At 32.6% G+C, this 53,497-nt stretch carries 51 protein-coding genes, 1 rRNA gene and 1 other annotated feature; of the genes, 8 read left to right on the top strand and 44 right to left on the bottom strand.

The window, feature by feature from the left end:
• Window positions 1-283: 283 nt before the first annotated feature.
• The 4 genes from RR539_RS04975 to RR539_RS04960 all read right to left on the bottom strand — a co-directional run bounded on the left by RR539_RS04975 (window position 284) and on the right by RR539_RS04960 (window position 5,655).
• Window positions 284-1,423: a CPBP family intramembrane glutamic endopeptidase gene (locus tag RR539_RS04975; RefSeq protein WP_332473223.1), complete on the bottom strand. Its 1,140-nt coding sequence runs from the start codon at window positions 1,421-1,423 to the stop codon at window positions 284-286.
• A 138-nt stretch (window positions 1,424-1,561) separates the two neighbouring features.
• Window positions 1,562-2,710 (bottom strand): dipeptidase, encoded by a 1,149-nt coding sequence (locus tag RR539_RS04970; RefSeq protein WP_332473222.1) that lies wholly within the window; start codon window positions 2,708-2,710, stop codon window positions 1,562-1,564.
• Between the two features lie 29 nt (window positions 2,711-2,739).
• Entirely contained in the window at window positions 2,740-3,870 is a 1,131-nt protein-coding gene (locus tag RR539_RS04965) for a dipeptidase (protein ID WP_332473221.1), read from the bottom strand.
• A gap of 174 nt (window positions 3,871-4,044) precedes the next feature.
• A complete protein-coding gene (locus RR539_RS04960) occupies window positions 4,045-5,655 on the bottom strand; it encodes a sodium:solute symporter family transporter (protein ID WP_332473220.1) in 1,611 nt (536 codons plus the stop codon).
• Between the two features lie 285 nt (window positions 5,656-5,940).
• Here RR539_RS04960 and RR539_RS04955 point away from each other — a divergent pair, with 285 nt between their 5' ends.
• The 3 genes from RR539_RS04955 to RR539_RS04945 all read left to right on the top strand — a co-directional run bounded on the left by RR539_RS04955 (window position 5,941) and on the right by RR539_RS04945 (window position 9,576).
• On the top strand, window positions 5,941-6,966 hold the full coding sequence (locus RR539_RS04955) for a LacI family DNA-binding transcriptional regulator (RefSeq protein ID WP_332473219.1): 1,026 nt from the start codon (window positions 5,941-5,943) through the stop codon (window positions 6,964-6,966).
• A 211-nt stretch (window positions 6,967-7,177) separates the two neighbouring features.
• On the top strand, window positions 7,178-8,215 hold the full coding sequence (locus RR539_RS04950; protein WP_332473218.1) for a nuclear transport factor 2 family protein: 1,038 nt from the start codon (window positions 7,178-7,180) through the stop codon (window positions 8,213-8,215).
• 56 nt (window positions 8,216-8,271) lie between these two features.
• Entirely contained in the window at window positions 8,272-9,576 is a 1,305-nt protein-coding gene (locus tag RR539_RS04945; RefSeq protein WP_332473217.1) for an MFS transporter, read from the top strand.
• A gap of 613 nt (window positions 9,577-10,189) precedes the next feature.
• On the opposite strand, the gene RR539_RS04940 is transcribed toward RR539_RS04945, so the two are convergent.
• From RR539_RS04940 to RR539_RS04865, 16 genes are all read right to left on the bottom strand, one after another.
• The gene (locus tag RR539_RS04940) at window positions 10,190-11,413 is read right to left on the bottom strand and encodes an ester cyclase (RefSeq protein ID WP_332473216.1); all 1,224 of its coding nucleotides are present in this window, start codon (window positions 11,411-11,413) and stop codon (window positions 10,190-10,192) included.
• A gap of 372 nt (window positions 11,414-11,785) precedes the next feature.
• Complete coding sequence (locus tag RR539_RS04935; protein WP_332473215.1) at window positions 11,786-13,051, bottom strand: tetratricopeptide repeat protein; 1,266 nt, start codon at window positions 13,049-13,051, stop codon at window positions 11,786-11,788.
• A gap of 218 nt (window positions 13,052-13,269) precedes the next feature.
• Window positions 13,270-14,388 carry a CPBP family intramembrane glutamic endopeptidase gene (locus RR539_RS04930; RefSeq protein ID WP_332473224.1) on the bottom strand — a complete coding sequence of 373 codons (1,119 nt, stop codon included), beginning with the start codon at window positions 14,386-14,388 and terminating at the stop codon, window positions 13,270-13,272.
• Window positions 14,389-14,532: 144 nt separating this feature from the next.
• The gene (locus RR539_RS04925; RefSeq protein ID WP_332473214.1) at window positions 14,533-16,542 is read right to left on the bottom strand and encodes an ABC transporter permease subunit/CPBP intramembrane protease; all 2,010 of its coding nucleotides are present in this window, start codon (window positions 16,540-16,542) and stop codon (window positions 14,533-14,535) included.
• On the bottom strand, window positions 16,532-17,332 hold the full coding sequence (locus RR539_RS04920) for an ABC transporter ATP-binding protein (protein WP_332473213.1): 801 nt from the start codon (window positions 17,330-17,332) through the stop codon (window positions 16,532-16,534). The genes RR539_RS04925 and RR539_RS04920 overlap by 11 nt, the downstream gene beginning before the upstream one ends.
• A gap of 156 nt (window positions 17,333-17,488) precedes the next feature.
• Window positions 17,489-18,079 carry a hypothetical protein gene (locus RR539_RS04915; protein ID WP_332473212.1) on the bottom strand — a complete coding sequence of 197 codons (591 nt, stop codon included), beginning with the start codon at window positions 18,077-18,079 and terminating at the stop codon, window positions 17,489-17,491.
• Window positions 18,066-19,325 carry an AAA family ATPase gene (locus tag RR539_RS04910; RefSeq protein WP_332473211.1) on the bottom strand — a complete coding sequence of 420 codons (1,260 nt, stop codon included), beginning with the start codon at window positions 19,323-19,325 and terminating at the stop codon, window positions 18,066-18,068. Before RR539_RS04910 ends, RR539_RS04915 begins: the two co-directional genes overlap by 14 nt.
• A gap of 196 nt (window positions 19,326-19,521) precedes the next feature.
• Window positions 19,522-20,370, bottom strand: coding sequence for a 16S rRNA (adenine(1518)-N(6)/adenine(1519)-N(6))-dimethyltransferase RsmA (rsmA, locus tag RR539_RS04905; protein ID WP_332473210.1), 849 nt, complete (start codon window positions 20,368-20,370; stop codon window positions 19,522-19,524).
• Window position 20,371: 1 nt separating this feature from the next.
• Complete coding sequence (gene rnmV / locus RR539_RS04900) at window positions 20,372-20,905, bottom strand: ribonuclease M5 (protein ID WP_332473209.1); 534 nt, start codon at window positions 20,903-20,905, stop codon at window positions 20,372-20,374.
• 9 nt (window positions 20,906-20,914) lie between these two features.
• Complete coding sequence (locus tag RR539_RS04895; protein WP_332473208.1) at window positions 20,915-21,304, bottom strand: nucleotidyltransferase substrate binding protein; 390 nt, start codon at window positions 21,302-21,304, stop codon at window positions 20,915-20,917.
• On the bottom strand, window positions 21,297-21,587 hold the full coding sequence (locus RR539_RS04890; protein ID WP_332473207.1) for a nucleotidyltransferase domain-containing protein: 291 nt from the start codon (window positions 21,585-21,587) through the stop codon (window positions 21,297-21,299). Before RR539_RS04890 ends, RR539_RS04895 begins: the two co-directional genes overlap by 8 nt.
• A 61-nt stretch (window positions 21,588-21,648) precedes the next feature.
• Window positions 21,649-22,041 (bottom strand): hypothetical protein, encoded by a 393-nt coding sequence (locus RR539_RS04885; protein ID WP_332473206.1) that lies wholly within the window; start codon window positions 22,039-22,041, stop codon window positions 21,649-21,651.
• Window positions 22,042-22,059: 18 nt separating this feature from the next.
• Window positions 22,060-23,250: an ABC transporter permease gene (locus tag RR539_RS04880; RefSeq protein ID WP_332473205.1), complete on the bottom strand. Its 1,191-nt coding sequence runs from the start codon at window positions 23,248-23,250 to the stop codon at window positions 22,060-22,062.
• A complete protein-coding gene (locus RR539_RS04875; protein ID WP_332473204.1) occupies window positions 23,247-23,936 on the bottom strand; it encodes an ABC transporter ATP-binding protein in 690 nt (229 codons plus the stop codon). Before RR539_RS04875 ends, RR539_RS04880 begins: the two co-directional genes overlap by 4 nt.
• A complete protein-coding gene (locus tag RR539_RS04870) occupies window positions 23,911-25,029 on the bottom strand; it encodes an efflux RND transporter periplasmic adaptor subunit (protein WP_332473203.1) in 1,119 nt (372 codons plus the stop codon). The genes RR539_RS04875 and RR539_RS04870 overlap by 26 nt, the downstream gene beginning before the upstream one ends.
• 205 nt (window positions 25,030-25,234) lie before the next feature.
• A complete protein-coding gene (locus tag RR539_RS04865) occupies window positions 25,235-25,606 on the bottom strand; it encodes an SdpI family protein (RefSeq protein ID WP_332473202.1) in 372 nt (123 codons plus the stop codon).
• A gap of 164 nt (window positions 25,607-25,770) precedes the next feature.
• On the opposite strand from RR539_RS04865, the gene RR539_RS04860 reads away from it, so the two are divergent.
• Complete coding sequence (locus RR539_RS04860) at window positions 25,771-26,421, top strand: pentapeptide repeat-containing protein (protein WP_332473201.1); 651 nt, start codon at window positions 25,771-25,773, stop codon at window positions 26,419-26,421.
• A 164-nt stretch (window positions 26,422-26,585) separates the two neighbouring features.
• On the opposite strand, the gene RR539_RS04855 is transcribed toward RR539_RS04860, so the two are convergent.
• The 7 genes from RR539_RS04855 to metG form a co-directional block, all read right to left on the bottom strand.
• Window positions 26,586-27,611: a 3D domain-containing protein gene (locus tag RR539_RS04855; protein WP_332473200.1), complete on the bottom strand. Its 1,026-nt coding sequence runs from the start codon at window positions 27,609-27,611 to the stop codon at window positions 26,586-26,588.
• 159 nt (window positions 27,612-27,770) lie between these two features.
• Window positions 27,771-28,532: a TatD family hydrolase gene (locus RR539_RS04850; protein WP_332473199.1), complete on the bottom strand. Its 762-nt coding sequence runs from the start codon at window positions 28,530-28,532 to the stop codon at window positions 27,771-27,773.
• 955 nt (window positions 28,533-29,487) lie between these two features.
• Window positions 29,488-30,144, bottom strand: coding sequence for an ABC-2 transporter permease (locus RR539_RS04845; RefSeq protein WP_332473198.1), 657 nt, complete (start codon window positions 30,142-30,144; stop codon window positions 29,488-29,490).
• Complete coding sequence (locus RR539_RS04840; protein WP_332483490.1) at window positions 30,144-31,010, bottom strand: ABC transporter ATP-binding protein; 867 nt, start codon at window positions 31,008-31,010, stop codon at window positions 30,144-30,146. The genes RR539_RS04845 and RR539_RS04840 overlap by 1 nt, the downstream gene beginning before the upstream one ends.
• Entirely contained in the window at window positions 31,011-31,388 is a 378-nt protein-coding gene (locus tag RR539_RS04835; protein ID WP_332473196.1) for a GntR family transcriptional regulator, read from the bottom strand. It lies immediately after the preceding gene.
• 109 nt (window positions 31,389-31,497) lie between these two features.
• The gene (locus RR539_RS04830; RefSeq protein ID WP_332473195.1) at window positions 31,498-32,151 is read right to left on the bottom strand and encodes a DUF3267 domain-containing protein; all 654 of its coding nucleotides are present in this window, start codon (window positions 32,149-32,151) and stop codon (window positions 31,498-31,500) included.
• Between the two features lie 506 nt (window positions 32,152-32,657).
• Complete coding sequence (metG, locus tag RR539_RS04825) at window positions 32,658-34,607, bottom strand: methionine--tRNA ligase (RefSeq protein ID WP_332483489.1); 1,950 nt, start codon at window positions 34,605-34,607, stop codon at window positions 32,658-32,660.
• Window positions 34,608-34,657: 50 nt separating this feature from the next.
• Window positions 34,658-34,873 (bottom strand) — a binding site (T-box leader).
• A gap of 291 nt (window positions 34,874-35,164) precedes the next feature.
• On the opposite strand from metG, the gene RR539_RS04820 reads away from it, so the two are divergent.
• Window positions 35,165-37,186: a methyl-accepting chemotaxis protein gene (locus RR539_RS04820; RefSeq protein WP_332473193.1), complete on the top strand. Its 2,022-nt coding sequence runs from the start codon at window positions 35,165-35,167 to the stop codon at window positions 37,184-37,186.
• Between the two features lie 482 nt (window positions 37,187-37,668).
• On the opposite strand, the gene RR539_RS04815 is transcribed toward RR539_RS04820, so the two are convergent.
• From RR539_RS04815 to RR539_RS04800, 4 genes are all read right to left on the bottom strand, one after another.
• The gene (locus RR539_RS04815; RefSeq protein ID WP_332473192.1) at window positions 37,669-38,010 is read right to left on the bottom strand and encodes a hypothetical protein; all 342 of its coding nucleotides are present in this window, start codon (window positions 38,008-38,010) and stop codon (window positions 37,669-37,671) included.
• Window positions 38,011-38,282: 272 nt separating this feature from the next.
• The gene (locus RR539_RS04810; RefSeq protein WP_332473191.1) at window positions 38,283-38,831 is read right to left on the bottom strand and encodes a hemerythrin domain-containing protein; all 549 of its coding nucleotides are present in this window, start codon (window positions 38,829-38,831) and stop codon (window positions 38,283-38,285) included.
• A gap of 469 nt (window positions 38,832-39,300) precedes the next feature.
• Window positions 39,301-39,813 (bottom strand): spore maturation protein, encoded by a 513-nt coding sequence (locus RR539_RS04805; protein WP_332473190.1) that lies wholly within the window; start codon window positions 39,811-39,813, stop codon window positions 39,301-39,303.
• 1 nt (window position 39,814) lies between these two features.
• Window positions 39,815-40,405 carry a nucleoside recognition domain-containing protein gene (locus RR539_RS04800; protein WP_332473189.1) on the bottom strand — a complete coding sequence of 197 codons (591 nt, stop codon included), beginning with the start codon at window positions 40,403-40,405 and terminating at the stop codon, window positions 39,815-39,817.
• 277 nt (window positions 40,406-40,682) lie between these two features.
• Here RR539_RS04800 and RR539_RS04795 point away from each other — a divergent pair, with 277 nt between their 5' ends.
• Both RR539_RS04795 and RR539_RS04790 read left to right on the top strand, forming a co-directional pair.
• Window positions 40,683-41,141, top strand: coding sequence for a hypothetical protein (locus RR539_RS04795; RefSeq protein WP_332473188.1), 459 nt, complete (start codon window positions 40,683-40,685; stop codon window positions 41,139-41,141).
• A 450-nt stretch (window positions 41,142-41,591) separates the two neighbouring features.
• Window positions 41,592-41,828 (top strand): AbrB/MazE/SpoVT family DNA-binding domain-containing protein, encoded by a 237-nt coding sequence (locus RR539_RS04790; protein ID WP_442878389.1) that lies wholly within the window; start codon window positions 41,592-41,594, stop codon window positions 41,826-41,828.
• Between the two features lie 160 nt (window positions 41,829-41,988).
• On the opposite strand, the gene rsmI is transcribed toward RR539_RS04790, so the two are convergent.
• The 7 genes from rsmI to RR539_RS04755 form a co-directional block, all read right to left on the bottom strand.
• Window positions 41,989-42,828: a 16S rRNA (cytidine(1402)-2'-O)-methyltransferase gene (gene rsmI, locus RR539_RS04785; RefSeq protein ID WP_332473186.1), complete on the bottom strand. Its 840-nt coding sequence runs from the start codon at window positions 42,826-42,828 to the stop codon at window positions 41,989-41,991.
• A 1-nt stretch (window position 42,829) separates the two neighbouring features.
• Window positions 42,830-43,558, bottom strand: coding sequence for a tRNA1(Val) (adenine(37)-N6)-methyltransferase (locus RR539_RS04780; protein WP_332473185.1), 729 nt, complete (start codon window positions 43,556-43,558; stop codon window positions 42,830-42,832).
• 16 nt (window positions 43,559-43,574) lie between these two features.
• Entirely contained in the window at window positions 43,575-44,138 is a 564-nt protein-coding gene (locus tag RR539_RS04775; RefSeq protein WP_332473184.1) for a TlpA family protein disulfide reductase, read from the bottom strand.
• A 185-nt stretch (window positions 44,139-44,323) separates the two neighbouring features.
• Complete coding sequence (locus RR539_RS04770) at window positions 44,324-44,497, bottom strand: 4Fe-4S binding protein (RefSeq protein WP_332473183.1); 174 nt, start codon at window positions 44,495-44,497, stop codon at window positions 44,324-44,326.
• Between the two features lie 26 nt (window positions 44,498-44,523).
• Window positions 44,524-45,435 carry a PSP1 domain-containing protein gene (locus tag RR539_RS04765; RefSeq protein WP_332473182.1) on the bottom strand — a complete coding sequence of 304 codons (912 nt, stop codon included), beginning with the start codon at window positions 45,433-45,435 and terminating at the stop codon, window positions 44,524-44,526.
• 3 nt (window positions 45,436-45,438) lie between these two features.
• Window positions 45,439-46,404 (bottom strand): DNA polymerase III subunit, encoded by a 966-nt coding sequence (locus RR539_RS04760; protein ID WP_332473181.1) that lies wholly within the window; start codon window positions 46,402-46,404, stop codon window positions 45,439-45,441.
• Window positions 46,405-47,008: 604 nt separating this feature from the next.
• Complete coding sequence (locus RR539_RS04755) at window positions 47,009-47,338, bottom strand: cyclic-di-AMP receptor (RefSeq protein ID WP_332473180.1); 330 nt, start codon at window positions 47,336-47,338, stop codon at window positions 47,009-47,011.
• Window positions 47,339-47,596: 258 nt separating this feature from the next.
• Here RR539_RS04755 and RR539_RS04750 point away from each other — a divergent pair, with 258 nt between their 5' ends.
• The gene (locus RR539_RS04750) at window positions 47,597-47,836 is read left to right on the top strand and encodes a hypothetical protein (RefSeq protein WP_332473179.1); all 240 of its coding nucleotides are present in this window, start codon (window positions 47,597-47,599) and stop codon (window positions 47,834-47,836) included.
• A 1-nt stretch (window position 47,837) separates the two neighbouring features.
• On the opposite strand, the gene RR539_RS04745 is transcribed toward RR539_RS04750, so the two are convergent.
• From RR539_RS04745 to rrf, 6 genes are all read right to left on the bottom strand, one after another.
• Window positions 47,838-48,422 carry a guanylate kinase gene (locus tag RR539_RS04745; protein ID WP_332473178.1) on the bottom strand — a complete coding sequence of 195 codons (585 nt, stop codon included), beginning with the start codon at window positions 48,420-48,422 and terminating at the stop codon, window positions 47,838-47,840.
• A complete protein-coding gene (locus RR539_RS04740; protein ID WP_332473177.1) occupies window positions 48,422-49,828 on the bottom strand; it encodes an aminotransferase class I/II-fold pyridoxal phosphate-dependent enzyme in 1,407 nt (468 codons plus the stop codon). Before RR539_RS04740 ends, RR539_RS04745 begins: the two co-directional genes overlap by 1 nt.
• 187 nt (window positions 49,829-50,015) lie before the next feature.
• Entirely contained in the window at window positions 50,016-50,522 is a 507-nt protein-coding gene (locus RR539_RS04735; protein ID WP_332473176.1) for a hypothetical protein, read from the bottom strand.
• Window positions 50,523-50,919: 397 nt separating this feature from the next.
• The gene (gene thrB / locus RR539_RS04730) at window positions 50,920-51,813 is read right to left on the bottom strand and encodes a homoserine kinase (protein WP_332483487.1); all 894 of its coding nucleotides are present in this window, start codon (window positions 51,811-51,813) and stop codon (window positions 50,920-50,922) included.
• A gap of 70 nt (window positions 51,814-51,883) precedes the next feature.
• Window positions 51,884-52,936, bottom strand: a complete 1,053-nt coding sequence (gene thrC / locus RR539_RS04725; RefSeq protein ID WP_332473174.1) for a threonine synthase — start codon at window positions 52,934-52,936, stop codon at window positions 51,884-51,886.
• 365 nt (window positions 52,937-53,301) lie between these two features.
• Window positions 53,302-53,418: ribosomal RNA gene (rrf, locus tag RR539_RS04720) — 5S ribosomal RNA — on the bottom strand.
• Between the last annotated feature and the right edge of the window lie 79 nt (window positions 53,419-53,497).

Genomic DNA, 53,497 nt, shown 5'->3' with positions numbered 1-53,497 from the left:
ATCTATATGAAATAAAGAGAAAACAGGAGAAAATCAAACGACCAAGAGGGAAACACCCGCCATCTCTAAGTGTCTTTATATTTTTACACCTAAGATGTTCTAATCCTAAACCCGATGGGCCAGCCTATGAAATAACACCCCATCATGAAACAAATCTATAGTATGTAGGGGGGAGGGTTGGTGTCTTTGTAAAAGGCACCATAGGTTAGTAATAAAATTACTAACTTTATGAGTTCTGTATATTTTAATTTTAAGGGAGATAGGTCTCCTTAACGTGTTAAACTTAGTAATTCATTGCTAGAATCATAAGGGAGTTGTTTATAAAGTGTAGGATCATAGAGACTGCTATTGATTTTGATTTGTGAACCATGTATCCGTATAATAACCCTGATATTCCTGAATAGAATATTTTTAAAGGGTGTATGTGTATTAATCCAAATAATATACTACTTACAATTATTGCTGTTTTATGTCCTGATAGTTTGTTTAAGGTTCCAAATATGAATCCTCTATATAATATTTCTTCACATACTGCAGGAATTAATGCAATAAATATAATTTGTCCTATAACGCTCCATTTAGCAAACATATTTTCAACTGGAGTTCCATTTAATATACCTGGAAATAAATATTGCACTAATCCTATAATGGCTAAACGTATAATAAAGCATAGTACCCAAAGTAATATTCCAATAAAAATATACTTAAACCTTGGAAAATTAAAATTAAATGTCTCTCTTATATCTAGCTTCATAACCTTCGAATAAACTAAGGGAACAATAGCTAAAAATACCATACTAATACTGGAAATACTCTTTCCAAATATAATTGTAATTATTTCAGAACCAATGTTATGAGTTAATATAGCTAAACAAATAACCATTATTATATCTATAATTCCAAAACTATTATTGCTCTCTATACCAATAGGCTTTATAAATCTACATACTATCAAACTAATACTAGCTAATAATAAACTTCCCATAACCCAAAGTATAGTGCTACCTAGAACCATATCTATAACTTCTAAGTTAATATTGTTTAATACATTACTTACACTTAAATTATCTCCTGCTAAGACTAGCAGCATTAGTCCTAATAGCATGCTTACAATAAATAATATTTCTAAACTAATTCCTATAAATATCCCCTTAGCCTTATGAAGTGTAATCTTTCCACTATCATTATCTTCATTTATTTCACTTTCATTTTTCCACCTAATAATATTAGCTATATATATGGCACCTAATACTAGGCTTACAATAAAAGGTAAATATTTTAATACTTTTGAATTTATGCCTAAAATCTTATATATAACAATACCTATACCTCCTCCTACTAAAAATATAACTATTGGCATAAGCAGGCATACAAGTAATACATCTTTTCTCTTAAAAAGTCCTAGTGCTAATTTGAAACTCAAATCTTCCCCTCCTAATAGACTAATTTACATATTTCCCTATATAATACCATATATACCATTTAAGTGTAATGTAAATACTATTAAATAATATAAGGGACCACCTCTAATGAGACGATCCCTTATATTATTTAACTTCTATTATTTAATAACTTTTTTGTATGCATTAATTATATTTAGTCCCATGATTTTAGCACAATCTTCTTCTGAGTAACCATGGTTTAGTAGTATGTCCCTTAACATTGGATAGTTTTCTCTACAGTTTGGTCCTTCAACAAAGTCATCTTCACGAATTCCGTACCAAATTCCATCAACCCAGCCAGGATACTTCTGACTTGAGAATGGTGTTTGATAATTCATTTCACAGAAGTGTGGTCCAAGGTTACCAATACCTATAACACTCTTTCTGTCTACTGGTGTTTGGAATGATCCATAGTCAGGACCTAGTCCTACATGGTCTATTCCTGCTACTTTAACTGCATAATCTATATGCTTAAGTAGATCTTCTACTGTAGCCTTTTCTTCATCAGCTCCAACTAATAGTGCTGCTCTAAAGCTTATACAAACTACTCCACCTCTACTTGCTATAGCCTCTATTCTTTCCTTAGATATATTTCTTGGATGTGGACATATATCATAACATCCTGTATGGGAATCTATAACTAGATTGTTTGTTTGTTCTAATACATCGTAGAATCCATAATCGGATAGCTGTGATGTATCAAGTACCATACCTAACCTTTCCGCTTCCTTAACAACTTGCACACCAAAACCAGTTAGTTTACCTCTTGTTCTGTTTTGAGCACATCCGTCTGCTAGTCTATTTCTACCGTTACCTGTTAACTGTAAGCAGCGAAGTCCCATTCTATATAATGATCTTAAACTTGATAGTAGGTTTAGGTTTGGTTTTCCTTCTAGTGGATATCCTCCAGCTAATGTTGCTAAAATAGCTATTTTGTTATTTTCTATAGCATAATCAATATCTGCTGCTGTTTTACATAGTACGAAGCTATCACATCCTGCCTCTAGTTCTGTATTAAGAACATCTAACTTCTTGTGTGCATCCCAAAAGCGGAATTTATCAGTATCGCTATATATAACCTGTACAGGTCTTTCTCCGCCAACAGCCATATTAACAAAGCTAACTCCCTGTTTATCTAAAAGAGGTTTATATACTTCATCAAATATATGTTTTTTCCCAGTTAAAACATCCTGCTCATTTTCTAAAAAAGAAAATATGTATTTATCTAAAATTTCTTGGAAACCGTCTGCAAAAATATATTTACTCATAAAAAACACTTACCTTTCATTATAAATTTCTAACCTATTGTTTCCTTAAGAACCCTCATAAAGTTTCCACCTAGTATCTTTCTAATATCCTCATCAGAATATCCACGATTAACTAGATAATCAGCTATTGTGTAACTCTCCCTTGTATTATTAGGGTCATTAAGCATATGGTCACTTGTTATACTTCCTGTATAGAAACCTTCAATTGATCCTGGGAATGGACTCATAGCCCTATGAACATTATGTACCATTCCAAAATTATCATAATCAAGCCCTATTCCAACATGATCTATTCCAACCTTATCAACAATATAGTCAATATGATCTATAACATGGTCAAATGTTACTATTTCATTGTTTTCATGTGAGCCCTTCAGTATCTCATGTTTAGCTATTTCCATACCTACAACTCCACCGTTTTTAGCTAATGCAAAAAGTCTTTCATCACTTAGGTTTGCATCACAATCACATATTGCTCTAACACCTTCATGTGACACAATTACAGGCTTTGAAGATGCTTCAATTGAGTCGAAGAAACTTCTATCACTCATATGATTTAGGTCTACAACCATACCAATTCTGTTCATTTCCTTAATTAAATCAATTCCAAATGTAGTTAGTCCTGCCTCAGCTCTCTTCTCTCCAACTCCATCTGCAAACATTGTTCTTGCAGCTCCTACTATACAGTTAACTCTAAGACCAAGGTTGTGGAATGTATGAAGCATTACCATACTTTCCTCTGTCCTAAGTCCTTCCATAGCCCTAGCCCCTTCAAATGCAAGAAGTATTGCTATTTTCCCAAACTTAACAGTCTCCTCAATTTCAGTTACTGTTCTACATATTTTAAAATGTGCTCCATTTGCTTGTTCTTCCATTAACATGTCAATTTGTTCAAAGCAGCCAAACATTAGATCATCTGTTAGGTTACATAAACAAGGTGAGTTAGCCCCAACACTAGTAGCTATAACGTTTATACCAGCTGCTTTTAAATCAGGATAATAATATGTGTCGAAAATGTTTTTATGCCCAAGTGATTTGTGAATTGCAAATTCAAACATCATATGATCGTGAATGTTTATAAACATAGAATCTCTGTTCAGCTTTTTAGCACGATCACATATTTGATCAGGTAGTTTTTTGTTTAACGCATATTTTCCCATATTAACCTCCACTTTTATAAATAAATTATAATCTTAAAAATATTCTGACTTTTTATTGTGATTACGTAGTCAGATGTTTTTCTTGATTATAGAATAACAAATTATTCTTTGTCAATTAAAATAATTAGATTAAATTATTCTGTTATTTAGGAATATTCTATCTTAGGCCTTGATTTACATGTATTGTAGTATGCCTAATATTAAAAACTGAATTATAAATATTCCAACTAAAATATAACTACTTTTATCAAATTTACCTGGAATTATATACATACCATCTTCTTTAATTTTCCCTAGTTTAATCATGTTTTCACGCATACTCATAAAGGTTTGTCCACTAATATCTTTTTTGTTTCCACCTGATAAAATACTAATAACATAACCTACTAAAATAGTAATAGATATACCTATTAGGTTATACCAACCCCAGTTTATAGCTGTAGCCTTTGCAACTAAAATTGTTATTAAAATCCCTGATATAAACCCTAAAATAGTACCTTTTTCATTAGCTTTATTAGTAAACATAGCTAATATAAAAACTCCTAAAATAGATCCTGTTATGTATGAGCAATATTCTCCCATCATAGTTACTAATGGTGAGGTACTTGCACTTAACCCAAAGTATGTAAATATAAATATAAATATGGCAAACACAAATGTTATCCATCTAGAAATACTTAAATTAGCATTGAAATCCTTATTTTTGTCCTTGTTTCTTCGATAAGGTTCGTAAATATCTTTTACGAAAACAGTAGACATAGAATTTAGTAGAGAATCAATTGAAGACATTGTTGCAGCAAGTAATGCAGCAAGAATAAGCCCAAAAATTCCTTGTGGAATCTTGGTTGATATGAATTCTATCATTACTGAATTAGCATCACTAAACTCTCTTCCTCCATAGGAAGCAAACAGAACTAATCCAATAATCATAAATAATGCAAACTGAATATTGATAACTATTCCACTTAATAAAAATGACTTCTTCATATTCTTTACAGACCTTGAAGTAAACATTCTTTGTACCTGTGATTGGTCACATGTAAAGTACTGTAAGTGAAAAATACCTATCCCGAAAATAGATACCCATACAGTATCCTGAACCGTTATATCTGGTGAAAAATTAAGGGCATTAAGTTTTCCAGCCTCCTGTGCAACAGTTAATGACTCCCAAAAACTTAATCCTGAATCGTTAATAGCAAGTATAATACAAGCTGCTATTCCAACCCATAATACAATCATTTGTATTGCATCTGTCCATATAACAGCACTTATACCACCTGTTAGTGTATATATGATTACTATTAAAATTAACACAGGTATAATAACCGATATGTCCCATCCCGTTAACCTATTAAGTATCATAGCTGGTCCATAGATCATAATTCCTATAAGCATTACTGAGTTAACAATAAATGCTATTGAACAAATTATACGAATCCTGGTTCCAAACCTCTGTCCTAAATACTCATAACAAGATGTTACCTTTAAGTTATACATAAATGGTATAAATACTCCACTAGCTATAAACAAAACTAAAGGAATATTAGCATTAATCATAAAATAACTTAGACCTGAATTGTAGCTCCCCCCCGGAGCCCCAATAAATGAAGCGGCACTTACCATTGTTGCAATTATAGAAAGTCCAACCGGAAAAAACGGCATGTTTCTTCCTGCTAAAAAGTAATCTTCTTGACTTTCATTCTTCTTACCAAGTTTAATACCTAAGATAATCATTGCAATCATATAAATTCCAATAATGCAAATATCAATACTAGAAATATTCATATGTACTCCCCCTTAAATCACTTTATTTTACAGGATTTAGCAACGTTTCAGCGTGACTACGTTATCTTGAGTACTTAAATAATATATTGCTAAGAAAACCTTTGTCAAGAATTTTTATAGATTATTCAAAATATATATACTTTTTTAAATTTTTTATGCAAATTTGATATATTTATTATTAATTTGATAGAATAGTATATGATTTTTATTAACTATACTTTAAAATTGTAAGGAGTATATAAGAATTGTCTTACAATATAATTATTAGGGAGACTATTAAAGACTATGAATAACAAAACATATCATAATAAAAAAAAATCTATAACATCTTTAGATGTTGCAAAACTAGCTGGTGTATCTCAATCAACAGTATCAAGGGTTTTCAATAGAAATTGGACAGGTAATATACAAAAAGATATACGTGAAAAAGTACTTAAAGCTTCTAAGGAGCTTGGTTACACTCCAAATGCTATAGCTCAAATATTAAACTCTAAACGCTCTGGTATTATTGGGGTTGTTGTGTCAAAAGAATATGATGCATTCTACTATGAGGTACTTAATAAACTTGTTAATATTATAAATTCTAAGGGACTGCACACTATGATATTTACCTGCGAACCTCTAGGTAATATTAACGATGTTATTGACTCAATGGTTAGCTATCAAGTTGACGGGGTTATTATTACTTCCTCTGCAATTTCTCACCAAGTTAACTGTGAAATCAATGATTTTTCTATGCCTATTGTGCTACTTAATGGTTATGTTTCTGGCCTTGATATAAGTGCTGTACATAGTGATAACTATGGTGCTTGTATTATGATGGCTGATTATCTTGTAGAAACAGGTCATAAATCATTTGCATATATTTCAACTGATAAAAGTAAGTATCTTAATTATTTACCTAGACAAGAAGCATTCTTATATGGACTTTCACGTCATGGTATTAATGACTGTAAAATATGTCCTGCTAGCTACTCATATGAAAGTGGAGTTGAAGCAGCTTCCCACCTTATTACTGAAAAAGGTTATCCTGATGCTATATTTTGTGCATGTGACAAACCTGCACTTGGTGCAATTGATTTTGCCAAAGATTTTGGTCTTAAAGTAGGTAGTGACATTTCAATAACTGGGTTTTATGCTCCTGTTGGTGTAGACCTTCCTGCCTATTCATTAACTTGTCTAAAGCAAGATATTCAAGGACTTGCTGATGATGCTGTTAACTTATTAATTGCAAAAATAGAGGACCCAAGTATTAATTCTAAAATAATTACACGTCCTATGAAGCTTGAAATCGGATCCTCCTCAAGATAAAATTAAGTTTTAAAAATATATAAAATTACAATCTACTAATTGACATCTTTAAATATTTTGACTATTATGAAAATAACAAAAACTTGATTACCAAGTCAGATAATCTAAAATAAAAAGTAATTTATATGGGATAAGCCCTGCAAAATCCATAATTAATTACTTTTTATATTAAGCTTTGTGACTACGTAGTCATTGAAAGGGGTATTATTTTATGAGTTCATTAACTGTTTCTAACAAAAAACTTATTAAGGAATACTATGATAAAATCTACGGTGCTACACCAGAGAATATAGGTGAATTACTTTCTCCTTATTTCTCAAAGGACACAATTTTTGACTGCTCACATCCTATTAACAATATAACTGGATTTGACAATATGATTGAGCAGTTTTGGAAACCATTTATGAGATCCTTCCCAGATGCAGTAAAGCGTCCATATATTTTCACTGGAGGACAATCCATTAGAGGAGATGAGGATCCTAAGTTCGAAAATGCCCACTGGGTAGTTTCAAATGGTTATTATGAAGCAACATTTACTGAAGACTTTTTAGATATACCTGCATCAAAGGGAATCGTGTTTTTAAGATTCTGTGAATGTAGCATGATTGAAGATGGTAAAATCGTTGTTACTCGCCTTCTAATTGATCTACTTGATTTAATGAGACAAGTTGGTATTACTTTCTTTAATGCACTTGGTAATGATAGCTTTATTCCTGGCCCTTATTCATTTGATGGCATAAAGCTAGGTGAAGGCGATCCTGAAACAAGCCTTGCTTCAATTCAGCTAATTGAAGATATGTGCTTTAAGGGATTAAACTCCTTTGAAGAAGGTGGATATGAAGGAATGGGGCTTTCCCGTTACTTTAAAGAAGACTTTACATGGTATGGTCCTTGTGGAATAGGTATATGTAAAGGCCTTAAAGGATTTGAGGATAACCACCAAATTCCTTGGTTAAATTCTTTCCCAGATCGTGAAAATGCTAACTTCTTTGCAAGTATTGGTGACGATAACTATGCATTTGTAGGGGGATGGCCAAGTATGTATGCTACACATAAAGGAAGTGACTTCCTTGGCATTCCAGCAACAGGAGTTAAACTTGATATGCGTTGTATAGATTGGTGGCGTGTAGAAGACGGTAAAATCGTTGAAAACTGGGTTAACCTAGATATAATACATATCCTATATCAAATGGGCTACGATGTATTTGATCGTATACGTAAAGGACGCTATTACTTCAACAGAAGATAACAACTTATATTTATATTATTTTGATAACTAAATACAAGTAAATTGGAGGAATTCTTATGAGTAAAGAAGCCACGCCTAGCACTAAACAGCTAGATAATGATATTATTTTAGGTAAAGACCTAACAAAGTCTAAGAGAACTCTAGCCTTTTTATCAATTGTAGTAATTTATTTCTTCTACTGCTACAATTTTATGATTGGTACATTTATGAAGCCAACAATGATATATGATATATCAAATGGTGGTTTCGGTTTCTCTCTTGTTGATACAGAAATGATATTTGCTGTAATGACATTTGCAACTATTCCTGGTACTTTTATTTTTGGTAAACTTGCAACTAGAATAGGTAAGAAGAAAACACTTATTATTATTTCTCTTTTAATAGGTATTACTTCATACTTCCCTCTATTAGCACCAACTAACGTTATTATATGGACTTGTTCTCGTTTCGTTACTGGACTTGTTCTTGGAGGAGTTTTCGGAACTGCTATGCCACTTGTTGCAGATATGTTCCCAAGTAAATATAGAGGAAAACTTGCTGCTATCGTAACTTCTCTATTTTCAGTAGCAATGATATTCGGTGGATATGTATATGGTATTTTAGGAGATGAAAACTGGAGAACTCTAATGTACACTTGTATTATTCCTCCAATAGTCGGGGCAGTTTTAGCCTATATATTTGTTCCTAACGATGCTGAGCATGCTAAAAAAGCTTATGCTGAAGGAATAAAATCAGGTGAAAAGATCAGTTACTTAAGTATGTATAAAGGTAAATACCTATGGATAGGTATTGGTACAATTTTATTATCAAGTGCTAACTTCACTGCATATGCAGCATTCGCTAATAACTCAACAACATATCTAGTTGATGGTTTAGGCATGACTGCCGTAACTGCAGGTGCTATATATAGTTTCCAAGGTATTGGACAAACATTTGGATACCTTTTCTGGGGCGCTTTAGCTGACAAATTTGGTCGTAAAGTTCCTTTAATTGGTATGGCCCTAAGCGGTATTTCTGTATTCGCATTTACTTTCCTTGGAGCAAATGATTATACTTCATTCTGTATATTATCAGTTATTATAGGATTCTCAATTGGATTCTCTGGAGCATGGGGAGCTTACTATTCAGAGCTTTTCCCACCAAAATTCCGTGCACTATCAGCAGGTATGTCATTTAACGGTGGATATATAATTTCTACATTTGCAGTTCCAGCTATAGTTAGTACTGCAAACGGTTCAGCAGGCATGACACCTATATTCTACTTTGCTGCAGCAGTATTTATTGCAGGCTCTGTAGTTTGGGCATTCCTACCTGAAACTATAATAAGAAAGAAAAACTTAGATAAACAAATATCAGCTTAACAACATGGGATTTTATATAAATATTGCCTTGTAATAATTCCATATAGATAACCTTTTTAAAAGGGGCTAGGAAACTAATAATTAGTTTCCTAGCCCCTTTCTGTTATACCAACCCTACATATGTTTAAATACACATATAGGATCTTCATTAAATATAATTTATAATATCTCCTTCAGAGGTAGATATACACTTATATATGTTAATATTAATTACTTCTAATAATTCAAAGGCTGTCACATGGATTTTAAAGGGTTTTTTCACCTTTTCTTATGGTTACATATGTCTAAAAAATAAAGTCTTTTATATCTTAAATTTAAGCATTATATAGCTATTAAGCTTTTATTTACTATTTACCCTGCTTTTTCTTCTATATAGAAGATAAATCTTCTAACAATATAATATTATTAAAAACGCTAAAAGAGTATCTCATGTTAGCTTGAGATACTCTTTTCTCCGTGACCTTTATTTGGGGGGTAAATGTCACAATTGAAGTATTGATATTTGTTTATATTAAAAGGGCATAATGTAATTATTAGGTGTTTATATTAAAGGGATTATTTATGCCCTATATTTAACTATAATTCTATATAACTCTACCTTAATAATTGTTTCTTATTCTCCACATTCCTTTATGAATTGATCATCTGTTTCAGTGTATATTTGTCTTAATACATCTAATCCATCAAATGTCATCCACTCTTGAACTATTTTGTTATTTACAACATTGTAGTGATTAATACCTACAACCTCTACAGGCTTTCCAGATGCTGCACCAAAGTATCCTAGACCCTCATGCATACCTTTTATTCTCCATCTTACTGCTACATTATATTCATTTTCAGTTGACTCTACCTTATTACAAGAAATTCTATCTAATACAACCGCTGCATTAGGGAATGATGCAAATAAACTTACTAACATACCTTGAATTTCATCATGACCTATTAATCTCTTATTGCATATAAAGTTAAGGGCTGCATTATCTGCATAATATTTTTTCACATTGTTTATAAGCTTATAACTCCATACTTGACTAAACATTTCTAGCATCATTTCTCCAACACTATTATCCTTAGCTACGTACTTTTCTGGGAAGTATTGACCCTCCATATTTTCACTCATACCAAATCTACTTTGTAGTGCAGGTGTTTGATTCTTAGTTGCCTTAGCAATTCTTTTTGCTACTTCATGTGGATCAAAGCCAAGTTGTTTTATAATCCATAGATTATCTCTAACTAACCACTCTTCATATATTCTATTATCCTGAGCTGCACAATCAACAACGGTTCTAAAATTTACCTTTTTTCCAGTTGCAGGGCCAAAACTACTATCACCTAAATTAGTTGCTACTGATTGAATCTTATGTGAAGATAAATATCCTCTCTCACCGTAGTTTGTCCAAACAACATCCTGTGCTATTAATCTTCTATCAGGGAATGAATGTAGTGTTTGAAGTGTTCCTCCAATAACATCTCTTATTCCGTAGCTTGTTACACTAGCATTATGAACAATAACATTATTTGAGTATGTATCATATATAACTCCTATACCCTTGTCTTCCCATATGTTATGAGTTATAGCTATAATATAGTCAACAAAATCTTTGTACTGCTCATCAAAGTTCTCCATTTTTTGAAGCCCCTTACTCTTAAGCTTTACATAGTCGTTGTAATCATGAACTCCAACAGCTAAAATCTCTTTATTATCTCCATAAAAAATCTTATCACTTAAATTTGTATTAGCCTGATCCTTCATTATGCTCACATCCTTTTTAATGTTTATTTCATTTTTCTGCTCTGGAATCTTTGACCCTTTATTCTTTAGGTTATCCTCCATATAAGCTACCTCCTATAAAACAATAATCTGTTGCTAACCATTAGGTTTGATAAAATAATATCCCATTCGTATGACCATAAACAATCTACTGTTTTTCTATTTTTTTACTTTTTTATATAATTTGAATACTATCTATATACAAACTCTATATTTAAAATAGCTTATATAAATAAAAATAGTGGAAAATCCCTATTTTCACAGGTTTTTTCCACTATTTTTTGCCAAGTTGCTATATTTTATAATTTTCTGAATTTTCTTTTTATATTTTATTTGTCTAAATATAATTTTTCTATTAAACAAAATTATCAGCTTAATTCTTTATATTTCTCCTATTTTATCTCAAAATCTACAAATATCCATTTTATTCAAATTCTATACAATATTTAATGTTTTTTTGTTTTCCTGGGCTATTATTATCTTTCCTATTAAACCTATTATTCTATCTTCTATTATTTTATCTATTCCCATATTGTATCTTTTGATATTTAAAATTATATTTTTAAGTGACTCTAAAAAATTAACACTACAACTATTACTATCTATTATGTTTTCTATAAGTATTAGATTATAACATATGTAAACACTTTCTCTTAAATCCCTATTAAAGCATTTCTCTATAAACTTAATAGCTTCCTCTTCCTTAGATAATTTAAGCTTCACTTCTACTATTGTTCTTAAAAACTCATTTTTTCTTTCAAATATACTATATTTAGTAGTCTTAATAAGCTTATTAACATATTCCTCAGCCTCTATATAGTAACCTTGTACAAAGTTTAGATATGCCATTCCCTCTAAATAATATGAATATCTATAGTCACCAGGTTCTATAATTTTAGTAAACTCATCGTAATAGTAAAGGGACTTATTAAAATTACCTAAACACTGATATTCTCTAGCTATATGAATATATTCACTTGCTCTAACTCCATTAGAATCAGCATACTCCATGGCACTGGTAAAATACTTTAATGCATTATGGTATTCTCCTATATTATGATATATCTTACCTATAAGTGAACATATTTCACAATACTCCCTATCATCAATATTAGGCTTTTTGCTTATATAGTTTTTTATAAGCTTTTTATGCTTATTAATATCAATAGATTTATGATCATAGGTACTTGTTATATGTAGCAGCTCTATAATATACTTATCAAGTTTTTTGTTATTTGTTCTTTCTGTAAAATTAAGTACTAAGGATGCATAGGCTACAGACCTATTAATAAGTCCTTGTCCATAATAATAAAGTGAGTAATTTCTACACATTAATATAAACTCAAAAAACATTTCGTTTTTAAAACAGAGATTTTTAACTATATCTAGCATTTTCTCATCTGCTACCCTATTATACTGTGATATGTTATTTGTAATACTTTCAACGTATTCTTTTATTTGATCCTTTTCTGTTTTGTAAATATTATTGAATCCTGTATTAAAGGCAGATGTAAGTTTAATTTTAAATGATGTAGACCCTAGGTCCTTTCGAAACAAATACTGATGTACTGTTTCTGGATATAAAGAGAACTTTTCTGCAAAAGAATCAATAGATTCAAACTCTTCTAGTATTTTATTTTTGATTTGAATTCCTGGACTTATTATCTTAATTTGATTTAGCTTTAGTTTTTTGTTTTCCAACTTTATCACCTTCTGCTATATAAATTACAACTATATTAATTATATCAGAATAAAATACTTCTTTTCTCTTAATTATTATTTATATATTATATTTAATTAATATCCCTAAAAATTAATATGCCCCTTTTAATTAAACAAGCTTTTCATTTCACTTGTAACTTAAAAAGGGAGCGGTTCAAAGTCATATATACTTTTGATTTTCAACAGTTTGTGGATAATTACAAGAAATTTTGAGCTAGTATTACCATTGTGTTGTTAATAAAGTGGACAATCATTGGTACAAATATTGATTTTGATTTATGTACTAGATATCCACATAATAATCCTGCTGCTATTGTATTTAAAATAAGTAGTGGGTGTATATGCATTACTGCAAATAGTAATGTACTAACTATTATAGCTACCTTAGGTCCAGAGACTTTATTAAGCATTCCGAATATAAACCCTCTACATAAAATCTCTTCAAATACAGCTGGCATAAATGCTGTAACCATAATGTCTAAAGGTATATTTCCCTTAAAATAATTATCTTCTTGTAATCCATTTAACATGTCTGGATAAATATAAATTATTCCTTCTAAAACTAAAACTACAACAAATTCAACTACTATATATGCTAATATTCCTATTACAATATACTTTAAACTAGGCTTATTAAAGCTAAATACTTCTTTTATATTAAGATTGATTTTTTTTGCATATACTAATGGGATAATTCCAAAGAATATAAGTGAAATATAGCCATACTTCTCTCCAAATATTGTAGCTAGATTACCACCTATAAAGTTAAATGCTAATACACATCCAGTAAAAACAATAAAAATATCAATTAGGCTACTACTTTTATGGTAACTATAAATATTAATAGGCTTAATAAACTTAAATAATATCATACAAATAATTGTAATTATAATTCCTAAAATAAGTGCTATTATTATTAATGCTAAAATAAAAGCATAAACACCCAAAACCCCAAAGTCAATATCTTTAATTCCTTCAAATCCACTAAGTGATAATACTAGAAACATTCCTCCTATTACAAGGATATTAAGTCCTATTTCTAATATAGATGCTAAATAAATTCTCCCTATATTTCTAATAGTAAGTCTTCCCTTGCCATTATCTTTAATCTCGTTACTTTCAATTAAGATAACATTAGAAATATATATAACTCCCAGTAATAGGCTTATTCCATATGGAATTAATATTAATTGTTTATTTTCAATTTCTATTATTTCTAAAACATTTTGTCCAATTCCTGAACCTATAAATCCAAATACTAAAGGCATCATTAAAAAAATAAGGACAACGTCTTTCCTTTTTATAAGGTTCCACATAAAACTCAAACCTAATCCTCCCTTAAAACATACTTCTCCCTTATATAATACCATATTTTACCTAGTTAGTATTCTCACCCTATATTTTATAAGAAAATATAAGAGGAGAATATTAGGCATTCCCTAATATTCCCCTCTTAATAATTATGTTATTTTTCTTTTTCTGTACTTATTTATTCCTAGGTATACTAGGGTTACCCCTACTAGTAATGCTATATTTGTGTAGCTGTAGTTCATTCCTAGTATTCCTGTAAAGTCTTCTATTTTTCCTGCTCCATAATGCAGGGTTACTACTGCTAGGGCATTGTTAATAAAGTGGATCATCATTGGTATTAATATTGACCCTGACTTATATAGTGAAAAGGCTAGTGCTAGTCCTAGGATTGTTGTTGCTGGTAGCTTAATTAGGCTTAGGTGCATTATTCCAAATAGTATTGAACTACCCCATATTGCTAACTTATAGTTTCCACCCTTTTTCATTGCACCATATATGAATCCTCTAAATAGGGTTTCTTCACATATTGCAGGTAGTAGGGCTACTATTATTAGGTTAATTGGAAGGCTTTCCATTGTAAGTGCCTCTTCAATTGCCTTAAGTTCCTCATTGCTTTGAGGGAAAAAATGAATTATAGGTAGGGTTATTGCCTGTGCAAATAAGAATGCTATAAGCCATATTGCTACTCCTAGGAATACATATTTAATCTTAGGTAGCTTAAGGCTAAATAACTTCTTAAAGTCTGCTTTAATATACCAAGCATATGCTATAGGCATAATTCCAAGTATAATAAGGCTCATTGCAAGTCCAGCTGATTCAAAGCTTAACTGTAGGTATGAACCAATGTAAATATGGACTATTATTGCGATGCAGAACATTACAACACCATCACTAACCCCTGGCATATTCCCCTTTGTTAGGTTTCTTCTACTTTCAAATAATGAAAACTCCTTAGCTGTGCCGAATAGTATTTCCTCTGACTTAAACATTTTAGATAAAAGTATTACTGAAAGCATAACTAGTACAAGGTTTGATACTAGTACTAATGTTATAAATACAGGCTCTATTTTCAGTGATAAAACATCTCTAATCAAAAGTGAAATATTCACAAAAGGTATACTTGCTGTATATATGTTAAGGCTTACTGTTGGTATTAATGAAGCATATGAAAGCATTAATACTCCAAGTGTTAGTGGAGTTACATAGTTTTGTGCTTCCTTGTAGCTCTTAGCTAGTGAACATATACACATTGTTAACGCTGATACTACCATTGCAAATAGGCATATACACACAACAGTTATTATTATTGCAAAGACAAAACTTGAGTAGTTAATAGATGAAAGTCCTACCCCCTCTGCAGAAACAGATGCCACTCCTATAAGGTATATTGCTGTTAAGGCAATACTTAGTATGTTACAAAAGGCTGTTATTATGGCACTTAGGGATACTGCTAGGTATTTACCTGTAACTATCTCAAGGTTAGATATAGGTAGGGTTAATAGGGTTTCGAGTGTTCCTCTTTCCTTCTCCCCTGCCATAACATCAATAGATAGATAAATAACTCCAACTAGTATACTTGCAACTAGTATAATAGGTAGTATGCTTCCGATCATAGACCCTGCCATCTCTTCTGTTTTGGCAACTTCCTTATGCTGGTAGTTAACAGGGTTCAGTATATCATCAGGATTTAGCCCTGAAATTTCTAGAGCTGTGTTAACCTTACTGTCCTTATATTCTTTAAATATTTTTTCAAGTGTATTATAGGCTATACCTGAATTTGTTTTAGATGAGTTCGTTGCTATTGTGTATGTTTTATTATCCATGGAAACATCAATATAAGCTAGGATTTTCTCCTCTGCAATAGCCTTATCATAGTCTTCTACTTCTACTATTTTGATTTTTCCAAAGGTTCCATTTTCACTTGATTTATATTCCTTAATACTTGATTCTACCTCAAATGGAAGTCGCCCCTTAACTGCTATGTTAAGTTCCTTACTTGGAAGGTCGCTTACTGAACTTTGCATAACCTGACTAAATATAATCATCATAAGTGGGTATAACAGCATAGGTAGTAATATTCCAAGAAGTACAGTTTTCTTGTCCCTTAATATATAGGTTATTTCCTTCTTAAAAATCGCCTTAACCATACTAAATCTCATTAAAATCACCTCCACCTAGTGCAAGCTTAATAAAGGTATCACGAAGATTATCTTCCCCTGCTATTTCCTTAAGTTCACTTGAGGTTCCACTTGCAATAATTCTACCTTCATGGATCATAATAATCCTATCGCAAAGAGTTTCTGCCTCCTCCATATAGTGGGTTGAATATAATACGGTTTTACCATTTTTCTTTTCTGTTTTCATAAATTCTATAATTGATTGACTGCTGATAACATCAAGACCTAGTGTTGGTTCATCGAAAATATAAACCTTAGGTGAATGAATAAGGCATCTTGCAATTGATGCTCTTTGGGTTTGACCTGTTGAAAGATTTTCGATTCTATTATCTATAAATGATTCCATTTTCATAACCTTAATTACCTGATCAAGGCTCTTTTCAATATCCCTATTATCCATTTCATAAAGCTTACCAAACATAGTAATAAGCTCCCTTGGGGATATTCTTCCATATAGTTTCGTGTTACCTGAAAGATATCCTATTTGTCTTTTAGCCTTAGATGCATCCTCACAATATTCGTAACCTGCAACCTTAATGCTTCCACTTGTTGGAGTTAAAATTCCCCCAAGCATTCTTAAAAGGGTAGTCTTCCCTGCACCATTTGGACCAAGAATTCCAACTATTTCTCCCTCTTTAATACTAAAAGATATATCCTCAACAGCATTAAACTCTTCCTTCTTAGTCCTAAACTTAAGCTTATTCAGCTTAGACTTTGATTCTTCCCTAGCTGTTCTAACAAATGTTTTATATAGGTTATTAACCTCTATCATCTTACTCCCCCTTTACTTATAAAGTAAAAACTATAATTCAATATCATGTTAATAATATAACACTTTTTTAATGTTAATTACTACCATTTCAATTAACATTAAATAGAAAAGATAGATAACTTACATGGAAATCATCTATCTTCTAGCTTTAAATACTTATTTAGTTAATTTTAAAATAATCTTATCATTAAACTCATCTTTAGTATATGTGTGTACATCTTTAAATAAATAATTTTTGAATATATCGAGTCCAAATCTAATTATTTCTTTATTAGCCTTTGATGCAATTTTTTTACCTATTAAACTTCTTGAAGGTGATTCCTGAATAAAATCACTTTCACCTTCATAACTAGGATTCTTATTTTCATTATAAACAAGGATATATGTTAAATTTTTTCTAGTAAACTCTAAATCTCTCTTTATTATATCTAGAAAAATAAGAACACTATCTCTGTTCTTAGCTGAAAGCTCCCCTTGGTCCGATCTTTTTCTAAGACTTCCATTTTTAAATTCTATAAAGTATAGATCATCCTCACTATTTATAAGGAGTACATCATTTGACTTAGGCGTCCCTGGAATATTTTTATCTTTAATGTACTTCTCTTTTACTTTATCAAAATCTATTACTTCAACTTTACTTTCAGTCATATATTCTACACTTTTACCGTTATTATCCTTTGATGTTTCCTTTAATGTAGATACACATTCTTTAAAAATATCATTGCTATAAAAATTAGTTAAATCCATAAGTTTCATCCTCTAAAATTTGAAAAGGTTTAGATAACTTAGCGTATATGTTTTCAATATTATCAGATACATCATTAATTACAGAAACATTATCAATATTTTCGGCAAGATAATATTTACATTTATCATTAATTCCGTGTTTAACAGAATATACCTCAATTGCGTTAAGAAAATAAGGACTATGTGTTGTTAGTAATATATTCATGTTAAATTCTTTTTGTATTAGCACTATAATCTCTGCAAATAGCAATTGCCACTCTGGATGTAAATGAATCTCTGGCTCATCTAAAACAATGGTCCCATTTTCCTTAAGTATTCCCTTTGTTAGAAGGGTCCTAATAATAATGAATGTTTTTAGTCCCATAGAAACATTAGCTATATCTATACCCTCTTTAAACTCTGATGTTTTGTAAATAGTATTATGATTATCAACCTCAATATTACCTTCACAGATACCAGTTAATTTTTCCAAAATTCTATTAATACTTTCACTTGTTAAAAGCTCATTCATTGCTGTTTTTACTACATTACTGTCAACATCCTCAAATAGTTTAGACCTTAAATGTCCTCTATGTCCATTAAATTGATTCATCCTACCTTCATCTAATATAAATGGATCATCTATATATATTAACTCACTATTAATATTGAAATACTTTATGTCGCTTACTTCGTTATTAGTATTAAATAATACATTTATATCTTTATCCTTTATTGTAAGCCTTACAGATACTTCTTCACCCTCAGCGTATATATTACTAATTTGGGTTCTAAATTCTTGTTCAAAAAAGTTTTTAATTACACCACTTGCAACTATATTATCGGAAAAAGATAATATTTTACTAATTTTAGTTGAAATACTATTTACTATATCTACAACCTCTTGATCACTTGCTTCAAATTCATCCCTAGCAATTGAGGATTGTATGTACTTTCTTATAGCATTAGTATCATTTTGATAATTTTTATAATTATCCATTATTTCTTTAAAAATAATATTAGGACTTCTTAATAAATCAAACCCTAATAATTCAACTACTTCTAAGTTTTTAATTGTATTATAACTGGTTCTTTTGCGCTCTTTTTTAATTTTAGAATCTATTTTATAGAATGAATTAAATAAACAGAATAACACCTTACCTAATGTACTTTTTCCTGTATTATTCTCTCCAGCAACAACAGTTATTCCATTCATTTCTATACTTGCATGTGATACCTTACCTATGTTATTAATCTCTAATTTCATTATAAACTCCTCCTTTATATAAAAATCAAAAGGACTCTTATTAATATTGTAAACAACAAATTAAACTATTCCATATTAAACTATTCTAACTATTATATATAATTCCTTTATATCACTATTATAATTATATCCAAAAATATAGTATATAACAAAATAAATCCACCTTATCTATTAATAAGGTGGATAAAAATCATTGTTATTCCTGCATCATGTCGTAAATAACGTTTGAAAGGTTAGCAAACTCTTCAATTGAAAGGGTCTCTCCCCTTCTTTTTTCGTCAATTGAAGCTGCTTCAAATGCTGCCTTTAGCTTATCAGGTGCTAGTCCTATTGGCTTAAGAGAATTATTAAGTGTTTTACGTCTCATATTAAATGAATCCCTAACAACTCTAAAGAAAAATTTCTCATCACGAACCTTAACTTGAGGTTCACGAATATTCATCTTAACTACCATTGATTCTACCTTAGGATTTGGTATGAAACATGATGGTGGTGCCTTAACTACCTTCTCAACATCTGAATAATACTGTGCAAGTAGTGTTAATGCACCATATTCCTTAGTTGAAGGCTTAGCTATTAGTCTTTCTGCTACCTCCTTTTGGATCATAACAGTAATACTCTTAACACCCTTAGCCTCGGTAAATATCTTATTAATAATAGGAGTAGTTACGTAGTATGGAAGGTTTGCAACAACCTTAATGTTCTCCATTCCCTTCTCCTCAAATAACTGGTTAAAATTAACCTTAAGTGCATCTGAGTGTACAAGTTCAAAATTATCGTACTGGCTCATAGTCTCACTTAAAATAGGAATAAGTCTATCATCTATCTCAATTGAAACAACCTTCTTAGCTCTTTGTGCCATCTCCCCAGTTAATACCCCAATTCCAGGGCCTATTTCAAGTGCACATGAAGTATCATCAAGATCTGCTGCATCAACAATCTTATTAAGAACTTCATTATCTATAAGAAAGTTCTGTCCAAGTGACTTTGCAAATTTAAAATCAAAATGTTTAACTATATCCTTAGTCTTAGCTGCTAAACTCATATTATTTAATCCTTTCAAGTGCATTAATAAATTCTTCACGTGTAATACCATATCTGTTAAGTCTACTTAAAAACTGCTTAGCGTTACCATATCCAATTCCAAGAATGGCACCAACCTTATCACGTCTCTTAGTAGAATCACTTTTGCCTGATAGCCCTGCATAAAGCATATCTGTAATAGTAAATTCCTCAGTAGGTGATTCTACCTCAGTCTTAACCTTAGATAATGCTTCTAATATAGCCTTAGGTGAAGCATTTTCAATACCTATATCTCCATCTAAAGTTCCCTCATGACGAGGTAGGTATGCGTGTTTGCACCCCTTAACCTTAGCTACTATCTTCTGTCTTATCTTCTCCCCGGCAAAATCAGGGTCAGTAAATATAATAACTCCCCTTTTCTCCTGGGCATCCTTAATCCTTTGCATAGTCTTAGCTGTTAATCCAAAACCTGAAGTAATAATTAGGTCAGCATCTACAGCTCTCTTAACTGCACTAACATCATCCTTACCTTCAACAACAATAACCTCTTTAATCATATAAACCTCTTACTTCTTAATGTATTCTAATAATTTCTTAAACTGTGCAATGTAACTTTCCTTAACCCTTGTAACTATAGAAACTGCTAACTCCTCATCGTACATATGAGATGTTCTATTTCTATCAAGCATCATATCAATCCACACCTGTGAATCATCAATAACCTTGTACTTAAATCCACACTTAATTGTACTTCTAGGTGCTAAGGCTTCATCTACAACTCCTTGATCCTCTAAATAAAGCTTCATCATCTTCCATCCAAGCTCAAATGTAAACTCAAATCGTTGTATAATTCCATCTATAATAATGTCATCATTTAAATCCTTGTTAGTAGCTTCCTCTAGTCTATTAAGTGCATTAGTAAAATCCCTAGCTCTCTCCTCTAGCTTCTTACTCATATATACATACACCCTCTTCCAATATATTATGTATTAACTCTGTACTCTTAATATCATTAAAGCTTAATATATCAAAGCTAACTAAGGTATTAATGTCTTCAACATCCATATAAATATTAGCCAAAGTACTATGATTAATGTTGTCTCCAAATATACATAAATCTATATCTGAATTCTCTCTATTATCTCCTCTTGCCCTTGAACCAAATAACAATACTTTATCAACATTGCTATACTTAGTAAAAACATTAACAAGATCAATCATAATATTCTCATCTATCATATCTACTCCCCCTAATATTTATATAACAATTAATTATACCATAGTTTAAGGGTAAATCACTCTATAGCTTCTTAGTAATACATCCATATGTATAAATTATAAGGGAAATAATTGAGGTTATAAAAGTTAAATAAAACCCGTCATGTGCAGTTGAAAAACTTACCCTTAAATTAAACTCCCCTGTAATTGTCATTATGTGCCAAGTTAAAAAATCATAAATACACCCTATTACAACCATACCAGCTCCTATGGTTGTTGTTACCCTAATATAGGCCTCTTCACCTTTTAGGTAAATAAATATAAAAAATAGGGTGTATCCTACAAACATAATCCCTGGCTGTGACTGAATCCCTGTTCTATAGTCAACGCTATGGGCAAAAAACAGCCAAGGACCAAATAATCCAATTATACTAATCCCCATGAAAAATGCAGATAATGCCTTGTATCTACTCATAATAATCCCCCCTTGAAATTATCTATATATAGCCTTAATAGGATCCATTTTAGATGCTCTAATCGCAGGTGTAATACCGAATACAACTCCTACCAGTGTGGAAGTTAGGAATGCTACTAAAATAATACCTAGTGTAAGAACAGGCTTAAATGGCATAAAGGTTCCTAATGTATAGGACAGTATAAACCCTAGAATAATTCCTATAAGCCCACCTATTCCAGTTATAATAATAGCTTCAATTAGAAACATAGATAGAATTTGCCTAGGAGTAGCCCCTATAGCTCTCCTAATTCCTATTTCCCTCTTACGCTCTGTAACTGAAACATACATAATGTTCATAACCCCAATCCCCGCTACAAACAGTGATATTCCAGATACAACAGCTATAAATCCTGTCACCCCATTAATAACAGTCTGAAAAGACTTAATTATCTCTGCTGGGTCAGCACTTCTATACTTACCCTCAAGGTCCTCATGGGAACCTTGAAGTTCCTTCTTAACATTCTTAAACACATCCTGAAGATTATAACCATCCTTAACCTTAACAGATAGTGCCTTAATAGTATCTCCTTGGGACTCTTCCTTAACAAACCTTGGAACATAATTCTTCGGTCCCTGAATATATTCTGAGTTCTGCCTTCCAGCAACTCCAACTACCTGATATAGGTCGCTATCGATCCGTATAGCCTTGCCTACCGCATCATCAGGTGCCCCTCCAAAAAGGTCCTTAGCGTCATACTGTGTGAGAACAATAACCTTGTTTCTAAATTCATTGTCCTCATCAGTAAGCCCTCGTCCTGCAATAATATTAACTCCCTCTCCTCTATAGCCTTCAAGACGTAGAATAGTACTCTTATCAAAGTACTTAGCCTCTCCAGCCATACCCATAAAGTCACTAAACCCAGTGTCTGCTGCCTCTACCTTCTCAACTCCACTTATACTTCTTATCTGGTCCATATCACTCTTAGTAAATGGAACCTCTGATGAATTATTAAACCCTCCACTTGCAGGAATATACTCAACCTTAATAGTATTAACATCAGTCTCCCTTGAAGACTTGGCAACCTCAGCCTTAAGCCCTGCACCTATAGAAAGTATTGCAACAACAGAGGAAATTCCAATAATAATCCCAAACATGGTTAGAAACACACGAACCTTATTAAATCTAAGGCTTAAAAGGGATTCTTTAATAAGCATAGAAAGTCTCATATCCTCTCCTCCCTTATGAATACACCGTCTTTAATGTAGACAAAATGGGTAGCATACTTCTTAAAGTCCTCATCATGTGTAACCATAATAATGGTCTTACCACTTCTATTAAGCTCAATTAAAAGACTCATAATCTGGGCTGCATTCTCACTATCAAGTGCTCCTGTAGGCTCATCTGCAAGTATAATATCAGGTGAATTAGCAAGTGCTCTAGCAATAGAAACCCTCTGCTGTTGTCCCCCTGATAATTGATTCGGGTAGTTACTACTCTTATCACTAAGCCCTACTTCCCTTAAACTTTCGGCTATCTTAATTCTTCTATCTTCCTTAGCTAGTTTACCCTTGTAAAGCATAGGAAGTTCCACATTCTGCTGTACATTAAGAGAATCTATAAGGTGGAACTGTTGAAAAATAAATCCTATATGACTACTTCTAAATCTAGACTTATCCTTCTCATCCATAGTAGAAATATCAGCTCCATTAAATATGTAATTACCCTCTTCAAATCTATCTAAAAGTCCAATAATGTTAAGCAGAGTAGTCTTTCCACTACCTGACTTACCCATAATAACAACAAATGAACCCTTCTTAACTGTAAAATCTATACCCTTGAGTACCTCATATACATCACCATTTAGATGATAAATCTTCCTAAGACCTCTAATCTCTATTAGGTTCTGACTCAACACTATCACCCTCTTCTATAGACTTACTAGCATCACGAATAACCTTATCTCCAAAGGTAAGTCCCTTCTTAACCTTAAGATACTTATCATTAAAGGCTATTGTATCAACAGCAGTCTTAGATGTGATGCCATTTCGTACAGCCCAAACGTAATTAGTGTTTCCCTCCTTAAATACTGAGGTTATAGGGATCTTTGGCATATCACCCTTAGAATCCACTGCAACTTGAACATGGAACCCTGGATATACCTTAGCACCCTTATCAAACTCTATAAAAACAGGATAATGGTTAACCTCTGAGGACTTAACCGTATCTATACCAGGTACAGGAAAAGCAAATCCTGATGAATTCTTGTTAGCTAGGGAAGCAGTCGTATTAGATACTTCCTTAATTCTTCCATTAATCTCTTGACCAGTTGAATTAATACGAATAGTAACCTTCTGATTAGTTGATATGTCTAGAATATCCTTCTCACTAACATTACAAACAATATGAAGTCCACTAGATGAAACAGTAACTATAGGTGAGCCTTCACTGCCCTCCCTCTTAACTACTCCACTAAATGGAGCATAAACATCTGTATATGCCTTAGAGCTTAGCTTAATAATCTGCTCACGAAGCTTATCTTGTTGCTGAATATTACCCTGGAGCTGCCCTGATAAATCTGGCATACCTGTAGCTGATGCAAATATACTCCCCGTCTTACCCTCCTTAGTAATTCCCTGTGCCTGATCCATCTTGTCATAGGCAATTCTCAAAGACTCTATCTGGGCACTTAACATCTCCTGCTGCTGAACAATAGCCTCATTCTTGTATGAAAGAAGAAGCTGATCCTTCTTAACAAAGGCTTCATCATCAACATAAACAACGCTAATCTGCCCTCTAGCAGGGTCAATTTGGTAAGACATAGTAGCTGTGTTCATAACCTCACCCTCAATAAAAACCCTCTTCTTACCTGGAACAGTATAAACAAGTGCACTATTAAGCGACTTTCCTCCAGTAGGGTTATAGTAGAAGCAAAGATATATAATCATGGCGGCGGTTAAGACCCCGGTAATACCAACAATACTTCGAATAAAATTCCTTCTTAACATAAAATATCCCCTCCTAAAATTAAAACTAATCCTAGAATTAAGTATTCTACAAATTGAAGAAAATTATTCGAAAAAGTGGTAAATAAATTATCTCCTATACCTTCCCCCTATAATAACCTAGATTTATACCCAATATATTACAATTAAGTAATAGAACCATTAAAAAAAAGGGGAACTAAGTAAATCCACTTAGTCCCCTATAAATCTAGCATCCTATTCCTGTATCTTCTTCTCCAAGAAAATGTTTAAGGTGTGATTCTGTTTTAAGGAAAACAACACCTAAAAATATTAAAACAAAGCCTATTATGCCCCAATAAGTTACCCAAAACAAATTCTCAAATTCATATGTTAACCCTATCATAAAAATAGCTATAGAGATGTATATAAATCCTGTATTAATAATTAGCTTCCCTGAATAGGAATTTGCTTCAGCAAATACTTCCTCATTCTTCATAGACCTTGATGTTCTATATCCATAGAAAGAATTAATACTCTTAGGCGGAAACTTATATAAAAGTACCCCTGAAAAGATATAAATTAAAGGAATTAAACTAACCCAAATTAAATCCATAAACATATGGTAACCTCCTATAATATTGAAATTGTTATATTAATATACAATATTAACATATTATTAAAAATAGTCAAACTATTCCAACTCAAAAATTAAATATAGGATATTTATTTGCTTTATAAAAAATTTAGGTGGTAAAATATATGGTATGAATTGGAGGAATTAATATGAAAATACTTAAGCCAGCTATACCAAATTATTTAGCCCTAGTTAGTGATATTTTAAATATAGGAATGAGGCATATAGATGAGGATACTCCACTAGAGGGAGCTTCTGTTGATAAGAATGTAGTAGAGGGAGGAGACCTTTATAAGATAGAAATTAGGGAAAGTATAATATCATCTTCAACCCTTTTAAATACAAGCTTTGAAGGGGCCACCTTTATTGATGTAATCTTTAAGGAATGTAATCTTTCTAACTCCTCATTTAAGGGAGCCTACTTTGAAAGATGCCAATTTACTTCATGTAAATGTACTGGGGTTAACTTCTCCTCAACAATAATAAAGAACACACTATTTGAGGACTCTCCACTTGAATATAGCTCCTTTGATGAATCTAAACTAAATAGCGTTATTTTTAGTGGATGTGACATGTCTAATGCTTCATTATCATCAAGTACACTTAAGTCTATAAGCCTAAGTGATAACAAGTTTATAAGTACTAACTTCTTCAGAACTAACCTTAAGGGGGTAGACTTCTCCTCCTGCGACCTTGTAAATCCTATTGTTTCAGATACATTATCAGAGCTTAAGGGTATACATATTAACCCCCATCAAGCAATGAATATAGTAGGCCTTTTAGACATTAAAATTAAATAAATACATCAAATCCTATATTTCAGGTTTTATTTAGACTGTATTAGCTTTTAATTACTTTTTCGAAGCGGTGTAGCTTTATTAACTAAAAACCCCTTATATTTAATCTCAGGAGTTAAATTTTGCGCATAAAAAAGAGAAGCAGTATTGCTTCTCTTTTAAAATTCTTATTGAAGTACATAAACCGTAACTGTTCTTCTTCCCCATCCACCTAAATTATAGCCTGGGTTAAAGTATAGGTCTATTTTATTTCCTTTGATTGCACCACCAGTATCAGCAGCTATTGCATATCCATATCCTTCAACATAAAGCTTTGTTCCTAGTGGAATTACTCTTGGGTCAACTGCAACAGTTGAATATCCATCCGGATCTCTTTTAACCTTCATTCCACTTGCTGTTATGCTTCCACCACCCATTGGGTCATATGGAGCCTGAGAATATGCTGTTGAAGTCATTTTCATAACTCTACTATAGTCAAATGTTCTTCCCCCTCTTGAGGCTGTTACTACATTTGGCTTTGTTCCTGAAACGATCAGCTTTTTAGTAGGCTTACAAACAATTTTTTCTTCAACCTTAATCTTTGAAACAGGGACTCCGTTTTCGTATACTGTTCTGTATACTACTTGACGTCTTCCATCTGCACCTTCCTTAAGAACCTTCACAGTTCCTGCTGTTAACTTCTTATCTGGAGTTTTTTCGATAACATATGGAATCTTCTCATCTACTGTTTCTAATTTTTCTGTAACTCTTACGATACTTACCTTCATATCCGGCTTAATATTGTCATTAACTGCCGGTGATACTTTATCTATTGCGCTTACTGCAATATTTTCATCTTGTAGCATTTCAGACACTGTTGAAGCTGCTGATTTAATCTCAGTAACTTTTCCTGCATCCTCCACCTTAATAGGAACTGCTCTCTTTATATTTATAGTCATATTTTCTTTCAGTCTAGATTCTAGATCAAAGGATACTTTGTCCTTCTCTCCTAGAGCAATATTATGTTCGTCTAAAAGACTTCCTACTGTGTTCTTAGTCGTTGTAACAACCTTATTCTGTCCATCGTAAGCCAGTGTTACTGTTGTTTTTCCTCCTGATACAAAGAAAACCGTTACAGCTATTATTGAAATAGCAATTGTAGCAATTATCTTCTCCCCCGAGGGACCCTTTAGCATTTCCTTTAGTTTATTCATATTTTTTACCTCCCTTACGTTGAATGGAGCTAGAGATAGGCCTCTCCCTCCTCCACCTTGAAAATCTCGGTTTCTCAATTTAGGGGTACGCAATCAAAATTCATAAGCCTATTGGCATTTACTAAATATCTTATTAGTAAACCAGCAAAACTATTCCACTTATTTTATATTAAATAAGTGTGAGGCGTTTTCAAATGTTAACTGACAAGTTTCGTTGTAAGTCTTTCCTATGGTATTAGCCATAACATTTAAAGTATGAATTAAGTAAGAGGAATCATTTCTTTTTCCTCTATTCGGTACAGGTGTAAGGTACGGACAATCCGTCTCTACCAAGATTCTGTCATGAGGCATGTTTTGCAGAACCTCTAATGACTTCTTAGCATTTTTAAAAGTTATAACACCTGTAAAACCAAGATAATAATCAAGCTTAAGCACCTGCTGTGCAAATTCTGGGCTTCCTGAGTAGCAATGAAGTACCCCTTTAACGTCCTTGAACTCCTTAAGAATATTAAGTGTGTCCTCATGTGCGTCTCTGTCGTGTATTACTACTGGAAGGTTTAAATCCCTTGCAAGCGCCATTTGTTCCCTGAATATTTTTTGTTGTACTTGTCTATCTGAAAAGTCATAGTAATAATCAAGTCCAATTTCCCCTACAGCAACGATTTTCTTTTGGCCTTCAATAAGGTCACCTAAAACCTTAACTCCTGCTGTAAGTTCATCTGCATCATGTGGATGAACACCAAGTGCTCCATAAATAAAATCATAATTATTAGCAAGTTCAAGTGTATCATGACAGCCCTTTAGGTTGGCTGCACAGTTTAGCACCCTACTAACCCCTGCATTTTGAATCTTACTTAGAACATCTGCTCTGTCCTCATTAAAATTCTCACTATCATAGTGAGCATGTGAATCAAAAATCATAACTTAAATTCTCCTTTTCTATCGTAACCTATCTGTAAAGAGTAGTTAACTTTTTCTTAACCACCCTGCCATAAAGGCAAATTCAAGAATGAAATTCATGCAGATTCAATGTGCTTGTACTAAGTTTTTACCACCGGAAATTCCGGGGAAAACTTATGCCCCTCATTATATCAGCATGTTTTTCAAAAAGCAAATTAATAATTTTGCACAAATTGTTAACTTTTTATGAACTCGTACCTTTTCTTTCCCCATAAAAGGAATTAATTTACTTTCAGTAACATAGTTCTACATTCTTTGACATATAGGTTTTTTGAACAATTCTAAACTGTATAGTTTTAATTGTGTAAATATAAATATGATACTACAAAATTCAGACTATCACTATCCTATCCCTTGTGACTCAATTAGTTACGAAATAGTTAAATTCATAACCGTCCTATATATCATTACATTTTATGGTAATTTACCTCTTCCATACTTAAACCATCCTAGCGACAGCATTATTTGACTAAAAATTCTGTCCTTTGTATTTTTTTAAATTACTATTATTAACAATTGTTTTAAAAAAATTTATTTTAAAGGGTCATTTTTAACATACTAGTTAAAGATTTATCCAGGCAACTTGTCCACCTTATTATAGTAACCATATTTATTATTTACTATACATTATAACAATAATATTTAGCTACTAGGTTAACATAAAATAGTATATCCTCATATATAAATAATGCAAAATCACTACAAGTAAAAATTCCCTTCTATTATATATAAAAATTCCTTCTTATATATAGTAGATAAAATTTGTCTACTATATAATACATTTCATTCTACTTACCCATCCCCCTATAATTTATAATCTATAAATACAAAAGGATGAATCACTATAATCCATCCTTCTAAATACCTTATTAAGTAATTAAACCCTATCTCTTAAACCCATAATCACGGCTAAAACTTATAGCTGCTTTCTCTTATATATGGAAAGAGATATAAAATATGAACCTATAAAGCATGCAACACTTATAGTAATCCACCCTAATCTATATATTATATCCGAACTCTGTAAGTTCTCTAAGTATGGTCCAATTAATGCACTTCCAGCAAAAAATAAACATGTAACCACTAGAACTGATACCATAAGTAGTATTTCTGACTTATCTGCTCCAAATCTTAATATAAGTGGGTACATTATTGCAGGGACTAGTAGTGCGAATGTTATACCAAACCCATACCCATAGCCTACTCTTTCAAAGTTCATTGATTCCATAGAAGCAATAGACATTACTACTACTGTAATCGTAGCAAGTCCAACCCCTATAGCAGAAAATATTAAGAATGATATATATCTTGCCTTTATAATGTCACATACCCTTACTGGTAGGGTTCTTTCAAACTTGCTCCATTTAGAAGTTGAATCCTTCTGAAGTGCAGTACCTATTAACCCTACAAATGCCCCTATTTGGGCAAGCATTAACACTGGCAATATATCTATAATAGTTGGATATACTACTGCCCCTATCATTACAGCTATATTTATAATAATACTAATTCCTATAGTCCATTTTAGAGTGCTCCCAACAGAGTAAAAGTTATTAATTATTAAACCCTTCATTATATATCCCCTCCCTTTACTATAAGAGGTAAAATCTCATCTATTTTTGCTTCATCTAAGATAATATGTGGATATTTTTTAGAAAAACTAGTCTTATTTGAAACTAATGCATCTATTTGTAGCCCCCTATGTCTATATGATATGTAATCCTCTTTCTCTACCATATCAAAATCACTTTGCCTCATACGTGCAATTCCATAATTATAAATCAGGTTATCCTTACTTTCAGTTAAGATGATTTTACCTTCATCTATAATTGAAATATAATCTGCTATTTTCTCAATATCACTTGATATATGTGAAGATATTAAAATAGAATTCTTCTCATCACATACAAACTCTAAAAACATATCTAGAATCTCTTCCCTAATAACAGGATCAAGTCCAGCTGTAGCCTCATCTAGTATTAAAAGCCTTGCACTATGAGACATAGCAACGCTAATAGATAGCTTCATTGCCATACCTCTAGAAAATGTCTTTATCTTCTTATCAATTGGAAGCTTGAATTTTTCTAGATGTGAATAGAATATATCACTATTCCAGTTTCTATATATTCCTGAAAGAACCTTTTCAAGCTTTTTAACTGTAAGCTCCTCATAGAAATTAACAGAATCAAATACCACTGCTATATCTTCTCTAACTAAAGTAGACTCATCTGTCATATCAGTTCCCCAAAACTTAACCACTCCACTATCCCTACTTGTAATATTTAAGGCTGTATTTATTGTTGTACTTTTACCTGCACCATTTTTACCTACAAAACCCATAATAGAGCCTCTAGGAATCTTAAGGGTAACATTATCAAGCTTAAAATCCTTACTTTCATAAGTTTTACAAAGATTTTCTATCTCTAAAGCATATCCCATCTACTCATTCTCCTCATAAAATATTCTTAAAAGCTCAGTTAACTTATCTAGCTTTATACCATTAGTTCTAGCAATGTCCACAGCCTGAGCCAAATGCTCCTCAATCTGCTTTTGCTGCTGCTCCTGTATAAAATCCTTATTCCGAGCTGCAACAAAGCTTCCTCTACCAACAGTTGTCTCAATAAAACCATCTCGAGTTAACTCCTCATAAGCCTTTTGAACAGTAATTACGCTAACATGTATAGTCTTAGCAAGAGAACGCATAGAAGGAATAGAATCCCCAGTCTTAAGCTCCCCAGCCATTATCATGGCCTTAATCTGTGATGTTATCTGTTCATAAATCGGCTTACTTGTATTACTACTAATTATAATTTCCACAAACTACTTTCCTTTCCCTAAGTGTACTTATTGTATAAGTACACTATATTCACTTATATACACTTTGTCAATGTATATATTATATTTATATATAAAATTTCCTAGTCAACTAATCAAACTTCCTCTTATTTTCACTACTTTCCCTAATCCAATATGAATGGAGTCCATAGCTTTGAACGAATCCCCCCTTAGGAACCTGTTTAATAGTTAAATATACATTTAGGTAATCTCCAACTCCTGACATAATATTAAACATAGCAGTAATAATTACTATATTGGATAATAGTGAACCAAAACCAAATATCCCTAACATCCATAATAAATAAGGTATAAAACCTAAAATAATATTAGGACATAGACTCATCCATATAAACCTTACTTTAGATACTATTGCACTTGAATAAACAAAGGCTACAAACTCACTAGGCTTAACCCACACTTCCTTTCTAGCCTTCCTAGGAAAAGATACTGCATGTAATATTTCATGTACAGCTATAAAAGCTATTTGCAGCACAAATCCAACAACTAGGGCTAGCCCTAAGTTAACAAAATTAATATCCCATATAGACACACTCCAAAATCTTACCCTAATAAAAATCAATACAAATATAGCAATAAACACAGGGGAAAACAATTTAAACCCCATATTAAAAATCTCTGAAATACTATCAGGCTCATCATACTTAACTGCCCTAGAATCAAGCTCCCCAGTTAACAACTGCTCCTCACACTCATACTTACCCATATACTTTATGTTATACATAATACTCCTCCAAACTAATCAATCTAAAACTCATCTATATCCTAACATAAATTACCACACCCATATACACGTTTAAATCATATACAGCTATCCCTCTTTCTTTAAATCCATGGTCGAGGGTGCCCCACATTGTTTCATCCTATTACTAAAAAACATCCCTTACTAAGGCTTTTTCAAAGCCCCCCCCTTCTACTCTTCCTAAGCAGGTTTACATGGTTACTTAAGGGCTGCTGAATTTTCCAAACCTAATTCTATTATATAGCTTAATGGATTAGGGATGATTTTGCTAATGGAAAGCATACGTAAAGTTCCCTACCTTAACTACACTATAAAAAATAGCTACTGATTATAAATCAGTAGCTATCCCTCTTTCTTTAAATCTATGGTCGAGGGGGACATGTGCCCCCGCTGACCATTCCTTATGAGGACCCAAGTGCCACCTTTAGGTGGCGCGCAGTAGCTTTAGCGGTCCTCGGCAAACTCGAAAAAACCCTGTTTTTTCGGTTTTATCTTACTTGGCTTCCTGTTTCTATTTCTTTATTAATGTTAACAACTTCTAGGATGCTATCATCATCTGATGAAGCTGCAAGAATCATTCCGTGTGATTCTATTCCACGAAGCTTAGCAGGTTTTAGGTTAGCAACTAATATAACCTTCTTACCTATCATTTCTTCTGGTGTGTAGTGCTTAGCAATACCTGAAACTACAGTTCTAGTTTCTCCACCAAGATCTACTGTAAGCTTAAATAGCTTATCAGCCTTCTTAACCTTTTCACATTCTAGTACCTTAACTACTCTAAGGTCTATCTTTGAAAAGTCATCTATTGTTATCTCTTCCTTTATAGGAATTATATCTCTCTTCTCTACTCCATCAGCCTTAAGAGCCTCTTCACGGATCTTATCAAGTTCCTCTAGTTTTTTCACTGCATCTATTCTTGGGAACATAACCTCTCCACGCTCTACCTTTAGGTTAAGGTCTACTCCGTTAAATGCTGCAAGGCTTTCAAGTGTTAGAACTTCTTCACCGTACTTAAATTGACCAGCCATCTTACATGCTGTATCAGGTAGTATTGGTGATATAAGTACTGTTATATATCTAATAGCTTCAGTTAGGTTGTATAATACACCTCTTAGTCTATCTAGATTCGCTTCATCCTTAGCAAGTTCCCATGGTGCTGTTTCATCAATATACTTATTAGCTCTTGAAACAAGCTTCATAACAGCTTCAACAGCTTCATTTATTCTGTAGCTATCCATTAATGATGTGTAGTTAGTAACTGTTTCCTCTGCAAATCCCTTAAGTGATGCATCAAATTCTCCCTCAAATACTCCCTTTGAAATGTTTCCATCAAAGTACTTAATAATCATTTGAAGTGTTCTTGATACTAGGTTTCCTAAATCATTTGCAAGGTCTGAGTTAGTTCTCTTTATGAAGTTTTCACTTGTATATTGTCCATCTGAACCAAATGAAACTTCACGAAGAAGGTAGTATCTAATAGCATCTACTGAGAAGTGCTCAGCAAGTAATACTGGGTCTACAACATTACCCTTTGACTTAGACATTTTCCCTCCATCTACTAGAAGCCATCCATGTCCAAATACCTTCTTCGGTAACGGTAGGTCAAGTGCCATAAGCATACATGGCCATATAATAGTATGGAATCTAATAATATCCTTACCTACAATATGAACATCTGCTGGCCAGAACTTATTAAATTCTGAATCATCTTCTCCGTTATAACCTAGTGCTGTAATGTAGTTTGAAAGTGCGTCAATCCATACATAAACAACGTGTCCCTCATCAAAAGTTACAGGAATTCCCCAGTTAAATGTAGTTCTTGAAACGCAAAGATCATCAAGTCCTGGTTTAATGAAGTTATTAATCATCTCATTCTTACGGCTTTCTGGCTCTATAAATCCATCATGTGATTCAATGTACTCAAGTAGTCTATCCTGGTACTTTGATAGCTTGAAGAAGTAAGCCTCTTCACGTGCATCCTCAACTGGTCTTCCACAGTCAGGACAGTTACCTTCAGCTAATTGAGTTTCTGTAAAGAAAGTCTCACATGGTGTACAGTACTTACCTTCATAATGTCCCTTGTATATATCTCCCTGCTCATAAAGCTTCTTAAAAATCTTCTGAACAGCTGAAATATGGAAATCTTGAGTTGTTCTTATAAACTTATCATTTGAGATATTCATAAGCTTCCAAAGCTCTTGAATACCACTTACAATCTCATCAACATATTCAATAGGTGTTACACCCTTTTCCTCTGCTTTTCTTTGGATCTTTTGTCCGTGCTCATCTGTACCTGTTAAAAAGCATACATCATATCCAGCAAGTCTCTTGTATCTTGCTATAGCATCTGCAACAACTGTTGAATATGTATTACCTATATGTAGCTTAGCGCTTGGGTAATATATTGGTGTTGTAATATAAAATGGTTTCTTAGTCATGTAAACTCCTCCTTAAAATAATGTATAAAAAAAAGCTTCCCCCCTAGTATCCTAGGGGCGAAGCACCGCGTTACCACCCTAATTCGCCAATAAATGGCCTCTTTGATCAATCGATCTAGCATATAACGGTGCAAACCGTAGCAGTCTAATTATTCGAAAGCTAAGCTCAGGAGCCATCTTCCTACTATAACATAACGCTTATTTTCACCTAACTAAGCTCTCTAAAGATATGTATCTAATAGTACTCTTTCCTTCATTGCATACAAATATATGTTAACTGAAAATAATTCCCTCGTCAAATATTCTTTCTATTATTAAAAAAATTATACATTGTTAAAATTTTTTAATACTTAATATTACATTTATTAGAATTTACTATAAGTTTTATAATTAATGGGAAATATATACCTGTGGAAAAACAATACTTTGATGATATATAATTAATTTATTAGTAAAAATTTCATTAGGTACACTTTAATGGTTTTTGCTTTGTGATTTTTATTTATTAATTTTTAATGTGTTTTGGGGTACCAAAATATAAAATTGGGGGGAAATCTATGAAAACTAAAAAAGGATCTTCTAACTCAAAAAGCCTACGTTCAAAAATGTTACTAATTATTGTTAGTTTAGTAACTGTTATATGTGTAGGTTTAGCAGCTGTTTCTATTTTTATTGCTAGAAACGCTGTAATGGATACTATTAACAAAACCCTTCCAGAAATAGCTGAACAATCTGCAGCTAGGGTTGAAAACTCATTAAATGAACAGATTAAAGTACTAGAGCATGTTGCTACTGATCCTGTTCTACTTGATGATAAGGCTCAAGTTACTGCTAAGCTTGAACAGCTTAATAAGGAAGTTAAGAGAATGGAACATATTAGCATGACACTTATTCTTAGTAATGGTGATGCTTACTGTACAGATTCATCTTCCTTTAGCGTTGCTGATGAAGATGGATACAAACTTGCAATGGAAGGTAAAACAAGTATCTCAGACCCTGTAATTAGTAAAAGTACAGGATCTATGATAGTTATGTATACTGTTCCCATTATGAAGGATGGTAAAGCAATTGGTGCAATTAATGCTGTAAGACCTGGTCAAGAGCTTGCTGCACACACAGGTAAGGTTAAACTAGGGGAAACAGGCGAAGCTTACATGATTAACTCAAAGGGTACATTAATTGCTGCTAAAGACGAAAAAAGAGTCTTAGAACAACATAATACAATTGATTTATCTAAGAAAAATGAGGCCCTAAAAGGACTTGCTACTGTAGAAAGCAAGATGATAGCAAGCCAAAAAGGCATAGGAGACTACTCTATAAATGGTGAAGAAAAATATGTTGGATTCGCTCCACTTAAGGACTATGGATGGTCAATAGCTGTTTCTATAGACTCAACTGAGGTTCTATCAGAAATTTCTTCATTAATGATTAACACAATAATTTTCTCAGTTATTTGTATAATCATTGGTGCACTTGTTGCATTTATAGTTGCTAGATACATAACAAACCCAATAAACAAGTCAGTTAAGGAACTAGAAACAATAGCAAATGGTGACTTAACTAGTAGTATTCCAAGGGAACTTTTACATAGAAAAGATGAGTTAGGTTCAATGGCTAAGGCTATTAACACTATGAAGGAATCAATTATAGCTATGTTAAATGATATTAGGGAAAGTTCTAATAACATTTCCTCTGAGGCATATGAATTAAATGCTGTATCAGTTGAACTTAATTCATCTAGCCAAAACATAACAGTAGCTACTAATGATGTTGCACAGGGTAATACTTCACAGGCTGAAGACCTAGTATCTATTACTGGAATTGTTGAGGACTTTAGTAGTCAGCTTGATGAGGTTATTGAAAGCATGAAGCTTGTTGACTATGGAACAAATCAAATCAAAAACATGGCAAACACTAGTAATAAGGATATGGATACTGTTATTTCTTCAGTTAAAAACCTTAATGGCATGTTTGATACCCTTATAGAAAAAACAAAAATTGTTGAAAGTAATGTAAATAGAATTAATGAAATTACAGACCTTATTAACAGTATTTCAGACCAAACTAACCTACTAGCACTTAATGCTGCAATTGAAGCTGCTAGAGCTGGTGAGGCTGGACGTGGATTCTCAGTTGTTGCTGATGAAATAAGAAAGCTTGCAGAACAATCTAAGGAGTCTTCAATTAGGATATCTAATATAGTAACTGAAATATCTACAGTTGCTAAGGATATGGCAAGCTCAACAGATGTTGTTAGCACAGAACTTGCTTCACAGGAAGAGAATATCTACACTGCAATAAAATCATTTGAAACAATTAATAATGGAGTTACAGAAATAACACCTAAGGTTGATAGTGCATCTAGTTCACTAAACAGCCTAAATAATGATAAGGAAAATATTCTATTTAAGGTAGAAGGAGCATCAGCAATAGCTGAGGAGGTTTCTGCTTCATCAGAGGAAATAGCTGCCTCAGCAGATGAAATGGGAATGGCTGCACAGAACCTATCAAGTTCAGTAGATAGACTAAACTCTCTAAGCTCTATTCTTATGAATAACGTAAACAAATTTAAAATGTAATATTAAATAGTTAGAAAAGGAAGGTAGCATGAAATTGCTGCCTTCCTTTAGTTTTCACTGATTTAACTTGTACAGATAAGATATTGTATCCTAGGCAGACCGCGTTTTGGATTTCTTCAAGAGGCTCTAAGGCATAAAATGGCGATACCCTAAGTGCAGACTAAAACTCGGCTGAGCCTCAAACAATAGTCTTTACTAAGGGTCTCTCCATTTTACACCTAAGACCCTCTAAGTCGAAACCAGAGGGTACAGCCTAGGATACAATATCTTATCATGAAGCTAGCTCAGCAGCTTGAGAGTTATATAGGATGGCTTTACAAAGCCGTAGGCTGGAAATTAACTTACGGGAGGCTACCTACCTTATTTAAATTTGGGGTGAGAAGTGTAAGAGCTTTTTTTAAAAAATAGAAGGTAGTAATTAGGGTTACTACCTCTTTAATGTTAATTTTATTTAATTATTGTATTTATAATTTTTACAGGTATTAATTCCAACCTGATTTTTCTAGTTTTTCGTAGATGTTAAAGGGGTTTTTAATGTTGTAGTATTCTTCTACATTTCTGTTGTCTGGATGTTTGTTTTTATATTTTATTGTTATATGCCATGGGTTAAAACCCATAAGTCTTGCCCTAAATGGCGTGTATCCTGTTGAGACCTCTTCTACTGCCTTTACATCTTTATTGTAGGCGATGAAAGCTCCTGCTTTTTGTCTTAGTAGGCATCTTCCTACTCCCTCATATGTGTAAAATATGGTTACAATTATTAGTACTGCTAAAAACCATTTGTTTTTAAGGACCTTTTTAATTGATACCTTAATATTATCCACCAAATACCTCCATTAACCTTTTTCTATATATTACCATCACTCTACTAGAAATATATTACAACTATATTAAATTAAAAAATTTTTATATGGGTGTATAAAACCTGTTTATCTGTCCATACTATAAATACAATACAATATGTTATATCCCCCTTTTTCTAGATATTATTGATTGTATTGTAATACCTATCATTCCCCCAAATGATAGTATCAAACTTTTTTTACAAAATACCCCCAAAATAATTCCTTCGCCCCCCCGTGAAGGAATTATTTTTTTATTTATATTTATTTTCAAGTTTATTTAATATAAACAGGTACTTCTCCTGTACCTCATAGTTATTCTTATCAAATTCCATGCATTGCTCCTCAATTTTTTCAAGGGTTTCCTTAGCTAATGTTCTAGCTGCATATGTGTAGGCCACATTATCTTCCTTTTCTATATGATCCTTAAGGAGATTTGCATATCCTACTGCATTTGCAATAACATCTACCCTAGCATCCTTATTACCTAATCTAACAAGGTTTACACTTTCCTCAAGGTTTCTTATATAGTTTCTACCAAGGTCATGATCTAGAAGCATCCCATAATTAATCATGTTTTCTCCTACCTTGCCACATTCCTCTACCATGTACTTAAATAGGATTTTCTCCTCCTTACCATGGTGGTATTTATCTGCGTAATCTCTAACAAAGTTAATTACATCATAAAAGTCATTGTAGTCTATCATCCCATTATTTAATATGTTTAAGCTCATCTTCCTGATAACCACAATAAGCCTGCTTATATTCCTATGTTCATTAATCATTATATCTATTGAATTCATAATGACTCCTCCTCATCTCAGTATCTTAAAAAAATTCTAATATATTAAACTTAGTATATCCACAATAGTATTAAAATTATCAATCCCCTATAAGGATAAACATAGTATTATTGTTTATAACTATCATCAAAAAAAATTCCATCTCTTATTCCCTCAAGTTTCATAAGTAGATAAATTTTCTCCCCTTCATTCTGTTGAGCAAGTTAATGGTAGTAGGTGGGGGCTTTAGGGATATTATTGGGTTTTGACTTAGAGAGTCTTAGGTGCAAAAGTTCAAAGACACTTAGGGATGGCGGCGTGTTTGAGGGAACCGAGTTTTAGCCAGCCCTTAGTGGATTTGTACTTTTGTGCCTTAGACCCTCTAGGAAAAATCCCACCGAATATCTCCTAAGCCCCCACCTACTACCTCACTTAAACTACAAAAAAGGTCATCCCAAAATTTATTAACTTTGAAATAACCTTTAAAATCTTATTTAAAAAACATATAGCAAATATAAACTGAGGCTATGCACCCTCCAAGGTGGGCTATTAACGCCGCTGAAAGACTGTGTCTTATTTTCTTAATTCCAAGTGCTCCAAAGTATATACTTAGAGTGTAGAATATTGTTTCTGTTGATCCCATAAGTACTGCTGCTATTCTTCCCTCCATAGAGTCAACTCCATAGGTGTTCATTATATCCGTCATTACCCCAAGTGAGGCACTTCCTGAAAGTGGCTTAATTATCATCATAGGAATTACTCCCTCAGGAACCCCCATCCAAGTTATTAATGGTGCTATCCATGATAATACATAATCTAGTGCACCTGAACTTCTAAATATATCAATTGCAAATAACATTGTTAATAAAAATGGAGCTATTTTTATAACTGATTTAAATCCATCCGTTGCTCCATTTACAAATTCTTCAAATACCTTTACCCTTTTTATAGCTGAGTATAAAAGAATAAATAGTATAAGCATTGGTATTATGTACTGTGACATTTTATCCCCTCCTACCTGTTAACCTTCTTAATATTGATGATGCTATAAGCCCAACTACAAGTGATGCTCCTGTTGCTAGTATTGTTGGAATTATAATATCTGAAGGGTTTGCACTATTAAGGCTTGCTCTAATAGATATAACTGTTGTTGGTAGGAACTGAATACATGCAGCATTAACTATAAGAAAAGTTACCATATAGTCTGATGCCCTATCCTTTTTAGGATTTATTTCCTGTAGACTTTCCATTGCTTTAATTCCAAATGGTGTAGCTGCATTAGAAAGTCCCATCATATTAGATGCTATATTCATAATTATATTGCCCTGGGCCTTAGGGCTTTTTTCATATAGTCCTCTAAATAAGAACCTCATAGGCAGTTTTAGTATTTTAGCTAAAATATCAACTAATGATGAGGCCTGACAAAGCTTCATTATTCCACTCCATACAGCCATCATTCCCCCAAGTGTTATTAATAGCTTCACAGACTTTTCTGCTGAAGTACTTATTGTAGATACTAGAAGGTGGGATTCCCCCTTAATAATAAAACTTATTACTCCAAGAATTATCATTATGAACCAAATAATATTAATCATAATCTTCTCCTTAAACTATGTATAAAAATATTTCATACTTATGTATATGAAAATTTAAGGTGAAAATTTACGTACATATTTTTCTTTATTTTGCATAATATTTACATTTTACCGTAAATATCGTAAAATAATAGTCGATATATATAATATCTATTGTAATTTCAAAACATAACTGTTATTTAATTTGAAATATTCAAACAAATATTATATATTATTAATAATAGTAGTTTTAGTTGACATCTTGGAAGTGACAAAATTTTATTTGGAGGTGTCTAAATTGATATTCAAACCAGATGAGGTTACCACTCTTAAAAAAGGGAGTCATATTCATGTTGAAGTAACTGAGGGTGACATACGAATATTAAAGAGGAATTTTTGTGGAGTCTATGAGCTTTACCAAAATGATACTGACAGAGAAATCGAATATTTTGATGATCTGATCCTATTTAAGAATAAGTATGGATCAATTCAAAGGAAATTTGCACTTTACAATTTATATGCACAACGAAAAGATATTTACACCCTAACAGAAAACCTAACTCTTAAGGAAGTCATTAAGTGGTTTTCACAATATGGCAGGGTAGAAGAAGTAGAATCTGTAAAAATTGATAATATAATTATAGACGGGTATAAATGGATCTCCGATATTGGAGATAATGTATGTTACTTTAATGTTGCCTTAACTCCAAACGAATATAAAATTAACATCAAAAACACAAATAAAAAAGTTGTATAGATATTTTATGTCTATACAACTTTTTTTATTTTTTACAAATCATACAAAATATTTTATTTTTTAATTTTTCACAAGTCTATGCGTATTTTTTGTCGAATTATATCGAACTGCACTTTATTTTCACTTAATATTTACTTAATATTTACTTAATATTTAAAATCGTAAAATTTTCTTTTAGGAAACATTAGTCACTTAAGTTAACTATATCCTAGCCGATACATGTTATATAACAACAATTTTTGCAAATTTATTTAATTATTTTCATATATTTGCTATTATATTCTATATATTGGAGTCAGCAAAAAAAATAAATAGTATAAACTGTAAATAACCCCACATATTTCTGAGTAAAACGTTTACCTAAAAGGTTGACTTTAATTGGTATTTTTGTTATTATTCATATTGATGAAAAATGTCGAATATTTAAGTGAAATTTAGGAGGATATGTATATGAAATCAACAGGTATAGTTAGAAGAGTAGACGAATTAGGAAGAGTTGTAATTCCAATAGAGCTTAGAAGAACTCTTGAAATTGCTGAGAAGGATGCGCTTGAAATATATGTAGACGGAGAGCAAATCATACTTAAGAAGTACCAACCAGCTTGTATTTTCTGTGGAAATGCTAAGGACGTTGAAAACTTCAAGGGTAAGAACATCTGTCAAGATTGTCTATCAGAACTTAAGTAAGCAATACATATTCCATGTATTTGGCCACCAAACATTGTTTGGTGGCTTTTGCTTTGTAATAAATAATAAAAAAGTCATACTATATTAGAATATTATTCCTATATAGTATGACTTGTCCTACACATCCTTATTTAAGCTCTATTTGAGCTCTAAGGGACTTTTATATGTCTATTGACTCTTTATATACCTCTGACTTGTGAATGCCTCTTTCCTTGCATACAGACTTAATAGCATCTTTCTTGCTCATTCCTGAATCTATACACTGAATTAGATGATCACGAATAGATAGGTCCTTAAACTTCTCTTCCTTTTGTTTTTCGATTTCTTCCTCTGTAAGCCCTTGAAGTATAAGTACAAATTCACCCTTTGGCTGAACCTCTTCAAAATGCTTTATTGCCTGGCTAAGTGTAAGTCTTAATACCTCTTCATAGCGCTTAGTAAGTTCTCTACATATAGCAATTTTTCTATCTCCAACAGTAGCATATAACTCTGATAGGGTTTTTTGAAGTCTATGTGGTGCCTCATAAAGAATAATTGTACGTCTCTCATCCTTTAGCTTAAGGAGTCCCTCACGTCTACCCTTACCTTCCTTCTCAAGGAAACCTTCAAACACAAACTTATCTGTAGGAAGCCCTGAAACAGTAAGTGCATATATACCTGCAACTGGTCCTGGGCAGGCAAAAACATCTATACCCTCTTCAATACAAAGCTTAACTATATCCTCACCTGGGTCAGATATACCAGGAGTTCCTGCATCTGAAACAAGTGCAATAGAGTTTCCTTCTTTAAGCTTCTCTATAAGCTTATCACCTGAAAATTTCTTGTTATGCTCATGATAACTTATAAGAGGCTTTCTAATTCCAAGATGATTAAGTAGCTTAAGTGTCTGTCTTGTATCCTCTGCAGCTATAATATCACTGCTTTCTAACATTTCTATAGCCCTAATAGTAATATCTTTAAGATTCCCTATTGGGGTTGCAACTAGATATAATTGTCCCATATTAACACCTACCGTAAATTCTGTTTATTTCCTCTGTATAGCTTCCGTCTAAGTTGTATACATATAATGGACTATCTATGGTTAAAAAGTCCCCTCCGCTGCGTACAGCCTCAATAAGTAGCATAGTAGGGCTCTTTCCCTCCTTAGGATGGACAAACCTAAGTCTTCTTGGTGCAAACTTATGCTTATGAAGTGAAAGTATAATATGTTCTAGCCTCTCTGGCCTATGTATCATATAAAGCTTTCCTCCACTTTGAAGAACCTTAGATGCTGAGAATATAATATCATCAAGTGTTATTAATATCTCATGACGTGATATGGCTTTCTTATCTGTAGGGTTTAAAAGCCCTGTATTATTCTTCTTATATGGCGGATTACAAACTACAACATCATAATACCCTGGCCCTATAGCCTTGTAATTCTTAATGTCTTCGTTAATAATATTAATCTTATGTGATAATCCATTTAGCTCCATACTTCTTGAAGCCATTTCAGCAACCTCGCCTTGAACCTCAACTCCAACTATTTCTGATGGCTCGTATCTCCCCTCCATAAGTAGGGGAATAATACCTGTTCCTGTTCCAAAGTCTACTACCTTACTGCTTCTCTTAGCATTTGCAAAATCAGCAAGTAGTACAGCATCTATTCCAAAACAGAACCATTCCTTGTTCTGTATTATCTTAAGTCCCTTAAGATCTAAATCCTCAATTTTCTCACCTGGTCTTAACATGATTCACCTTCCTAGCTTATTGTAAAGCATCTAAAACTAGCTTCATCTCATTTTTGTCTATAACCCTAGCATATCTAGCTACTACAGCTGAATCCCTATTAATAATATAGGTTGTAGGAATCTTATCAACCTTGAATAGCTTCCCAATCTTACCATCACCATCTAACAATAAATGTGATGATGTTATAGGGTGTTCCTTTCCAAATTTCTTAATATCTTCAATCTTATCATTGGAGCTAATATAAACAATTTCTATGCCCTTGTTAACATACTCCTTCTGAAGTAACCCTAATATATCGATTTCCTTAGTACTATCAGCATTCCAAGTATTAAAGAAATTAATAATAGTAATCTTACCCTTAAAGTCATCACTTGAAACCTTCTTACCATCTAGGTTAAGTGTTTCAAAGCTTGGCATGCTCTGTAGAGCCTCTTCACTAATAGGTGTGGCTTGCTTACTAGCATCACCTTCCTGAGAACCAGATTCTAAATTAACCGGTACCTTACCTGTATCAATTCCTGCTGATTCACACCCTAGTAACATAAACATTATTAGTATAATTCCAATTAATTTTCCCATGTACCCTCCAATATAAATTCTCATCGCTAGTTATTATCTATATATGTACCACAATATTAAAACTATGTCACTTGCAACCTAATACAATTGATTTAAACTGTGTAATTTACTATTCTACAAATAAAAAAACTAAAGGCTACTAATAGTAGCCTTAAAGTATTTTGATTAAATTATGTGAAGAAGGTTTAGTCTTCTTCTACAGGTGACCCAACTGGGCAAACTAGTGCACAGTTTCCACATGATATACATTGAGCTGCATCTATTTCGAAGATTACATCTCCCTGTGAAATACAATTAACTGGACACTCACAAGCGCAAGCACCACATGAAATACATGATTCTAATATTTTAAATGCCATAAATATACCTCCTGCAAGTAGTTATATTATTCCTTTAAAAGGTTTGAAATAGTCTTTCCATCTTCACCAAGCTTCTTAAGTTCTTTCTTAAGTTCCTCTTCAGATAGTTCAACATGCTCAAATTCACCTTTTTTAAGCTTTATTTGTTTTATTTTGTATTCTCTAATTTCGAATTCATCGTTGTCGTTTTTAACTCTAACCTTAAGATTCTCTTTAAGTACGCTATTCTCAACAACTTCACCATTTCCGTCTGGTGTTGATACTATTGATGAAACCTTAGGTAGTCTCTTCCTAATTTCAACATAAGTATCCTGTTCATAGTTAAGACAACACATAAGTCTTCCACATACCCCAGAAATCTTAGTAGGGTTAAGTGATAAATTCTGCTCCTTAGCCATTTTAATAGAAACCGGTTCAAAATCTCCAAGGAAACTAGAACAGCATAACTTTCTACCACATGGTCCAAGTCCACCAATAACCTTAGACTCATCTCTAACACCTATTTGACGAAGCTCAATTCTCGTTCTGAATATAGCTGCAAGGTCCTTAACAAGCTCTCTAAAGTCTATTCTTCCATCTGCTACAAAGTAAAATATAATCTTACTGTTGTCGAAAGTGTATTCTACATCTATAAGCTTCATAGGCAGATTATGTTTATGTATCTTCTCTAGGCAAATACCGTATGCCTCTTCCTGCTTCTTCTTGTTGTCGCTATTCTTATAAAGGTCTTCTACTGTTGCAACCCTAATAACCTTTTTTAAAGGAGCTACAATTGAATCCTGAGGAACCTCTCTAAGCCCAATTACAACATCTCCAAATTCAAGTCCTCTAGCTGTTTCAACTATAACCTGATCGTCCTTTTTTATATCTATATTATCTGGGTCAAAATAGTATATCTTACCTGCTTTTTTAAATCTAACACCAACAACTGTTATCATACTTTATTTTGCCTCCTGTATACCTAATATCATAACTTCCATAGTTAGTTGGAAGTTGGTATCTCTAATAAGCCTTTTCCTAGTGTCAGTTATAACCCTAAGTGCCTTATCTAATCTATTATAAGATAATCTGTAACTTTCCTCAACTAATATTTGAAAATTATCCCTATTTATTATGTTTTCGCTTGATTGGTCAATCTTCAATATAATAATATCCCTATATAGAGATGTTAATATACCTAAAACATTATCTATATTATCCTTATACTTAGTGAACCCTGATGCTATTTCCATAGCCTCAAACTTAGAAACCTTAAATAAATTAAGACCTATTTCTAAAACCTCACTTCTTAAGGAATTAAACTCTACTGAACAGGCCTTAAGTGCCTCACCATAATTTCCCTCACTATAAAGGGAAGCAAAAACACTTTCATCCTCTGAATATCCCTCTTCTATGAGCTTCTCCTTAATAAGAGAAACATCTTGGCGGAAAAGCTTAATAATCTGACATCTAGACTTTATAGTATCAAGTATTGTTAAAGTAGTTGATGCTAATAAAATAATAGTAGAAGCTGCAGGGGGCTCCTCAAGTGTCTTTAAAATAGCATTCTGTCCCTCTATTGTTGTGGTATGAAAATTATCAATAATAAGAACCTTACGATCACCCTCATATGGCTTCTTATAAACCTCTTCAATAGAAAGCCTAATATTATCTATCTTAACAGTATCCTCTAAAACAATCTTAACATCAGGATGATTCCCCTCCCTAATCCTTCTACAAACAGAACAATCACCACAGGGACCTACATCTTCACTTCTACATAAAAGAGACGCAGCAATATAAAAAGCAACATTCTTCTTACCAAGACCCCTATCTCCCTCTATAAGATAAGAATGGGCAATACGATTCCCCTTAAGTGAGGAGTTAAAAAGCTCAATAACCTTATCCTGACCTACAATACCAAACATACTAGCATTCCTTTCAAACCATAATACCCTATTATAACATTAATACCCCACATATAAAAAACATCCTCTATTTAATCAAAAAATATACTAACTTCTAAAACCCAAACCCTATAAATTCTCAAATAAAAAAATATCAACCCTAGTTGATATCCCCCATAAAAATATAAATCCAATATATCTACTACATTAATCTATCCAAAACAAAAAGATAGCAACTATGTTGCTATCTCCCCGTAGCTTTTTCAAAGCTACCAACTTATATTCCTTCAATCCGTTGAATTGCTTCATGGTGGATCAATTTATCCGGCTACACCCTTTATTAAGGATTAATACTTCATGTTAGATTTTGATATGGGCTAATTGCATTAAGCTTAGACTTAGAAATTCTTAAATAAAAAATTCTGGTAGGCCTTAGATAAAACCGTAGTGTTTGAAGCTTTAGCTGAGTTTTACGGTTATCTTAGGTATACCTAAATTTTTTGTTTTAGAAGTTCTTGTTACAATCTCACTAGCCAATTAGAACATATCAAATCTAACAGGACTAACCCTTAATTAAAAGACTATGTGAGGATAAATTACATCCACCTGTACTATTCCAACAAACCTACGCTTTTTCGAATTCGTCTACATTAAGAACAAAAATCGTAGCTCCACCTATTGTAACCTCTACAGGTGATGGTATATACATACCTCCTCCTCCTACTACTGATGTAGGTGGGGCAACAGTGGCCTTACGTGTTTTACATACATCCTTAATTATCTTCTTAACATCTGGTACTTGTTCGTCTTCCACTCCTGTAAGTATAGTAGTGTTTCCAGCTTTTAAGAATCCTCCAGTTGTTGCAAGCTTAGTTACTTGAAAGTCTGCCTTATTAAGTTGACTTATAACATAACTTGCATCATCATCATGTACTATTGCAATAATAAGCTTCATGTTAATCACTCCTAAATAAATTATTAACTATAATGCCCATAATTAAGTTATATACATTATACACCATAATTATGTTAATGGTAAAAGTAGTAACCATACATTATATGAAAGTAGGTATAGAATTTGTTATAAGAATAATAAATTCTATTATACTACTTAAAGTTCTAACTAAATATATAAAAATCATAGCCAAAAGTCGAATATTATAATTCCTTAACTAATAGTATAGTACTAATTAATATTAAAGGTGAAAAAACTATGATGCATTTTAGTACCATGACAAGTAAGGAATTAACCCTACTATCTGCTGTTTTAGCTATTGAAATAGCTGAGGGTGCAGATATTGATGAACTTAATATTATAGGTAACTTCCTAGTTGGCGTTGGAACACTACTACTTGTAATAGATACACAAGAACAATTCCTTAATGACCTATTTAGTGGTAGTAGTGATGAATCAACTCCTATACATGACGGAGTACCATGTGAAAATGATTAGTTTATAATAATCTTAATATATCCTCCTTAATAGCTTTAATGCAGCTGTTAAGGTCATTGTTAATGTAACGCTTAACAATTCCACAACTATTAAGCCTTTCTTCACTAAAGTCCTGACTATCAGCTAAAAACCTTCTACACAGCTCACTGTAGTTAGGACTTAGCTGGGTCCTCTCTCTAGATAAGGCTCTTTCAAGTCTTACCCCATCTTCAACCTCTACATAAAATGGAATAACCCTATCACTTGAGAAATAATTCTTAAGTGAAGTGTAAGAATCAAGTGTTGTAATAAGAATATAATTAATATCCTTGTCAAGCTGTCCATCATCAACTGTAGCATAGTGCCAATCACCATTAACAGTTGCATATACACGGCACTCTATAACCTTAGAATCTTCCCTATACTTATTTAGTGTTTCTAAATCTGTAAAAAAGTATTCACATCCATTAACCTCTCCACTACGGATAGGTCTTGTTGTATAGGTAACAAGTGGAGTTAACCCTAAATCCTCATCATCTTTAATTTTACTATATATAGTGTCCTTACCTGAACTACTCTTTCCCATTAAACAAAATATCTTTCCCATTATAACTCTCTCCTAGTATCTAAAACCTTAATACATTTCGTATTTAAATCATCTAATCCGTTAATCTGTATATTGTTTTCAATTGCCCTATATAGGGAATCTAACTTTGACCTTGTAATTTCCTCCCCTGGAAGCAGTACTGGTATTCCTGGTGGATAAGGTGATAGCATAGTAGCACTAATTTTACCTATAGCATCACTAAGTTTAATTTCTATACTTTTTCCTTCAAATCCTTCTCTAATAGATATTTTGCTAGTAGAAGAATAATCAAATCCATCTATAAAAGTATTAGTATTATAAACATCTTCTCTAGAGTCTATATTAATTAATGCATTAAGTAGGGCTTTATAATCCTCTTCACAGTCAAAAACACTTCCTATAACAACAATATTATTAATATCTGCCATTTCAACTTGAATATTATATTCTTCCCTAAGTATCCCCTCAGTAACCTTACCTCCAAGTGGACACTTAATAACAAGTCTTAATCTATCCCCATTTTGATTGTCTAGTACTTTATATGATGATGGAATACTTGCCTTAAAATCTTCAATATAGGTAATAACCCTGTCTATATCCTTGTTACCATTTTCACTCATATAGCTAATTCCAGCCTCAATTGAAGCCATTAATATATATGAGGGACTTGTGCTTTGATATAGTGATAGCATAAATCTTAACTTATTCTTATCTATTGAATCTGAGACATTAAGCATTGCTGTTTGAGTAAGCGATGGTAGAGTTTTATGTGTTGAAATAACCTCCATATCGGCACCCTGCATAATAGCTGAGCTTGGCATCTTATCTGAAAAAGGAAAATGTGCTCCATGTGCTCCATCAACTAAAAGCTTCATATTATACTTTTTAGCAATGGTGCTAATACCTTTTATATCGGCGCAGGTTCCATAGTATGTAGGCGAAGTTATTACTATAGCCCTCGCATAGGGATTCTCCTTAGCCGCCTTCTCAATATCCTCTGGCGTAACACATGATGCTATATTAAACTCCTCGATAATCCTAGGAGCCACCCATACCCCCTGAATATTATTCATATAGCAACCCATAAAAACAGATCTATGGCAGTTTCTCTGAACAATAATAGTGTCTCCAAATCCTGCAACAGTTCCTATCATTGCATAAATTCCACTAGTTGAACCATTAACAAGGTAGTAGGAAGAATTCGCATCATAAATGTCTGCTGCCATCTCCTGTGACTGTTTAATAGCCCCCTCAGGGCAGTGAAGATTATCTGTACCCTCAACCTCAGTTAAATCAATATTATATATATCACGAAAAAGATCCATATTAGGACTACTCAGGGTGCGCCCCTTATGTCCTGGCATATGAAATCTTATATTGTTTTCTTTTGAGTATCTAATAAGCGAATCCATAATTGGTGTTTTCATAAAAAACCCTCCTAATTACTTAAAATTATATCACCTATGAGAAATTCAACAAACCACAATATAAGGAAGATTAATATATTTCCTATTTGTGCTATTATTTATAGTTTAAGATATTAATCATAAATTACCCTTATACTTCTAATCTAATAATAGTTTGAGAACATAAAGCAAGGGACCTGCTTATATTTTAAGCAAGTCCCTTATTACATCTTAGCGCTTCAATCTTGTCGATTAAAGCATTACTAGGTTCGAAGGCGAATCTATAAAGTTTTCCATCCTTTTCAAATATGCAAGTTTTGGTTAAGTTATGTTTAGGATTTAACGTAAAGTCGTATTTCTTATAAACCCTAGTTGCTGGAACTTTACATGAACAGCTATCTAATATAACTATGTTCTTTGCCTTAAAGTTAAGCTTAACTACTCTCTTACCATTTGTAACATCTTCTATTATTATTTCATTATCTATAATTTCATATCTATATATCCTGTTCATTTTCCTCTTAGAAAATAATATAGCTCCTATCGTAACTGCGCCACCTACTGCTAATACAAGTAAATAATATTCTCCTAGCATTACCACCTCTGGTAACACAGCAAGCAACAACACTATATATGTTGTAAGTGTACCAACTATAATTCCTCTAAATATACCCTTGTCATCACATTTAACATCTTCTCTGTATAATGCACCCATTTATCTATTAACTCCTCAAAACATTTATAATAACAGATTGATTATACTTAAGTTGCGTTACAAACACTATGGCAGTAATCACCTAGTTTTGACCAATTTCTTTAAAAAATAGCCAATTAGTCAATTTATCTAGGTTTATTATATGTTATATAGTTTATTTGAGGTTTCTCGTATACTATTAGACGTTTATATTAAAGAGGTGCTAATAATTAGAATATAAACTCTGATAATAATGTAAATATCCTATAATAAAATCTAATTTCATAGGGTTTTTAATAGGCATTAAAGAAAAATATTTAATTCTAAACAATTTCAGGCTGTTAATCATATTAACAGCCTGAAAATAAAAAATATATTAAAGTTAATAACATCCTAATTTAATATTATATTAACTAAACTAACTTATAACTTCTCCACCTATTTTACTATATTCAACTAAATCTATTGTCCACTTGTTATTAAGTGTATCAAGATATTCTCTCATTTTTTCTAGATACTCAGTATTATTTCTATCAACTAAAGCAAGTAGTGTTGAACCTGACCCACTTATGAATTCACAAAGTCCTCCTGCCTCTTTAGAAGCATTAAATATTTCATTATATCCATTAATTAAAGTTCCTCTATAAGGCTCATGAATCTTATCCTTAACAATATGTCTAAGGTTATCAGTTTCTCCATTAGCTAGGGCAGTTACAAATAAAGCAACCCTTGAAATGTTATAAACACATTCCTCCCTTGAGTATGATGTTGGGAGTACCCCTCTAGCCTCACTTGTACTTACCTTAAAGTCTGGAATCATAACAGCACATAGAAGATTCTCTGGGAATGATACCTTAGAATAATATACCTTTCCATCTTCCTGAACAGATGAAACCATACCACCAAGAAGTGCTGGAGCAACATTATCTGGATGCCCCTCCATATCATTAGCTATTTCAAGCATCTCCTCTACAGTAAGCTTATCTCCTGTTAGCTTATTACCTGCAAGTATACCTCCAACTATACAAGTTGCGCTACTTCCAAGTCCTCTAGACATTGGAACGTCACATTTATATACATGGATATTAAATCCCTTATGCTTCACATTAACCTTTTCGTATACTCTAACAAGAGCTCTATAAATTAAGTTTTCATCATCAGTAAGGTCTAATGGCTCATTTTCAACTAGGGTAACAACTCTACCCTCAGTTTCTTCAATTTCAATATAATTATATATACTTACCGCCATTCCAAGAGCATCAAAACCTGGCCCCATGTTTGCAGTAGTTGCTGGCACCTTTACCTTTACCACTTATATTCACTCCCCTAGTAAAATAAGCCACCTGATAGGTGGCTTTATGTTGTAAATTTTATATTTTAAATTAACCAATAATTTCCTTTTCAATAGCCTCAAGTGTTGAATCAACAACAGTAAAGTCTCCCTTAAGACCTACTGCAGTATCAGGGTCCTTAATTCCGTTACCTGTAAGAATACAAACAACCTTAGCACCCTTCTTAATCTTACCTTGCTTATATAGGTCGTAAAGACCTGCTACTGAAATACTTGATGCAGGCTCAGCAAATACACCTTCGCTTGAAGCAAGTAATTGGTATCCCTTTAGGATTTCTTCATCAGTTATCTTGTTAATTTCTCCATTTGATTCCTCAAGAGCTGCAAGAGCCTTGTCCCAGCTAGCCGGATTACCTATTCTAATAGCAGTTGCTATAGTTTCTGGATTCTCATAAACCTTGTTATCAACTATAGGTGCAGCACCTGCAGCTTGGAATCCAATTAGAGCCGGAAGTGAATCAACCTTTCCAAGTTCCTTATATTCCTTAAATCCCTTCCAGTATGCAGTAATATTACCTGCATTACCTACTGGAATTGATAAATAATCAGGAGCACTACCTAACTGCTCACAAATTTCAAATGCAGCAGTTTTTTGTCCTTCTATTCTATAAGGGTTAATTGAATTAACCATAGTTATTGGATGCTTTGCTGAAATTTCCTTAACCATGTTAAGTGCATCATCAAAGTTTCCATCAATAGCAATAATTTTTGCGCCGTATGCAATAGCTTGTGCAAGCTTACCCATTGCTATTTTCTTATTAGGTATAATAACCACACACTTCATTCCAGCCTTAGCAGCATAAGCAGCCGCTGCAGCTGAAGTATTACCTGTTGAAGCACAGATAACTGCCTTTGATCCCTCTTCGTATGCCTTAGTAACTGCCATAGTCATTCCTCTGTCCTTAAATGAACCTGTAGGATTAAGACCTTCATACTTAAGATATATTTCAATACCTGGCATAAGCTTCTCTAAATTCTCTGCTCTAATTAATGGTGTATTACCCTCATGTAATGTAATTGCCTTAGTATCCTTACTTACCGGTAAATACTCTCTAAATTCGTTGACTAAACCCATCCACCTCATACAAATAAACCTCCAAATATATAATATGTATTCCGTATATAGACATATGTATTCCTACTAAATACTAATATCCCTATAATAACATAGAAGGCTACTATTATCAACAGTTAAGCCTATATAATAACTATAAATATTTAGTCTGGAATATATACCTATTTCTATAGATTTTATCATAAATTCTACTGTTTTTATATAATTTGGTTTTAGGCAATAAAAAAAAGCTATGGAAATTATACCATAGCCATACAGTAAGTAAAAATTGTGAAGAAAAACTTCGCCATTTAATAAGTTACTTAAAATATTATAGGTTACTTCGTAAATATTTTCAAGCAACATAAAAAACCTCACAAGTTGTGAGGTTTTCAACCAAGCGACTTCCTACCCTCCCAGTCCGTCACCAGACTAGTACTATCGGCGTTAGAGAGCTTAACCTTCGTGTTCGGTATGGGAACGGGTGTATCCTCTCTGCCATCATCACTTGATCGCATTATCTTCAGTTAACTAATTTAGTTCTCTGAAAACTGCACAGCATTTAAAAACTTAGATTAAGCCCTCGATCTA

It is taken from the genome of Clostridium sp. (assembly GCF_036639235.1).
GTDB lineage: Bacteria > Bacillota > Clostridia > Clostridiales > Caloramatoraceae > Clostridium_AB.
The sequence above is the reverse complement of the archived record's forward strand: the minus strand, read 5'-3'. Positions and strand labels throughout refer to the sequence as shown.

What these genes read in the sequence shown, in the direction of transcription:
- RR539_RS04775 (WP_332473184.1), bottom strand. Translation starts at nt 44,138, where the DNA reads ATGGGAAAATTAATTGGAATTATACTAATAATGTTTATGTTACTAGGG.
- RR539_RS04840 (WP_332483490.1), bottom strand. Translation starts at nt 31,010, where the DNA reads ATGGGATATGCTTTAGAGATAGAAAATCTTTGTAAAACTTATGAAAGT.
- RR539_RS04965 (WP_332473221.1), bottom strand. Translation starts at nt 3,870, where the DNA reads ATGGGAAAATATGCGTTAAACAAAAAACTACCTGATCAAATATGTGAT.
- RR539_RS04860 (WP_332473201.1), top strand. Translation starts at nt 25,771, where the DNA reads ATGAAAATACTTAAGCCAGCTATACCAAATTATTTAGCCCTAGTTAGT.
- RR539_RS04925 (WP_332473214.1), bottom strand. Translation starts at nt 16,542, where the DNA reads ATGAGATTTAGTATGGTTAAGGCGATTTTTAAGAAGGAAATAACCTAT.
- RR539_RS04770 (WP_332473183.1), bottom strand. Translation starts at nt 44,497, where the DNA reads ATGGCATTTAAAATATTAGAATCATGTATTTCATGTGGTGCTTGCGCT.
- RR539_RS04745 (WP_332473178.1), bottom strand. Translation starts at nt 48,422, where the DNA reads ATGGGAAAGATATTTTGTTTAATGGGAAAGAGTAGTTCAGGTAAGGAC.
- RR539_RS04855 (WP_332473200.1), bottom strand. Translation starts at nt 27,611, where the DNA reads ATGAATAAACTAAAGGAAATGCTAAAGGGTCCCTCGGGGGAGAAGATA.
- RR539_RS04950 (WP_332473218.1), top strand. Translation starts at nt 7,178, where the DNA reads ATGAGTTCATTAACTGTTTCTAACAAAAAACTTATTAAGGAATACTAT.
- RR539_RS04810 (WP_332473191.1), bottom strand. Translation starts at nt 38,831, where the DNA reads ATGAATTCAATAGATATAATGATTAATGAACATAGGAATATAAGCAGG.
- RR539_RS04740 (WP_332473177.1), bottom strand. Translation starts at nt 49,828, where the DNA reads ATGAAAACACCAATTATGGATTCGCTTATTAGATACTCAAAAGAAAAC.
- RR539_RS04870 (WP_332473203.1), bottom strand. Translation starts at nt 25,029, where the DNA reads ATGTTAAGAAGGAATTTTATTCGAAGTATTGTTGGTATTACCGGGGTC.
- RR539_RS04970 (WP_332473222.1), bottom strand. Translation starts at nt 2,710, where the DNA reads ATGAGTAAATATATTTTTGCAGACGGTTTCCAAGAAATTTTAGATAAA.
- RR539_RS04750 (WP_332473179.1), top strand. Translation starts at nt 47,597, where the DNA reads ATGATGCATTTTAGTACCATGACAAGTAAGGAATTAACCCTACTATCT.
- RR539_RS04765 (WP_332473182.1), bottom strand. Translation starts at nt 45,435, where the DNA reads ATGATAACAGTTGTTGGTGTTAGATTTAAAAAAGCAGGTAAGATATAC.
- RR539_RS04850 (WP_332473199.1), bottom strand. Translation starts at nt 28,532, where the DNA reads ATGATTTTTGATTCACATGCTCACTATGATAGTGAGAATTTTAATGAG.
- RR539_RS04845 (WP_332473198.1), bottom strand. Translation starts at nt 30,144, where the DNA reads ATGAAGGGTTTAATAATTAATAACTTTTACTCTGTTGGGAGCACTCTA.
- RR539_RS04760 (WP_332473181.1), bottom strand. Translation starts at nt 46,404, where the DNA reads ATGTTTGGTATTGTAGGTCAGGATAAGGTTATTGAGCTTTTTAACTCC.
- RR539_RS04895 (WP_332473208.1), bottom strand. Translation starts at nt 21,304, where the DNA reads ATGAGTAAGAAGCTAGAGGAGAGAGCTAGGGATTTTACTAATGCACTT.
- RR539_RS04960 (WP_332473220.1), bottom strand. Translation starts at nt 5,655, where the DNA reads ATGAATATTTCTAGTATTGATATTTGCATTATTGGAATTTATATGATT.
- thrC (WP_332473174.1), bottom strand. Translation starts at nt 52,936, where the DNA reads ATGAGGTGGATGGGTTTAGTCAACGAATTTAGAGAGTATTTACCGGTA.
- RR539_RS04940 (WP_332473216.1), bottom strand. Translation starts at nt 11,413, where the DNA reads ATGGAGGATAACCTAAAGAATAAAGGGTCAAAGATTCCAGAGCAGAAA.
- RR539_RS04735 (WP_332473176.1), bottom strand. Translation starts at nt 50,522, where the DNA reads ATGGGTGCATTATACAGAGAAGATGTTAAATGTGATGACAAGGGTATA.
- RR539_RS04885 (WP_332473206.1), bottom strand. Translation starts at nt 22,041, where the DNA reads ATGAGTAGATACAAGGCATTATCTGCATTTTTCATGGGGATTAGTATA.
- RR539_RS04910 (WP_332473211.1), bottom strand. Translation starts at nt 19,325, where the DNA reads ATGAAATTAGAGATTAATAACATAGGTAAGGTATCACATGCAAGTATA.
- rnmV (WP_332473209.1), bottom strand. Translation starts at nt 20,905, where the DNA reads ATGATTAAAGAGGTTATTGTTGTTGAAGGTAAGGATGATGTTAGTGCA.
- RR539_RS04755 (WP_332473180.1), bottom strand. Translation starts at nt 47,338, where the DNA reads ATGAAGCTTATTATTGCAATAGTACATGATGATGATGCAAGTTATGTT.
- RR539_RS04920 (WP_332473213.1), bottom strand. Translation starts at nt 17,332, where the DNA reads ATGATAGAGGTTAATAACCTATATAAAACATTTGTTAGAACAGCTAGG.
- RR539_RS04790 (WP_442878389.1), top strand. Translation starts at nt 41,592, where the DNA reads ATGAAATCAACAGGTATAGTTAGAAGAGTAGACGAATTAGGAAGAGTT.
- RR539_RS04945 (WP_332473217.1), top strand. Translation starts at nt 8,272, where the DNA reads ATGAGTAAAGAAGCCACGCCTAGCACTAAACAGCTAGATAATGATATT.
- rsmA (WP_332473210.1), bottom strand. Translation starts at nt 20,370, where the DNA reads ATGAGTTTAGCAGCTAAGACTAAGGATATAGTTAAACATTTTGATTTT.
- metG (WP_332483489.1), bottom strand. Translation starts at nt 34,607, where the DNA reads ATGACTAAGAAACCATTTTATATTACAACACCAATATATTACCCAAGC.
- RR539_RS04820 (WP_332473193.1), top strand. Translation starts at nt 35,165, where the DNA reads ATGAAAACTAAAAAAGGATCTTCTAACTCAAAAAGCCTACGTTCAAAA.
- RR539_RS04955 (WP_332473219.1), top strand. Translation starts at nt 5,941, where the DNA reads ATGAATAACAAAACATATCATAATAAAAAAAAATCTATAACATCTTTA.
- RR539_RS04800 (WP_332473189.1), bottom strand. Translation starts at nt 40,405, where the DNA reads ATGATTAATATTATTTGGTTCATAATGATAATTCTTGGAGTAATAAGT.
- RR539_RS04865 (WP_332473202.1), bottom strand. Translation starts at nt 25,606, where the DNA reads ATGTTTATGGATTTAATTTGGGTTAGTTTAATTCCTTTAATTTATATC.
- rsmI (WP_332473186.1), bottom strand. Translation starts at nt 42,828, where the DNA reads ATGGGACAATTATATCTAGTTGCAACCCCAATAGGGAATCTTAAAGAT.
- RR539_RS04930 (WP_332473224.1), bottom strand. Translation starts at nt 14,388, where the DNA reads ATGTGGAACCTTATAAAAAGGAAAGACGTTGTCCTTATTTTTTTAATG.
- RR539_RS04915 (WP_332473212.1), bottom strand. Translation starts at nt 18,079, where the DNA reads ATGGATTTAACTAATTTTTATAGCAATGATATTTTTAAAGAATGTGTA.
- RR539_RS04830 (WP_332473195.1), bottom strand. Translation starts at nt 32,151, where the DNA reads ATGTATAACATAAAGTATATGGGTAAGTATGAGTGTGAGGAGCAGTTG.
- RR539_RS04880 (WP_332473205.1), bottom strand. Translation starts at nt 23,250, where the DNA reads ATGAGACTTTCTATGCTTATTAAAGAATCCCTTTTAAGCCTTAGATTT.
- RR539_RS04805 (WP_332473190.1), bottom strand. Translation starts at nt 39,813, where the DNA reads ATGTCACAGTACATAATACCAATGCTTATACTATTTATTCTTTTATAC.
- RR539_RS04890 (WP_332473207.1), bottom strand. Translation starts at nt 21,587, where the DNA reads ATGATAGATGAGAATATTATGATTGATCTTGTTAATGTTTTTACTAAG.
- RR539_RS04780 (WP_332473185.1), bottom strand. Translation starts at nt 43,558, where the DNA reads ATGTTAAGACCAGGTGAGAAAATTGAGGATTTAGATCTTAAGGGACTT.